We start from the raw sequence: 56,824 nt of genomic DNA, 5'->3' as shown, positions 1-56,824 counted from the left end.
CGGTGGTCTGCTCCAACGCCGCGGCCTCGGCCGCGTTTTGTGCCGGCGCCAGCATCGAAGTCGCCTGACCTGCGATCGACATCGCGCCGCGGGCCAAACCCGCCGCCAGAAACGGAATGCTCATCAGCATGAAACCCGCGATCGTCGCCGTCTCGCCATTCACCGCCGCGATCCCCGCATAGGTGCCGAGCGTCACACCGCCACTGGCCACGCCGGTCGCCGCAGTTTCCGCGCGCGTCATGCAGATCATGTGGAGGATGACGTACAGCGGTCCCCAGGCGGCAAGGTAAAAAAACCCCATCGCATAGCCCTTGAGTGAGCCGAGACCGGTCTGTGGCATCAGGAACAAGGGGAAGATCACTGGGAACATCGCGAAGAAGACGACGGTCAGCACGATGTTGAGGATCGGGACCCAAGCCATCGCCTGCTGCGCGATCGAATTGTATGTGTTGCGTGCCTGAATGTCGGCTCGCGTCTGCGCGAAGGTGTCGATCGTCGCCGCGCCCGAGCCGCCGGCCATGCTGTTGCGCGCTTGCATGAAGGCGTTGATCGCCGTGTTCTGACGCATCGAATCCGCGTAGCCGCTAGCCGATCCAGTGAAGGCCTGATTGGCGATCGGCAGATCGTGCTTGAGCTTGTCGGCCGCCAGTGCGTTGCTGAGCTTGGGGTAGAGCTCCTTCCCCCAAAGCGGCGTGTTGGCCTCGATCATCGGCGCCCACTGGGCATCGAGCATCTGATAGGCCTGCCTGCAGGTGACGATCGCGCTGCTGACCGTCCCGTCGCCCTGGCGCTCAAGCCACTCCTGCGAACGTGCTTCCGACGCAGGCCCAATGTCTGCCCACAAATCCTTCGACTGAGCCAGCGTCGTCAACGATTTCTGGTAGAGCATCACATCGCCGAAGAGGCACTTCTTGAAGTGCTCCTCCAGATTGGTCGAAAACTCGGCATCGCGAATGACGAAATTGCGTGTCGCGTCGAACAAGCGTGCACCATAGACCATGCCGTTCGTCGTGTAGTTGAGCTCGGCCGGCATGACGAAGACGGTTTCGGCGGTGCGCGTCAGCCAATCGCCGATTTGGGTGGTGAAGCTGGCGAGAACGCCGAGCCCGAGCGGCACGTTCGCAACCGTCGCCGGAGCCAACGACGGGTTGATCCGATCGGTCACCTTGACGTCGATCGTCGGGACCATGAGGCACAGGTAGATCAGCGTCGACTGCAGGAACCAGTTCATCCAGACGCGGAAATTGAGGGTGAAGGCGACCACGAGCAGAGAGTAGATCAGGCCCATCACCATCACGACGCGGATGAGCGAGCGATAGCCCCCTCCTCCAGACCAGGCCGCGACGGCGTTGAACGTGTTGACGAGATACTCGCCGCCGCCGACCGTGAAGACCTCCAGCATCGCCTACCCCCTACCCCGCCTTACATGAGCCCCTGGGCGTTCAGCCCGCGCGAAAAGTTCAGCGCTGATGACATGCCGGGCGTCATCGAATTCTGCAGCGTGGACTCGAGCATAATACTGCGGTTGATGATCTGCATCGTCACCTGCAGCTTGTTGTTCAGCTTGACGTCGCGCTGCGAGAACTTTTGCCGGGTTGCTGCGATTTGCTGCTTCCACTGGGTCGCGGTCGCCTGATCGAACGTCTGGTAATGCGTCTGGGCCTGCTCGACGCGATCGAGCATGTTGTCCAACATCGCCGCCAGCAGGTCCACCGCCACGATCTCGGACAGGGTTTCGATCTCGCCGTCGGTCAAAGCGTAATGCGCATAGGCCTGTACCGCGAGGATCTTGTAGATCGGCACCGTCGCTATGTTGAGGAGCTGCTTCTCGGCCGCATCGAGCGCAGTGTCCGTCCGGATCTTGCCGCTCATCGACTTGATCATGCCCGCGATGCGCGGACGTAGCGCAGCCGACGCCGGCACGGTCAGGGTCTGCTCGCCGACATCGTAACAGTCCGCGTCGTTGCACCGGAGCATCTTCACGGCCGGCGCATCCGCTGTTCCGTCCAGCAGCGCCGTCACGACCGCTTCCTCGGCCGGCCCGAACATGACGACCTTTCCGCCCACTGCAGGGTCGGTCGAGGGCGTCGTCACCACCGTGCCCACCAAAGTCATGACATATTCGGAGAACGACTGGTCGAAGGCGCCGAATTTCGCGGATTTCTTGAGCGCCTCCCAGGTGTAATTGTGCGGCTCGCCGAGGAGCTGATCCTTCATGCTGCCATCGGTATTGCCCGCGATCGTGGCATCGCGCTTATTGCCATTGTTGCAGCCCTGCCGCGATGCTGCCCAGTCGGAGAAGACGCCCTGGCTGTTGCCGACAGCTTCGCAGATCGTGGAGCGAGTCGTTTCCATCTGAGGCCAGATCCCGCCGACCAAAGCCTGCGCGGTTTCGCAGCTTGAGATGTTCATCTGGTTCAGAAGTTGCGCTTTTTGGCTGAACTCATCCATCACCTTGCCGATCTCGGGCGAGACGGAATCGATCGCGAGCTTGAACGCAAACCCCAGAGCGTTGTTGGCCGTTGCCTTCAACATCGCTACGATTTCCGACGCGTTGATGAAGGAGAAGCTACCGCTGAACAGGTCGATGCCGCCGCAGCCGGCGCGCGCGCTCGGAAGCTGGAGATTGAACGGCGAGACGCTCTTCTGCGGAAAGCGGGTCCAGACATTGCCGAGTGAGTAGTAGCCGGCCGACTGGCCCTGGAACGCGGTCGGGCCCGTGACATTCGCAGCGCCCCCTGCATCGTTGAAGAAGCTGTTCATTTGGCCCGCGACGTCAGCGCGAGCGACGCCGACCAGCGCAAAATGCGAAGCGGCGACCAGTCCGAGCCAGCCTGCGGCCTTGCGGCGGAAGGCGCGAGCCCTCCCCTTCCCTGTTTGCGGTTCCATTAGTAGTCGCTCCCCACCTTGGTGTTGGTCAGCATGAAGATTCGATCCATGATCTCGTCAGCACTGAGCACGCCGTATCCAACGGGAATCGTCCGCTTGGTCTGGGTGTCGAAGAGGACCAGCGCCGGCGTCTCATTGCCGGGCACGCCCATCCGCGAGCGCTGGCCGGAATCGACGACATAGTTCGGGAAGTCGCGACTAGGTCCGCCATCCATCGACACCGCCATCACCGACATGCGGTGACTGTCGGTCACCGAGCGCAGGATCGGCGCGAACACTTCGCAGGCGCCACAGCTTTGCGCATAGAAGTAGAACAGCCCGTAGCGCTGCCCGAGGCTCGTAAGCACCGCGTCGCGATCCGCCTTGCGGTTGTCGAGCCACAGGCGCTTGCCGACCGTCGAGACCGGCCGCTGCAGCGTGTAGTCGAGGTCCGGGTTCTGCCAGAGGGCGCGTTGCCAAGTGTCGGAAAAGGTCGATGCCCGGTCGAGCTGTTCGCGCTGGAACCGCACATAGGCGATGACGTTCGCCTCGGTCGGTTCGAGGATCGCGCGCGCTTTGAGCTCATCCAGCTGCCTGGTGATCGCGGCCACCCGCTGGGCAGCGCTCGTCTCCGGCGCAGGTGCCGCGTTCGCAGCGCTTTCAGGCGGCTTCGGACGAGTACAATAGAACCACTGCCCGAGCTTGCGCTCGCCGCAATAGAACTCGTCAGGCAGGTCCTGCTCAATCGCGTCGCGAGCGGCCCCCGTTTCCTGAGCGTTGATCGGCGCGGCGGACCCGAGCGATGACAGCGCCAGCAGAAGCATCGAAAGCCTACCTTTTCGGGGCATCTTCTATCGTCCTTTCATCATCGGCCTGAGGTTGCGCGGAGGGAGGGTGGGTGAGGAGGAAGGCGTTGGCGCTCGATCTGGGCGATAGGTGGAGACAGCAGTCGAACCCATTTGGGGCGCGCGACCGGCCGCAGCCGGCACCTGCGTGGGTGGCGGGTGGCCCCGGGACCGTCTGGAGCAACAGGAGCGCCAGGATGGTGGGCGCTTCAAAGAGGACCATTGTCCAACTCCCCTTTTGTAAGCCTAAGCACCGACATCATCAGCGCGACGTCGATCAGGCGCGTGCCCTGGTCGAGCATTCGGATGACACCGTTCATCAAGGCACCGGCGACACGGCGGCCCTCCTCAGCCGCCGACAAGCCGCCGCCGACCGCGTTCAACCAGCCTCGGCTTACCATGTTGGCCGTGGCGGCCTTCACTTCATCGGGCGCTACACAGCATTCGAACCACCCACCCAGTCGCTCGGACAAGGCATCGGCACCGATCGGCTTTACCGCGCGATAGGTGGCGAGGAAGATCGCCAGCTCGAAAACCGTCATCGCCCAATCGCACGGGGGGCCATCGCCGGAAGCGAGAAGATTACTTGCCGTGGAGATCATAATAAGCCTGAATCTTGTCCTGAATGTCGGACATCGTCTGGACTTCGTCGGGCAGCTTCGCTGCGTCCATGAAGTCCGCATAAACCTCGGTGAAATCCATCACGGACAGGTCGAGCGACGCGAACTCATCAATCGTGAAGCCCTGGCATTGCTCCTTCTTGGCACTGGCCCAAGGCTTGTTCAGCTGCACGCGACCCTGCTCCTGGAGGACGCGCGACAACTTGCTCTCGAAACAGCAAAAGGCGGTTCGCTTGGTCTTGCAGATCCCGAGGAAGCTCGACGAGCAGTAGGTGCCGACATTGTGGCAGAAGCCCATCCGGTCCCTGATATCGAGCTTCATTTCGTCCTGGGAGCAGGCGAACAGCACGAGGAATGGGGTTGCGAAGGCAGCGATGGCGGCAGGGCCCCCGGCCAGTGCCGCAGCGCCCGCCGCCACCGGCACCGCGCCCGACACCTTGCCGGCACAGCAATTTATAAGGCCGAAAACCGGCTTGTGGCAGCTCTCGCGCTTGCCGCTGAAAACCCTAAGATCGGCCTCGTTGAACTCCTTACCCGCCTGATCCAACGCATGGAGTCCAACCAGAGCGTCCCTGAACTCAGTCGAGGCTTCGCGGACGATCGGTTCGCAGTCTCCATTGATGCAGTAAACGTCGTTTCCGCAGATATATTGCTGGTCGCCGGGCGCGGTGCTGCTGGGGGTCGGGCATTTATATATCTTCTCGGAAACCTTGCAGGCGCCGCTCTGCGGATCATCGAGGCACTCATCGCGCAGATAGGTGCACTGCCGGTTGTTCTCGAGATCCGAGCAATCATTGGCCTGGCTGAACTGGTGACAGCTGTAACTGCGCTCCCAGCTCCAGCAGGCGCGGGTCACCGCAACCCCATTGATCGTTCGGGTCGTGGGCTCCGGATCCACACAGGTCTCTGAGGCAAGTTCGCACGTTTGCGCGGCGGTTGCCGCGTTGCACATGCTCTCGTCGCGATGCTCGTTGATAACCTGGCCGACGGTTTCCTCGCTGTAGGGCCTGGCGACGGCGGCGCTGTCGCATTCATAGGTGATGACCTCGCCCTCTTCGACATCGGGCTCGGTGCAGAAGCGCGGATTGCCCTGGCGGCAGACATCATAATGTACCGTTTGCCGGGAACGCTCGCGGCACACACCGGCCTGGACCGGCGCGTTGAAGGCGGGGACGCAGCGCCGGTCTCGATTGTCGCCGCCCTGCGCGGCGGATCTCGACCAGTTCTCGCAGGTGTAGATATATTTCGTCGTGCCGGGCGTGACGTCGACAACCAGCGGCGTCCTACAGACCGCCGTGCTCTCATCGACCTTGGTTCCGCTGTTGCAGCTGGCCTCGTAATAGCCTTCCGTCCCGCTGCCCGGGGGCAGCGGCGTGCAGGTCCCTGATCCTGAGGAGATATCCTGCCCGTCGAGAAAGGCAGACGGATCGTTTTCGACTGTCGTCGCACGACCGGTCGTCGCCAGGATTTCGGCGTTGGTGAAGGTGGGGCGCGTCCGATCCGCGTCGGTCGTCACGCGGTAGCTCTGGTCGGTGGATTTCTGGGCCTGAGCATCGGCGACCAGCTTGTCAGGATCGTCGAAGTAGGTGGTCTGAGGCTGGCTGGTGCCCGTATACCCTGGCACCGCCTGCGCCTGGGCGTCGCTCGACGGGACCAACGATCTGTCGTTGCGCTTGTCCTGCGCCATCGCCTTTCCCTCGGCGCGTGCTTGCTCGACGGTCATCTGCTGCGCCGCAACTGGTTCGGCGACGATCAGCACCGCACACAGGCCAGAGATGAAGCGGTGCGCTATCACGGGCGCGCACGCTTCATGTTCGAAAGCGCAACAGCTGCCACCCGTGCACCTGGACCGTTCCCACCGGCGAAGGTGGAAAGCGCATAGTCGACGGTCACGTTGCCAACCATGCGATCAAAAGGCGGCAGCTTCGTCGTGCACGAGAAGCCAGCGCACAGATCGAAATCCGAAGAGACGCTCACATAGGTCGGGACCGCCTGCACATCGAAGGCGCGGAAAAGCCGCGGATCGATGCCGATGCTGGCAAACTTGCCCTGTTCGACAACCTTGCTAATCCGGGCGACAAACTCTTTTGCCGAATTATTGGGGAAGCCTCGAAACACGACCACCCCGCCGGCGCTGGCCGTGTCGCGAACCATTTGCTTGAGCGCAGCGTCTGGCATCGACAGGCTGGCAAAGGCGATAAACTGCGGCGCTTCCCCGCTTCGGGCGCTAGCGTTCTTCGCCGCGCCCTGGATGATCTCATCGAAATCCACCGCGCCCTCAGGACCTTTAGGAAGATCCGTCGAGGCAACGCGCCGCATGTTATCGGTGCCGGCGTCACGGATGCTCACTGCCTCTTCGCGAAACTGGTCGCCGCGATCCTTCACCTGCTCGACGAACGCCTGCGCGTCAGCCGCGAGATCGGCCGCGCGCTTTTTCACGGCCTGGACGTCGACGCCGTCGACGGTCTGCGCGAGGACCGCCGAGATCGTAGCCGTTCCGACAAGGGCGAGGATGCCCATGGTGAGAAGGCGCATCGCAAATCCCCTAGAACACGCAGCAGTTGCGCTTGCGCCAGACGAGATAGCCCATGTCCTCGCCGCCAGCGGGATAGGCACGTCCCGCGTCGGGCGGCATGGTGGATGCCCCGATTGCGGAGCAGGCAAAGCGGCCACTCACGGTCGGGATCGGATTGACCATCTGAAAGCGATATTGCTGCTTCCGCATGATCGGCATGAGGTACTTTTTGCAGAGGCCGGCGGACCCCATCGTGCCCCAGGCAAGCGCCTGGCGATGCATCTTGAATGCGAAACGCGATAGGGCGAGCCGCGAGGACTGGACATGTCCGATCGAGGACGGGATGTTGCCGTTGAGCGGATACATCGAGCCCTGGCAGCCCGCGCACCAGAAGAGCGGATCGAGCGGTAGGCCTATGGTGCCAGCGATGCAGTCTCCGGCGCAGGCTGCCTGGGCGATCGGATTGGCGAAGACGATCGCCTCCGGATTAATCAATGCGGCGAGCGAGTCATCCTGCCAAAGCGGATCGACTTCCGTCATATAGGCGATATCGAACGACGCCTGCTCAAAGCAGACGAAGTCGGTCAGGATTTCCATCCAATATAGCAGCGGGTAGACGTACCAGTGGACATGCCACTTGGCGGTGCTTTGCGAGCGGCCACCGACCATCGATGGGCCAGCCAGGTAGCCCTGACCGATATCGAAGCCCGGGGCGATGCGGATGCCGCCGAGATTGGGAAAGCACCATGGCTTCATGGTCACGTCCGCAAGGCGCGCCGGCTCCCAGAAACCGACGGAGATGCCGATGCGCGGCAGCGGATCGGCACAGGCGCAGACCGGCGACGCGGGATTGCTGGGGTCCGGCCGGTTGCTTGGCCAGATCTTCAAGCCGCCGACCGAGAGCGGAAACAGGCACGACCAGCAGACGTCCGTGATCGGATTGACGAACTTGCCGTGGCACGTGGGCGCCGCCTCGGCCTTGGGCGATAACGCAAATGCCAGCAGCAGGATCAGCAAGGCGCCGAAGGCGTGTCTCAGGGCGCGCATCACTCGGCGCTCCCACTGAGGTCGAGGAAGGCGGTGTCGGCGCGGTGTTTCCAAACGAGGTAGAAGGCCGTCCAGCCAACTGTCACGGTCAGGAGCAGCGCCGCCGCCAGCGGCGCGAGTTGGCCGAAGGCGCGATGGAATTGCCTGAACAACCCCACCACCAAGGCGGATGAGAGGCACAGGGTCTGCCAGGTCAGCCGCGTCCGGCGAAGGGACGGCGTCTCGGGCGCGGCCATTGGCGTGCGCAGCAAGTCGAGCCAAAGGGGCATCAGCTTGCCTTGCCCGGACGCAGCACTTGCTCGGTCACCCGCATGGTCCGACCGGTCTGGCGCACCACCGCCGGCGTATGTTCGATGCCGAACCGGGAGGTCAGCTTGCCGGCCTGATCGAAAAAGAAGCGCCGTTTCCGGTTCGTCATCTCCTCGAGCGGTGACCCGCTGACGAAGATGATCTTGGCGTTGAGGTCGGTGAAACGACTGGTCGCCCAAGCTATCTGAGCGGCATCGTCGCCATCGATGAAGACGAGCGACTGCTTGACCGCAACGAAGTCGAGCGGGTTGATGGTCTGCCCCGCAGACGCAATCAGATTGCCCTTCTGGTCGTGAATATCGCGCTCAAGCCGCACAGCGGGATCATAGTCCCACTCACGGGCGGCAATCGCCGGCGTGATGCCGGCCACGGGCGTCGGGCGGCGCACCTTTGCCTCGACGCGTTTGGCGAACATCTGATTGGTCCGCGCGAGTTCGCCACTGGCTTCGGCGCGCCTGAGCCGTCCCTCGATCGTGGCAAGCAGGTCAGGCTCGATGACTGGGAACGCCTGACCAGCCTGACCATAATCGCGGGCTTCCGTCCGCATCGGGCCGGCGACAAAGACGGCAACGCCCAGAAGCACGCAGCCCGCGGCCCCGGTGAGGATCCGCTTCACAACACCGGCTCCCCGACACCGATAAGCTGCCGACCACAGACAAACCCGATCTCGGCATAGCGGCTGTCGAAACCGTCCGGGTGCGGAGACCCGGCATAGTAGCAACCGGCCGGGATCGCTCCCATCGCCCCCGGCGTCAGCGGTTCGCCAGTTCTCGTCCGTGGTTTCATGCGGGCGATCGGCGCACCGTTGATCCTAACGACCGCGCCTTCATGCTCCACCACGTCTCCCGGCATGCCGTAGACAATCTTGCCGAACATCTGGGGTTTCGCCCCGAAGTGGCGAAGCAGCAACGCGCTGGGCGGTGGATCGAAAAAGACATAGTCGCCGCGGATGGGAAGCTGATGACGACGGATCAGGAATGCCCAATTAGGAAGAGAATTCGAGGCGTTGATCAGCAGCACATGGCTGTCGCGCCAGCTTGCGATTGCCTCAAATCCGACGGACCCCACAATTGCCACTCCAAGAAGGAGCCACAGCCGCTTGCGTGGGCGCCAGCCCTGATGTCCCGGCTCACTGACGACCGTTGCCATCGGGCCCTCCAAAGGTTGCAACCGAAGCGCCCGCCCCGATCGGCGGCATCTGCCCCTCAGGCGCCACCGGCAGGGCTGGCGCAGCGCCCATCGGATTGATCGGGCCCTGCGGTGTCGAGGGCTGCGGTTGGCGAGCCGCGATCCCGGCCTGCGCGCTCGACAGCGCCTGCAGGCGCTGGAGTTCTTCGACGGATGCACGCTTGGGGACGGGCACGCCCGCCGCGAACACGGCTGTCTTCAGGCTGTCGGTGATGTCCGGCACGTTCTTGGTCAGAACCGCTTCGCCAACCAGCACGACCTGACCGGAAGCGGACCGCCGTTGGAGCTCTTTGTCGAGCGAAGCCATGAATGCCCGCATCTCGGCCTGCACACGCTCGGGCGGTGAGCCCGAAAACCGCTGTGCTTCGACATAGTCGCCGACCAGTGCGGACAGGCGTGCCGAAACGATATGTTCTTGCTTGGGAGCCGTTAGCGCCCGCGTGACCCACATTGCCCAGACGATCAGGGCCAGGACCAACACCCCGATCAGAATCTGCTGCCGGCTAAACCCACCGAACGCTGCTTTGCGCACCGCAGTCGTGTCGCGTGACACCGGCGCTGGAATCGGCGGAAGATCGAGTTCGGCCTGTTCAGCCATGATGACACTCTCTTTCGGATTTGCGCTCGGGGAGGATCCTGTCGCGGCGGAAAGTGATGATCGCTGCGGACAGGATCATGTGGGCGATCGCGAACATGTTGAGGAACGCGCCAGTGCGCGCAGCGTCCGCCACGACGTAGCGACTGGTCAGATTGTTGAGTTGATGGATAAAGCCGTCGAACGAGAAGCCGCCGAGGGCGAGGAAGAAGAGGAAGAAAAGCCCCCAGGTCATCAGGAGCGTCGAGCCGACGAAGCCGAGACCGTGCAGGGTGAAATAGGCGACTAAACGCCATTCCGATCGCCTCGCCCTGCCCGTTCCGCCACCTGCCGGCTTGCTGACGTTGGTCGCCATCGTGCTACTCCGCAGCCACCGCGATCTCGTCCCCCGGGGCGAGATTGCTGACCCATTTTTCCGGATTGTCGGGGAACGCGATCCGCTCGATCGCTTCATCCATGCTCATGCCTTCAGCGATCAGCGCATCGATTGCGGCGAAGGTCTTTGGGCTCGAGGAGAACAAGGCTGCCGAATAGGGATCGAGCACGAGGCGCCCGACAGCGAGGGTGTCAGGGCCTTTGATCATGATGTCCGAATATTCGAAGCCGTTGCGCTTGAGCGAGCGCAGGAGGGCGTCGGTGTAATCGTCCATCTCGAAACGGTCGTGTTTCTTGAAGTCCGCGATCGTCTCCGGCTTCTGCTGCAGGATCACGAACCAGTCAGAATTTTCCAGGGCGGCTATCGAGCCGGCCGACTTGTAATAGTCGTTGAGCGACTGGGTCGCCGTCACCAGCGACGCCCCGTACTTCCGGCAGGTGCGGGCATAGGTCTCGATGAAGTCGGCCATCGCGCCGCCGCGCAGCATCTGCCACGCCTCATCGAGCAGCAGCGCTTTGGGGATCGAGCGATCGAGTTTGCGCATCATCTGCTGCGACATGAACATGATGGCGGTGAGGACGACGCCGCGCAGCTCTTCGCGCGCCGAGAGGTCGGACAGCTCGAACACGGTGAGCTGGGCCTTCAGCTCAAACGAAACCTCGCCCTGGAAAAAGCGGCCGTAAGTGCCGGCGGACGAGAAGGGTCGCATCGCGATCCCAAGGTTGGAGGCGAGCCCATTGCCGGTGGCATCGAGCGCCTCGATGACGAGGTCAATCGAGCCACCGCTGCCATGCTGGTCCCATACCTGGTTCACCGCCCCGTCGATCAAGCCGCGCTCGGTGTCGTCGAGCACGTTGATGTGCCGCGCCATCTGATTGATGATCGCCTTGAGCATCGCCATGCAGTCGAGGAGATAATCCTCGTCTTCGGCCGCTTGGGCCTGGTCGATCATCGAAAAGGGATTGAGACAGAAGCCCGAGCTCATCGTGAACTCGACGAAAGCGCCGCCCTGGAGTTTGGCCGAGTGCTCGAAGGAACGACCATCGTCGATCACCACGACCTTCGCGCCCGCACCGCACAGCGAACCGCACAGCTCCTGCAGCGCCACCGACTTGCCTGAGCCGGACTTGCCGAACACCGCGACATTGTGGTTGCCCGCCGTGTTCTCGAACGGACTCCAGAAGAAAGGCTGGCCCCGCCGCCCGATCAGGAGGAGGTGCGGCACCGATCCGCCAAGATACTCGCCTTGCAAAGGTGCCAGGTTCGCCGCCGTCGTGGTGAGCAGGGTGCGCATCCGCTTCATGCGCTCGAGATCCTTCGAGAGGCCGTTGGCCATCGTCATCGGCATCGCGCAGAGCAGGCCCATCACCTGCAGGTAGCGGTCGTCGAGCAGATCCCAGCCCGCCGCCCGATAGACCGATTTGAGCACGCGCTCGTTGCTGTCGCCCTTGCCCTTCGGCGAGAAGGCGGTAGCACTGAAGAATACGCGGACGAGCTTGCGGCCCTGCCGGATCTCTTCGTTGACGTAGCGCCATTCCTGCGACTGATCGCGCAGCTGCGGCAGAAACTTCGACGACTTGGAGTCGGCCAGGCTCGTCGTCCGCATGAACTTGTAGCTGGCCTTGTTGGTCGAGGCTTGGGCGTCGGGGAAATCGATGCAGAGGTTCGTCGCCACCGGGCACGGCATGCGGAGCTTGTCGGTGAACATGTCGCCGATCAGGCGCGCCACGTCCCAGGGCGCCCAACGGGTCGGGAGATTGCGCACCGAGAACGACCGGACGTCGAACACGTCGGGATAAATCTCGCCAATCTCGGGCGCGCCCTTGACCGTCTTGCCGGTCGGGCGAAAGCGCTCGGTGCGCAGCAGCATCCGGTCCGGCTCAACGTGTAGCTCGATGTCCCGGCGAATGGCCTGGTCAGCGATCGGATCAAGCGGGTTATAGCTGACGGCGTCTTCACCGGCGGCCGTGGTCGGCGAGGTAATGTCGTCGATCCATCCGATCAGCGCGACCGGGTCCATCTTGCGGGCAGTGACGTTGATCGACGCCAGCGAGGAAATCAGTGACTCCATCACCGAGACGATCTGCTCGATCGACACGCTCGAGGATTCCGGCGTCGAGTAGGAGATGGCGACACGGTGATTGCGCAAACAGAAGGGTGCGTCGGCCGAGAGCGACTCCCACACACCGTTCGTCAGGAAATCGACGCGGTGCTTGGCCATGCGTTCGTAGACGCCGCGCGCCGAATAGCGCGGCAGGTACCATTTCGACAGCCGCTCACCGATGCGCGGCGACATCCACTGGTGAAACTGGAGGCAGCCAGGTGCCGGTATCCCTTCCGAAAGGAACTGCGCGAGGATCTCGCCAGTGCGCTCATCCGCCCCGACCAGCGGCGCGGCCTCGATGACGAAGCCGCGTGAAGCACTGTTGTAGAAGATGCCGGTCTTCGGGTCGTAGCTGCGATACGGTAGCCAATGCGCCAGCATCGGCACCGCCAGGTCCGGGCGCTGCGTATCCGGCCGCTTGCTATCGCCGAACACGCCAGCCAGCAGATCGTCAAAAAAGGCCCTCCCCATGTCAGTTGTCCTCCGGCACGGCGGCAGGGAAACCGGCCGCTCGCACGGTCGGTTTGACGGATGGCTTGGCGTCGGGAAGCACGGCCGTCGCAGCGGCAGCGCGCGCGCTGTCCTCCGCCTGGGTCGCGCCCGCCTGATATTCGGGGCTCGCTTTCACACGGGGCGCGGCCTCTTGCCCGATCGTGATCTTCGACTTGGGTGTGGCGACGGCGCCGGTGGGTTTTGGATGCATGCCGGTATCCTCGACCCCCCGGGGGGAAGCCGTGGCTGGCGCGCCCTCGACCCGGCGCGCGATCGGGCTCGCCTGGACTGCAGGTGCCTGCAGTGTGGGCATGCGGCCCGCCTTTGGGGCCAGACGGGCCGCGACCTCTGACTTGATCGCTCCGACCGGGTCGGCCGAGCGCGCGCGGGCGGCGGCGATCACGGCTGGATCGGGCAGGTTGGGATCGACGGCCGCCACCTCGGCGAACGCAGGATCGGCACGATCGACGGCCTCGGCAAGTGATACCGGCGCAGGAACCATAGCCCTGGCATTGCGATCGGGAATGGCGGTTGCAGACGCCACCGCCTGCTGTTGCCACTCACCGCTCTGGACGACCGCATGGATTGCGCTCGCCTCGTGCAGCCGGCCTTGCTCATCGATATAGGGCTGGAATACGATCCGCAGCACGCGCTCCTGGGTGCGCCGCGGGTCAGGCTGACCAATCGACAAGCGCTGACCAACGGCGGCCGTGCGCGCTGTCTTCGGCTTCGATCTCGGTTCCATGTAAGGGCCGGCCGGCAAGACATCGGCGCCGCCGCTATCCCCTGCGATCATGACCAGGGCGCGATTGTCGATCGACGAGGAGGGCGCGCAGATGCCGTCGGGCGCGGCGCAGGAGAAGCTGCCACTGACATTGCTGCCGAAGGTGGCGCAGCCGTTCAGCGCTGCCAGTGCTCCGGTGCCCATGAGCGCCCGGACCATCGCCAATCGGATCAACCGGCCGCTCACGACTTGGCGCCCTTGAGCCAGGCTTCCAGGAACTCCTTGGGACGATAGCCCTCGAGCATTGCGCCGTCGCTTCGTACGATGACGGGCGTCCCGCTCAGCCCATGCCTCTGGGCGAACTTCTCATTCGCATCGAGTCCCTTGGTATCGCACGCACCCGGGGCCTTGACCGGCTCGCCTGCATAGGCAGCGTGCAGCGCCTCTTCCTGGTTTTTCGAGCAATAGACCCGGTCGGCAATGTCCCGGCTGCCGAGAACCGAGATCGGTCGCTCCACGACCCTCACGTCCATGCTGCGAAGGACATTTGTGAGGGCGCGGCAATAGCTGCAGCGGAAGTCGGTAAAGACGGTAACGGTCTGCCTGGCGGCCCGGTTGCCCCAGACAATCGCCCCCTCCGCGGGCAAACCCGTCAGGTTGAGCTCCACAGGGCGCACCGGTAATGTCGTTCTACCGACACCTCCCCTCGCCGCCGACACCTCAGGAGCGGCCTCGTCCGGTGCCTCGGCCGCCGCCGCATTGGCCTTCGCAGCGCCACCCACCAGCATGTCGGGGTTGATCTCGAGAAGCCGCGCTGCGGTCAGGTCCTGGCGCGTCTCCATGTCGTAAACACGGCCGATAATGAGATAGCGCGCGCCCCGGTCGACGTAGAAGAGGTTCGCGCCGGCCGTGACCTCGCAGAGATCACCGACCTTGTTGCAGTCGACCTTGGTCAGCGGGGTTTTCGGCAGTCGCGCTTTGATGAGCTGCGCAACCTTGTCATCTGATGGACCAGAAATCTCTCGAGCGAGCGCGTAGCTGACCGGGCCGACGACTGGTGCGACCATCAGCACGAACACCGGGATCGAGATGCCGATCCTGCCGCGCATCCAATTAATTACGGACATACACACCCTCCAGGAAGACGATTTCAACGTCGATGCCCGTCGGCATTTCGATTACGGGCTGATATTGTTCGGCGCGCTCAATCAGATATTTTGAGACGTCCTTGCCGGATTCCGCGGCGCCGCCACCGAGCGCGCGCAAGCCGACGCTGCCGAAATTGGGCGTTCGGTCGAGGCCCCCTTCCCCATTGGAGCTGATGCTCGCGAGCGGCTGATTGAAGGCGGTGTTGAGTGCGTTACCGCCACCGCTGACCAAGCCAGCCAAGAACGCCTGCATCGCAAGCGATCCCTCACGGCTGACCACTCTACCGCGCACGCCGGTTTTGCCGCCAAACGCGATGAAACCCTTGACCTCCGATACAGCGTAGCGGCCGCCCGGTTGCGGACAGGTCATCTTCTGCAGTTTGACGTAGACCTTCTCGCTGGAGAGATCCCCACGTGCCGCGCCGTTGATCAGGCAGCCTTCGATCTTCGTCGTGAGCAGCCGACCGTTCTGATATACCGACCGCGCCGGCCCGGTGACGCGCAGCACGACCGGCAACGGATCGGTCTGGCTGTTGACCCCCGCGCTCGCGTCGACCCCAACGATGACCTTGGCGCTCGCGAAGCTGTTCGGCGGCAGATAGTTGATGCTGTCGGTATAAGTAGTCGTTCCCTTCGCAACCCGGGTCGCGGTTCCGCTGTCCGCGGTCTGGAAGCTGACCATCTTAACCTCGGCGCTGGTGCTGACCGGGATCGCGCGCGCGCCTGCAGCCGTATCGGGCCGCTGGTAAGCCTGGGTGCCTCCCGGCCCGTACATCGCGGCCGGGCCAGGGGCCGGTGTGGGCGCCGCCCGGCTGGTAGCGACCTCGCGGCGAAGCTGATCGTTTTCCTGCTGGTACGCCGACAAAACCCGGGCGCCATCAGCCTGCATTGCCTGGTTCTGGCCCGCGAGAAGCTCGATCTGCTGGGCGAGCTGGTCCATGCGCTGCTGCTGTCCGTTGACCGATTTCAGCTGGTTCTCCACCGACTGCATCTGGTTCTCAGAGAGTGCCATCCACTCCTGCTGATTGAGGTTCTTGTTGACCATGTCCTTGGTCGACACTTCGACCTTGGCGGCCTCATCCCCGGCCGGGCCGGTTTCGCTGCCATCATCTCCAAAGATCCAGAATGACGAGCCGACCAGGCCGACCGCAGCGACGCCGGCGAGCAGCATCCGCTGCTTCTTGCGGACACTCTCATTGGCGGTGAGATCGCTCGAGATCGGAGAGACCCCTTCCTCGGCGCCGCCGTCCAGGGGGGGGCGCTTGCGCTTGAGAAGATCGGCCAAGGCCATGTCATTGCCTCCCGTTTTGCAGGACGAGGTAGGCCGTCGTGACCTTCCCTGGATCGAGCTTCGGCTCCGCTATCGAGACAGCCAGCGCGCTGCTTGGCGCCACCGCGGTCTCGGTCAGGGTGATCGGCGCCGCGCTCTTGTTTTCGATGCGCAGAACGCGGCCGATAAGGTCTGCGCTGCGATATTCTGCGATCATCTGAACCTTGAGGTTGCCGACATAGACCGGGCGAAGCGCACGCTGACGCATCTCGTACCCGTCGACCACCTGGTTCGAGTACATCGCCTGTACGAGTTCGACTGCACCGTCCTGCGGGCTCGCCTCAGCCACTTGCGGCGCTGCCTCACCCGCCTTGTCCTTGGCGATCGCCGGGTTCGATATGAACACCTGGACGGCCTGTTCTCCGGCAATGCGGCACACGAACTTGTAGACGTAACCCCGCTTGCTGGTCGCGAAGAACGACAGTGCCTGCCGACCGAAACCCTCGGGCACCGACAAGTAGATGTCCCCACGCACCGGTTCGTTGACGACGGAGAAGTCGTCCTGGGGATTGCCCGTCGAGATCTTTGAGACGGATGCAAACTCGTCCTCGACCAGGCTGATCCGCGTCAGATCCTTTGCGGAAGCGGCGCAATCTACCTGACTACCGTCGGCCGCCATCACTGTCTGGTCGGCCCAGGCCGGCGCGGCGGTGAGCATGACGCTCACCACCAACAAGGCCGCCCCCATGAATCGGCTCAGATAACAGTAAAAGCGCGAAAGGAAGACGGCGCCGAGCGCGGCACTGCCGATGGCAAAGACCGACATCACTGATCCTTTTCCTTGCCGGTCGTCACCATGCCGAAGCCCACAAGCTTCAGGGACAGTCCGGAATATTGCCAATCGAAGCGGAAGGTGCGTCGCTCCTTGGACACGACCTTGTTGCCGACGATCGTGTGGAGGTCGCCGGTGACGGTGGACCACAGATTCTTCGGGTCGATTTCCATCGTCTGGATCGTGAAGAATTGGGAGATCGACGAGCCGCGCTGCTCATTCACGATCTTCATCAGCTCGGCGCGGATCTTCCCCTGCGCACTGGGCGCGGTGATATCGAGAACCGACTTCATCCAATATTCGAGGTTGGAGGGGCTGCGATCGAGCGTGAGCACCGCTGTGTCGCGCGTGATCAGCTCCAGATATTCCCGCGAGACGCCCGCGCTGCTCACCGCTAGCGCTGAACCAAGCACGGGCTGCAGGACCACCTCTCGATCCCGCGTCGCTGTAACCAGCAGCAGGATCGCAGCGAGAGCGCCAAGCGCCGATGCGACCAACACCAGCAGGTTCCGCTGCCGCAGGACGCGCTGGCTCTGCGCGTGAGTGTGGGAGATCTCCATCTTACCCTGCCATCAGTCGAAGATAGGAGGGTGGTGTGGCCTTCATGCCGGTGAACCCGGCCGGAAGATGCCAATAGGCCATGTGGAGTAGCCAGGAAGCCGCCCGACCTGCCTTAGCCTTCTTCAATCCCCACCAACCGCCGCCCGCGAGCAACATGCCGAGAAGGATATGCTGAGACAGGATTCCCCAGACGAACGGGATAACCATCGCCAGGAATTCATCTAGCGTCCACAGCCCGATTAGCTCGGGATCGTCCAGATGAGACGGTATGACATACTTGTCCGCAGCCATTGCACCACCCTCCCCCAAAGCCGGCCGGATCTGCTATTCCGACCAGCCGTCGGGCCCTTCAGATCGTTGCGGTGACGGTGGAAGTGACGATCGGAATACCGGTGCCCGCGCCGACACCGACGCCGACCGGGATCGCTATCTGGCCCATCGAGAAGCGACCCGATGCGAGAGCGACGATGCCGCCGGCGAGCGACAGGACGGTAATGATTTTGCCGCCCGATCCTTCAAGGAAGTCGGTAAACTTCGTCAGGGCGGTGTCGAAGGTAGTGTCGGCGCCGGCGGATGCGGGACCGGCAAACATGAACAGAGCCAGCGCGAGTGCGATGAGGGCGAGGACCGCCAGCTCCGCACGGCCGCTGTTCTTGCGGACAGACTGCATAAGAGTTTCCCTTCAAACGGAACGCGACTGATCCGCGCCCGATGAAAGATTGCAGGTCGCCAAACTCTGTTTGCAACGAAGCTATCCGTCGGTCTGAGCGATTCTTGCGAACACCCTCAGCCAATCCGCAATTGCGGGACAGAACGTCCCGAACCTGGGGACTTTGTGTCCGTTAAATCGGGGCGTAACGTCCTCGTTGGCAGGACGGAGCGTCCTGTTTACCGAACAGTGCACCTTCCGAAATTTTCGAAGTATCGTGCTCTACCGAGTCGTGAATTTGATCCGCTAGAATCGCACTTTGGGATCAGCATCGGGATCTGGAGTTCGGCAGGCTTTTTCGCTCGGATGGGAGGGAACATTCGAGCAGGCCTCTGCAATTACGTTCTGGATCCATCCATGGACCTATTGCAACTTTCGACAGAGAGCCTCCGCCGTCACTCTACCGGAACGCATAAATACGAGATGCTCTAAAAATCTCGTCAATCGCCGGTCCACCTCGAGTTATGAGACGCTTGGTAGGTTGAGACAGAGGCGGACCGAACGAGCGCGTTAGGCGGGTTCACAGGCACACTGCCGAAACGTGCGCTCATCGCCGGTGTGGCAAAACCGGAAAGCCGCTGCCAATTCAGAAGTACGTTATCGACATAGGCCACGGTCTCTGTGATCCGCGGCACCATACCATTGCGCACGCGCCCAGGACCCGCGTTGTAGGCAGCAAGCGCGAGATGGACCTGTCCAAAACGGTCGAGCTGTTGCCGGAGATATTTGGCTCCCCCACGCAGATTTTGCACGGTATCGTAGCGGTCCACGCCGAGCCCGATCGCCGTATCGGGCATGAGCTGAGTCAATCCGAACGCTTTCTTGGCCGAATAGACGGCAGGCTGATAGTTGCTTTCCCTGATGATCATCGCGTCAAACAGACCCGTTGGGATACCATATTGGCAAGCGACGTTTCTCATGAGCGCATAGAAGGCGAAACGCCGACTTTCAGCCGCTGCGCTGAGAAAACCTGCGGGCCGATAGGAAGTTGCCGAGCACTGGGGAACGAAGCTTACCGCCGAAGCTGAGAAAGCTAGGCCTTCGCGCATCCATGCTGGAATAGCGATCGGTTGCGGTAGCCGACGGATCCTGGACGATGGCGTGCCGTCTGTTCGGGCGACATCAACTTGCAAAAGAAGATCCTTCTCCACAACAGCTGATCGTCCTTCCCGCCATAGCGCTTGGAAGCTTTCTTTCATTTCGAATTCGACCCAGCGCCGGCTCAGATCGTGGACACGAAACGCCGCCTCACCATCTACAGCATCATTCAGCGCGGCAATTTGGTTCCCCCCTGCAACGGCGGGCGTCTCACCAGCTGCGGCCGCCGGTGATGACACGGGTGACATAGCGTTCAACCGTATGAGCTGCACTGCTCTGATCGGAATAGCTGTCGAGACCCGCGCCTGGGATCCAGTTTCGCACAGCGCTGATAGCGCTATGATTCCGAAGAAAACTGATCGCATCGTCACCTCCAAAATCGCCCGAGGGCAAGTTGAGATCAGGCGATTGGTGATTGTCAATCGGCACTGAATGGGCAAGCCTCGTCGAAAATCTGTCTTCAGGTGCGTCTTATGTGGCTGATCGATCGATATGGCGAAGGGCTCGGCGGCCCCCGCATCACCCTCCCAGCCCCGGTTAGGGCGGCGCTCGTGCGATGGTATGTCGGCGGAAACTCCCGGGCGGATGAGGAGGCGAGCATCATGCTCGTGCAGCAGGCACGCATCGGGAAGAAATGGATAGCCTGTGATTGCCTCGGCAGCGATTGCAGGCCGCCAATTCTGCTCCCGGTTTTCTTATCGGAAGCCGAAACCTACTATCTGCGGCGGCTTACCGGCTCTGGACGCGCCGAGCATGTACCCGATTGCCCGTTTTTTCGCGATCAAGCCACCAACCGTATTAGCCAGGTGCGTAATCCGGAGACACCCGCCGATCCGCCAACTGGCTTTTTCGAGGCACTCCGCCCGGCGCCCGAGAAGCTGGCGCAGCGGCCGGACGACGATAATAGCGACGATCGAACCAGGAATGCATCGCTTCCAAAACTAGCTCGCCTCCTTTGGCGGCTGATGAACGTCTCAGGGCTCAATGTTATAGCGCCGATCTCTGCAGAACCGACCGTGCGTTCGATTGGCCTGGAGTTCAAGAAGCTAAGCGCTGCCGCTGCAAGGATCGAAATCGCACCCGGGATCGAGCTTGGCAGAGCCCTGTGGACCCATGCCCAAGCGCTCGAAAGCAAACGGGCCTACGCATGCATTCGAGCGCTCTCCCGCACATGGCCACGCGGGCATGCGCCCCAAGGCTTTCTCACGATATTTGCTCAACAGGTCAGGGGAGCGACAATCTACCCTGCCGATTCCGATCCGATACTCGTGGCAAATCGGGTGCAGTCGCCGTCAGTCAGCGGCAATCCGGTAAAAGGGCCATTCTTGGTTATGATCTTGATAGGTCAGTATCCCGAAGCGAAAGGTTTAGCCCCATTAAGAGCTTACGCGCAGCCGGTCTTCTCCGGCAATCGCTTCGTGCCAGTTGAGTCGGATTTCGAACGGAGGGCTTTGCGCGTCCTTCTCGACGCTCGGCGCGCCTTCGCCAGGGAGGGAATGGATATAGCAATCCAGAAGCCCGTTTTCGACACGTTGACCCCTCTTGGCCCCTGCCGGCCGGACTTTCTGTTGGAAGCTCGATCGCGCCGCACCGGCGAAGTTCATCAACTCGTCGTGGAGGCTATGGGGCTCCTGAGCGATGAATACCGCGCCGCCAAGATCGCCCGGAATCCCAAGCTTGAGTTGATCGCACCTGTGGTCTGCATTTCCTCTGATGATCTGAAGATGGGTCGGGTTGCTAGAATTTTAGCGCAGCGATTATGGTGCTGACGAGTGCACGAACGCCTTCACGTTCATCTGGCGCGCCATCTCTAAGTTCGCGAAGCCACGCTATTATTCCAACCTAGAGGTCGTTTACTAATTTAACATATCTATTATTATCAATCCGGAAATTTTATAGCAGGGCGGATTCTAGATTGAAGTGCGAATTCCTTGGATTTCTATGGGGTTTCCCCTTTTCAAGGAATGCGAATGATGGGCAGATATCATCACCTCGGATTGGACGAGCGGCGAATATTATATCGTCTGGTGCAGACTGGGCGAAGCGTAAAGCAGGCTGCGATGGAACTGGGGCGTCACCCCTCGACGCTTTATCGCGAGATCAAACGCAACCGACATCTCGATGAGGAGCCGCTGTTCCGCGGCTATTTCCCTGCGGTCGCGCAGACCAAGGCTACGGGTCGCCGTGTGCGCGGCGCGAAAGTTGCGCGCCATCCTGAACTGGCCATCTATATCATTGATCGTCTGGCAGCGGCCTGGTCACCCGAACAGATCGCTGGCTATGTTCGCCGCCATCGCTTGGCCGGTCTCTCGATATGCCACGAGACGATCTATCAATATGTCTATGGTGGCGAAGGTCGTGACCAGGGATTGTGGCGTTTCCTGCCTCGCGCTCGCCGATCACGACGTCGGCGCTATGCCCGCAAGCCACGCGGCGTTCATATCCCGCTGGCCAACACGATCAAGGCGCGACCCGCTGAAATAGGCCGCCGGAACAGTTTTGGGCATTGGGAAGGCGACCTGGTGGCCTTCCGGCAGGAATTTGGCAAGGCGAACCTGACGTCGCTGGTCGAACGGCGTAGCCGATTTACGATCCTGACTCGCAATCCGAGCCGTCACTCGGCCGGTGTCATGGCTGGTATCGACAAGCATTTGAAGGCCCTGCCCCCTTCCCTTCGGCAAAGTATAACTTTCGACAGGGGGACGGAATTTGCCGCCTTTCTAAGCCTGCGAGAGAAACTCGGCATGACCAGCTATTTCTGCATGCCATCGGCGCCATGGCAAAAGGGCAGCGTCGAAAACAGCAATGGCCGGATACGACGCTTTCTGCCGCTCGATACGGACATCGCACTGGTGTCGGACAGAGAGCTCCAGGCGCTGGTCGACCGGCTCAACAACACGCCCCGCAAATGCCTCGGTTATCGAACGCCGCAGGAGGTGCTGGGAGAGCAGATTGCCATGCTTCAGGCAGGGTAATTTGGTCAGCCAGGGTTGGGGCTCGCCCCAACCCTGGCTGAAGTGTTATGCAAGCCAAGGAACTCGCACTTCAAATGGAAACCGCAGCGGCGCTTGTCGTATTTGACCGGCTTGTTGCGGGATTTTCTGCCCGGTATGCATGGGGCAATTCCCTTTTCCTGCAACGCATCGCGGAACCAGTCGGCATCATAACCCCGATCGCCCAACAGCCACTGCGCTTTGGGCAAGGTGTGTGGATCGGCGTGCAAAAAGGACCCCGTTAGCGGGGTGATCGGCGTCTAAAAGGGACCCCTCATTTCGATGGTTTAAGCAGCTGGCTGGATTTTCAGGCGGCGAGATCGGGATGTTGGTTTTGGAGACAGTTGTTCGGATCCGGCGCGAGTATGCCGGAGGCAAGGCGATCAAGGCGATCGCACGGGATCTGCATGTGTCGCGGAAGGTCATCCGCAAAGCGGTCCGAGCGCCGGAGGGCGCCTTTGATTATCAGCGCAAGGTTCAGCCGCTGCCCAGGATCGGTCCGTTCCAGGAGCGCCTGAACACGCTGCTGGAAGAGAACGAGCTGCGCGGCAGGCGTGACCGGCTGCGGATGACGCGGATCCATGACCTGCTGGTGCGAGAAGGCCCTTCGACAAGCTCAGGAGAGCCTTTGAGGGTTCTTACGATGCGGTGCGGCGCTATGCGACGCGCTGGAAGATCGAGCGGCGCAAGGATGCTGGCGATGGCGTCACCGCCTTCATCCCGCTGATGTTCAGGCCAGGCGAGGCCTACCAGTTCGACTGGAGCCATGAGGATGTCGAGATCGCAGGAGCGCCGATGCGGGTGAAGGTCGCGCATATGCGCCTGTGCGCGTCACGTGGGGTCTATGTCCGGGCCTATCCTCGCGAGAGCCAGGAGATGCTGTTCGACGCGCATGCGCGCGGCTTTGCCTTCTTCGGCGGCGTGCCAGGGCGCGGCATCTACGATAATATGAAGACGGCTGTGACGAGCGTGTTCACCGGCAAGGAACGCGTCTTCAACCGGCGGTTCCTGATTATGACCGACCATTATATGGTCGAGCCCACGGCCTGCTCGCCTGCGGCGGGATGGGAGAAGGGGCAGGTCGAGAACCAGGTGCAGACGATCCGGGGTCGCTTCTTCCAGCCCCGGTTGCGGTTCGCCAGTCTCGAAGAGCTCAATGGCTGGCTGGAGGCCGAGTGTCGGCGCTGGGCGGAACGGCAGCCTATGGCGCGGCGATCTGGATGAGAAGTTTCCGTCAATCAGGATGAGAACTGATCGTCGCGGTTTTCAAGTGGTGCCTGCTTTGATTGACGCTGGCAAGCGCTACTCGCAGGTTTGATTGTCGCTGCGCGACATTTCCTCGTTGGACTTGATTGTCGCGAAGGTCGGTGGCCGACCAGCGCGTGATTGTCGCTGGATCGCCGAGCGGCGGCGGTAGCTCTCGACATTCATCTCGAAGATTGTCGCGTGGTGAACGAGGCGATCTACGGCGGCGAGCGTCATGGCGGGATCGGGGAAGACCCGGTTCCATTCACCAAAAGGCTGGTTGGCGGTGATGAGCGTGGAACGCCGTTCGTACCGTGCGCTGATCAACTCGAACAGGACGGACGTTTCAGCCTGATCCTTGGTCACGTAAGCGAGGTCATCGAGGATCAGCAGATGATATTTGTCGAGTTTGGCTATCGCGGCTTCGAGCGCCAGTTCACGGCGGGCAACCTGAAGTTTCTGGACCAGGTCGGAGGTGCGGGTAAACAGGACGCGCCAGCCATTTTCGATCAACGCAAGGCCGATTGCGGCTGCCAGATGGGTTTTACCCCCACCCGGTGGACCAAAGAAGATGAGGTTGGCGCCTTTTTCGAGCCAGCCATCACCAGAACACAGCGCCGTCACCCGGGCGCGGGAGATCATTGGCACTGCATCGAAGGCGAAGCTGTCGAGAGTCTTGCCAGGTGGCAGGCGGGCTTCGCCCAGATGCCTTTCGATCCGGCGTCGGTCCCGTTCTGCGATCTCATGCTCAGCGAGCGCCGCAAGCAGGCGGGCCCCAGGCCAGCCTTCCTTGTCTGCCCGCGTGGTAAAGTCGGGCCAGATCAGTTTGATTGCTGGCAGGCGCAGGTCGTTGAGGATGAGGCTCAGACGCTGGGCGTCGATAGCGGGTGCGTTCCGGCTCATGCGGCTTCTCCCGCCAGGAGAACATCATAGGTGACAAGGGGGACCAGTTCCACCACCACGTCGGGAAGCGCCGCCGGATCGGGAGCGAAGCGTATTCGCAAGGCATCCATGTCGGGGAGACGGTTAGCAGCCACGTCGGCTGCCAGCAGTTCCGCGAGTTCGGCTTCGCAGGCTCTTTCGTGCGCCATTGCCAACAGTTCTACCATCTGCCGATAAGCGATCCGTTCAGGCAATGCGGCGATGAGCCGGTCGAAGGTCTGACGATAAGGTTCCCTTGGGAAGAGCTGGTCACGATAGACCAACTTCAGGAGCGCCATGGGTTTGCGCCGCAGGCTATGGATGACGTGCCGATAATCGACCACATGGCCGTGGGAGCCGTTATTGAACGACCGCCCCCGCGGCAATGTCATGAGGTGAGTGCCGCCGATGAACAGATCGAGGCGATCATCGTAAAGCCGAACGCGCAGCCGATGCCCGATCAGCCGTGAGGGCACGGTATAGAACACCTTACGAAGCGTGAAGCTGCTGGTCGAGGTGACCGTGACGATCGTCTCCTCATAATCGCTGGTGCGCGCGCCAGGCAGGGGCTGCAATACCGCACGCTCGGCGTCTATGCGTGGGCCGTTGCGCCGGTTCTTGCGGCTGACGACTTCGTCGATGAAGTGCCGGTAACTCGCCAGATCATCGAAGTCTCGCGAACCACGCATCAGCAGCGCGTCCTTTATTGCTGCCTTCAAATGCCCGTGCGGGCTCTCGATCCCGCCATTCTCATGGGCAACGCCGCGGTTGTTGCGCGTCGGCGTCATGCCATAATGTTCGCACAGCGCGTCATATCGCAGCGTCAGATCTTGCCGGGCATCAGCGTCCAAGTTGCGAAACGCGGCCGACAGGCTATCGCTGCGATGCTCAACCGGGGCACCGCCGACGGCCCACAGGGCATTTTGCAACCCTTCTGCAAGCGCGACATAGCTCTCGCCGCCCAGAATGACATGGACGTGTTCGAAGCCCGACCATATCAGCCGAAAATGGTAGAGCCGATGATCGAGCGGCACGCCGACGATCGTTACGTGCTCATCGTTCATCTCGGTGAAGTCCGACAGGCCAAGCCGTCCCGGCTCATGCACCTGCCGGAAGATCACTTCCTGCTCGGGACCATGGATCGCCCGCCATGTTCGGATCCTTCGCTCCAATGTGCGCCGAATGCGCCCATCAAGCTCAGGGTGACGGCGACATATCTCCTCGAAAATTGCCACTGACCGCAAACCAGGCGCAGCCTGGAGCATGGGGACCACATCCTCGTCGAAGATCCCGGCTAACGGGTCCGGGCGTCGCCGCTCTCGCTGGACCTGCCTTTGCGAGGGAAGCCGAGGATCTCCCTCGATGCGATATGCGGTCGCCGTGCTGATACTGGCCTTTGCGGCGGCGATCGGAACGGCATGGGTATGTCGGAGCTTCATGTAGAGCCTCATCTGATGATCGTTGACGTGGCGGCCCGGCATGAACGACATCCCCTCTCGCGAAGTTATGCCTTTGAATACCTGACCGGCCGCAACCATCAGAAACGCCCCGGAAAGGGCGACATCGCCACCTGCTGATCCGGCTCCGGGCTACGCCCTACGCCGCATCAGCAGGTGGCGATTCTCATCTTGATTGACACGCTCTCTCATCCTGATTGTCGCGCGGCAGGCAGCCCCATCCCGAACAGGGAGATCTGACCGTGGCGCAGGTGCTGGAGATCGAACGATCTGCGCTGCAGCCGATGCTGGGACCGTTCGACGGCTTCAATGAGAGCGAGCATGCCGTGACCGGCACCTGCCTGATCAGCTTCGACCGCAACCGCTACTCGGTGCTCTCGACGGTGGCACGACGCACGGTGCAGGTCCGCGCCTATGCCGACCGCATCGTCGTTCGCTGCGGCGAAGAGGTTGTCGCTGAACATCCTCGCTACTTTGGGCGCAACCGCACGATCTATGACCCCTGGCATTATCTGCCGGTGCTGGCCCGCAAGCCTGGCGCGCTGCGGAACGGTGCCCCCTTCCAGGACTGGGATCTGCCACCGGCGCTTGCCCGCCTGCGCCGCAAGCTGGGTAATGGCGACTTGCCTGTCCTGAGCGGCTGGCTTGCCAGCCAGTCGAAGGGCCGATCGCCGGTTCGTCCGTGTACTGTCGGCCGTACTGACCGATCGCCTGGAGCCTGTCGAAGCCGCTGTGCGTGAGGCACTGGCGACGGGCACGGCAAGCGACGACCTGATCCTCAACATCCTGGCACGACGCCGGGAACCCCCGCGTCCGCTGACGATCATCACCTCTGAGGATAGCGCCTTGCGCCATCCCCCGATCGCCGACTGTGCCCGTTACGACCAGCTGAGGACCTTCGATGCAGCGGCATGACATGATCGAGGCCATGCGCGGCCTTGGCCTCAAGGGCATGGCGGGCGCGTTCGACGATGCCGTTACCACCGGGCTTCAGCGGCAGCGCACCACCATGGAGATACTGACCGACCTTCTGCGAGCGGAGGCGACGCATCGTCATGCCGCGTCGATCCGATACCGGATGGCCGCTGCCAGGCTGCCAGTCGTGAAGGACATCGACGCCTTCCGGTTCGAGGGTACGCCGATCAACGAGGGGCTGGTGCGTTCATTGCACAGCGGCGCGTTCCTGCCCGCACGGCGCAATATCGTCCTGGTCGGCGGCACAGGCACAGGAAAGACCCATCTGGCCATCGCCATCACCGCCAATGTTGTGCGCTCCGGCGCCCGGGGCCGCTACTTCAACACGGTCGATCTGGTGACCCGCCTCGAAGAGGAAGCCAGGATCGGCAAGAGCGGCGCTCTCGCCGCCCAGCTATCCCGTCTCGATCTGATTGTACTCGACGAACTGGGCTATCTGCCGTTCGCTCGATCAGGCGGCCAGTTGCTGTTCCACCTGGTCAGCAAACTCTATGAGCAAACCAGCGTCATCATCACCACCAACCTCGCCTTTGGCGAGTGGCCCACCGTGTTCGGCGATCCCAAGATGACTACCGCGCTCCTCGACCGCGTCACCCATCATTGCGACATCGTCGAGACCGGCAATGACAGCTGGCGCTTCAAAAACCGAAGCTGATCCGCCCCAGCGGCGATCAATTAATAGATGCCTTGCGCTGCGCGCGCCTCCGGTCGGGCTACGCCCTCCCTACGCCGCGCGCAGCGCAAGGAAGCCCGTCACATCAACGTTCCGCCATCCTGACAGGGGGTCCCTTTTGCGCGCCGATAAGGGGTCCCGTTTGCACGCCGATTGACAATCATGGTACCGGGCTTGAGATCGATACGCATTACACCGACACCGGCGGTGCGACCGATCACGTCTTCGCGCTGTGCCGGATGTTGGGCTTTCGCTTCAGTCCGCGCCTGCGCGATTTTCCCGATCGCCGCATGGCCTGCATCGAGGCGCCCGGACAGTATCCGTCGCTCAAGCCGTTGCTGGGCGCCCGTGTAAAGGTCGATGTTATCCGCGAGCACTGGGACGAAATCGTCCGGCTTGTCGCATCGCTGAAGGCAGGCACCGTCCTGCCTTCAGCGATGCTGCGCAAGCTCGCCGCCTACGAACGCCAGAATCAGCTCGACCTCGCGCTTCGCGAGATCGGCCGCGTTGAGCGAACATTGTTCATGCTGGATTGGCTGGAGAGCCCGGCCCTGCGCCGCCGATGCCAGGCAGGCCTCAACAAATCCGAGCAGCGCCACTTTCTCACGCAGGCGATCTGCACCTTCAAACAGGGCCGCATCGCCGACCGCACGCATGAAGCGCAGCAATTTCGGGCGTCGGGTCTCAACCTCGTCATTGCCGCCATCGTTTATTGGAACTCGACCTACATAGCCGACGCGGTTGCTCACCTCCGCGCGATCGGCGAGCCCGCGCCCGACGAGTTGCTGGCGCACACCTCACCCGTGGGCTGGGGTCACATTGCCTTTTCGGGTGACTTCCTGTGGGACCGAGCTGCCGCTATGCCGACCGGACGCCGACCGCTCAACCTGGGGCGAATGAGTCTGGCGGCATGATCGTACCTGACGTTCGTGATGCGTTCTCCCTTAGCGCAATTCAGAGAGCATCCGTTGCGATGACCTCTATTCAGTGGGATTAGACCAAAGATCATCGACAGATGACGTCGCCTTCAGAAAGGATAAGCGGGTGCAGCGCCACGGATAGTTACCCATTGCCATTGTGAGAATTCATCCCAATTGGCTGGACCGCCTATGCTGGTACCATTACCAGATTGCCCCCTGCCACCAAAGGGGTTGACCACATCGTCGGCTACTGTCTGATCATTGATGTGCAAGAGGCCGGTGTTTAATTTGGCGCCCAGTGCCATGGCGCGACCAACCGAACTTGAAATGACACCTGCGGACAAACCATATTCGGTATCATTCGCCAACCCGATCGCGTCCTCATCATTTTTGAAAGGCGTCAACAGGGCGACGGGTGCGAACATCTCATCCTTAAACGCACGCATGGCAGGCGTAACATCGACCAAAACGGTCGGGGCCAGAAACAACCCGTCCGCTGTGCCGCCCGCTTTAAGCGAAGCACCTGCCGCAACCGTGTCCCCAATGATCGCAAGCGCGCGATCGACCTGCGCCTGATTGATCAAAGGACCAAGAGCGCCCTGCCCGCCTGCGGCATCGCCCATCGGCAGAGCATTGGCTTTCGCCACCAGTTTTTCGACCAGAGCGTCGTAGATCGATTCCTGAACCAATATTCTTCCGCTCGCCATGCAGATCTGTCCCTGATGGAGATAGCTTCCCCAGGCAATATTCGAAGCTGCAATATCCAGATCGGCGTCATCCAGAATGATCAGCGAATTCTTGCCGCCCAGTTCCAAAGACAGTTTCTTGAGATGGCCACCGGCCAGCGCGCCAATTTTCCGACCGACTGCGGTCGAACCTGTAAACTGGATCATGGCGATATTTGGGTCGATGCAGAGGGCTTCTCCCGCCTCGCCACCGCCTGGAACCACCGTCAAAACATCTTCAGGAAGTCCGGCAGCCGTAAAAAGCTGCTGCATAAGCAATCCGCCGCTGATGGTTGTTCGCGGATCTGGCTTCAGTACGACCGCGTTGCCGACGGCAAGCGCCGGGGCGACCGCCCGTAATCCCAGATACATGGGGAAATTAAAGGGTGAAATAACGCCTATGACACCCAACGGCATTCTACGGCAGAAACTGAGACGCCCATGGTCACTTGGCAAGACAAGGCCAGCTGGTTGCGATGGCATCGCAGCCGCTTCTCGCAACGCCTTTACGACGATCGACACTTCAAACCCGGCCTTGCCTCCAGCCGACCCGGTCTCTCGCATCAGCCATCCGATATAGAAGTCGGCATTGCTTTCCATAAGATCGGCCGCTTTGCGCAGCACAGTCGCGCGCGCATCAAAGGGCAATGAGAACCAGCTAATCTGGGCCTTTCTGGCCCGCCGCGCTGCATCCCGTATATCCTTTGCATCGCCAAAATTCACCGACAGCAAGACCGCTCCGCTGGCGGGATTCACCATGTCAGTGCCATTGCCGGGTGCTGCGATCCACGGTCCGTTCAAAGGTAGCTCTAGGGCGTCTTGCATAGGATCCTCTTCCATTGGCCGTCGCGCGGCTAAATTTCCATGATGGATACATCTTTGCGAGTTCCATCACTCAAGAAATCTGATTGAAAGTGGAAGCGCCGGCAGGATTGCAAACCGGCGCTTCCTTTACGATCAGAATTTATAATTCATCGATACGCCGTAAGTTCTTGGCGTACCCAGATGATTATAATCGAAGCCAAAGCCGCTCACATCGATACGGGCCGTGGCATAGAATTTATTCGTCAGATTTTTCCCCCAGATGGATGCCGTAAACGGACCACGCTCGAAATCGATATGACCATCGATGAGGGCATAACCGCTTTGCTTGAGCCGCGAAATGTTGAGCACCTCAAAATACTGGCTGGATACATAGCTGATACCGGGGTGAAAACTGAGACGACTTGAACCATCATCAAAGGCCTTGAAATCCAATCCCGCCGACATGTTTGTCGATGGCGCGTTGGACAAATTGTTGCCCTTCAGATCAACGCCGCTCAGTGTCCCCTTTTTAATACGCGTGCTGAGCAAGCCCAAACCGGCATGCAGGTCGACCATGTCATTAGCGCGCACCGTCAGTTCAAGCTCAGCACCGTAGACGCGCGATTTTTCCAAATTACCCAGTGTTTGGGCGCTCGTCTGCGGATTTACATTAATGAACTGCTGATTTTTATAGCCATAGTAAAAGCCTGCACCATTCAACGTGACACGCTTGTCGAAAAACTGGGTTTTCGCGCCTGCCTCAAAAGAGTCGATGGTTTCAGGTTTGGCTATAGTGACTTCGGAAACATCAAAAAAGGCCTGAGCATTGAAGCTGCGGGCGCGGTAGCCGCGACTGTAATTGCCATATAGGAGAACCGATCGCGAAGGCTTGTAGTCAACCCCGATCTTACCCGAGACATTGTCCGTTTTGAACGAACGGTTGCTCGATGGGATGAGCGAAGCGACGAAAGTGCCATCCACACCAAAGGCGTCGGACTGCAGCCCGCTCTGCCTACCATCGTCATGTGTAAAGCGAAGGCCGCCGCGCAACGTGAAACCGGCGCCAAATTCGAGCCTGGCATCGCTGTAAAGCGCATAGCTATGCTTGAGCTGGTCGAAACGGTTCGTAACATTGCAGGCCAGTGGCAGACCATCGGCGCAATCCTGTGCATTGAGTGCGCCGTCGCCGTTCACATCCAGATCGCGATACGATCCCAGTGTCGATGTATTGAACACCTTCTCCCGGTTGTAATATGCGCCCAGAATGAAATTGAACGCCCCCTTCCAATCACTTGTCAGGCGAAGATCCTGCGTGATCTGTTGCGCACGATCACCATAGGAAATTTCCAGCGTCCGTACGGGGCCGCCATCGTTATCCTCGCCGACATTCAGGGTACCCTTATCATAGGAAGTAACCGACGTTATCGACAAGTCGTTGCCGACATCAATGTTCGATGTGAGCGAAACAGCATAGGTACGTGCTCGCCTGCGTGGCGTTTCGTTGGATTCAATTTCTCTGCGCTTGAGGCCTGTGCGGAAATAGCTGCTTCCCTGACCAAAAGACTCATACACCCCATTTCCTACGCCATTGGCACCAGGCACCGCGTAGACCCCATAATTATAGGGATTTTGCAAACTCGTCGACGCGCGAAGAAGGAATGACACGCCCGCAGACGGCTCCCACAGCAGCGATCCCTTGATACCATATTCACGGACACCCTGAAGATCGGGTTGGCCGGGCAATTGATTTTTGAACCAGCCATCTGCGCGCGCGAATGTGAATGCGACGCGCGCTGCGAGTGTGCTCGTCAAGGGCGTGTTGATGGCGCCGCTGATTTCATGCCGGTTAAAATTGCCATAGCCTGCGCTTAAATAGCCTTCGGTTTTGAATACCGGCTTACGGCTGATAAGATTTATAGCGCCGCCAGTCGTATTCTTGCCGTAAAGCGTACCCTGGGGACCGCGCAATACTTCGACCCGTTCAAGATCATAGAGCGCTACGCCAAGAAATGCGAAATTGCCTTTATAGACTTCGTCATAATAGGTCGCCACCGCCCCGGATTGATTGAGGCTGAAATCGGACATGGACACGCCGCGCAGTGAAAAGATCGGTGTTCCTTCACCTACCGCTGCGGTCAGTTGCAGGTTTGGAATCTTGGTTACGATATCGTCCACTTGGGTGATCCGCTGCTTCATGATGGCATCGCCAGCGAGAGCGGACACAGAAACTGGCACATCCTGAAGACGTTCGCTCCGTTTCTGTGCGGTCACAACAATATCCGGTGAACCCTGATCCTGATTCTGCAAGTCCGAACTGGCATTTTCTGATTGGGCCATAGCAGCAGGGGAAGCCCCCGCCATGAAGAGCACAACCATTGTCGTCACCGAATCTCTGAAACTATTCATCATTATTCCCCTTTAGTTTTCTGATTGTACGATTTTATGATCGGCAGATTTTTGAATATTGCGATCGTGCAGCGAACACATGCTGGCAAAATGATCGCATGCGTATTTTACCGATCTCTTTCTCAGCATATATTATCTGCCCTCTCCCTTGGTTGACCCAAGACTATTGTGGTCTGGACCACAAAAGCCATCACACGCGTTCCATCAACAAGGCGAGACCCTGGCCGACGCCGATACACATGAAAACCAGAGCGTAGCGCCCGCCGACACAGTGTAGTTCCTCGGCAGCCGAAAGGGCGATACGGGCGCCGGACATGCCAAGCGGATGACCCAGTGCGATTGCGCCACCATTCGGGTTCACTCGCGGATCGAAGGGGTCGATATCCAGATCGCGCAGAGTGGCGATGGCCTGACTGGCGAAGGCCTCGTTAAGTTCGATAACGTCAAGCGCATCGACACCCAATCCGTTACGGGCAAGCAGCTTGCGCGCGGCCTCAATCGGGCCGGCGCCCATGATGCGCGGCGCTATGCCCGCCGCCGCCATCCCGATTACGCGGGCGCGCGGGGTCAGTCCATGCTTTGTCGCCGCTTTCTCCGACGCCACCAGGATCGCCGCCGCGCCATCGTTAAGGCCCGAAGCATTACCCGCCGTCACGGTGCCGTCCGGCATCACAACCGGCTTAAGCCGTGCCAGCGCCTCCAGGCTTGTCGGACGCAGATGTTCGTCATGCTCGAATAGGATCGGGTCGCCCCTGCGCTGAAGGATCGACACCGGGACAATCTCGGCAGCAAGGCGACCGCTGGCCTGCGCGCGCGCCGCCTTCTCCTGGCTGGCAAGGGCAAAGCGATCCTGCTCCTCGCGGCTCACCTGCCATTGCGCTGCAACATTTTCGCCGGTCTGCGGCATGGTGTCGACGCCATAGGCCGCCTTCATCGCCGGGTTGATGAAGCGCCAGCCCAGCGTCGTGTCCTCGATCTTCTGGTCGCGGCCAAAGGCGCTGCCCGCTTTACCCAGCACATAGGGCGCGCGAGTCATGCTCTCGGCTCCGCCCGCGATAAGGAAATCCGCATCACCGCTGCGGATAGCCTGTGCCGCTATGCCCAGGGCATTAAGACCGGAACTGCACAGACGGTTCACGGTGACGCCCGGCACGCCTTCGGGCAACCCCGCCAGCAGCGTCGCCATGCGCGCAACATTGCGGTTGTCCTCGCCCGCCTGATTGGCGCAGCCAAGGATCACGTCGTCGAGCGCAGCCCAGTCCACGCCTGGATTACGCTCCACAAGCGCACGCAGCGGCAGCGCGGCGAGATCGTCGGCGCGGATGCCGGACAGGCTGCCATTCAACTTGCCGATCGGGGTGCGGACGGCATCGCAGATATAGGCTTGCGTCATCAAATCAGCCTTCGAGGAAAGAGACGAGCAGCCCGGCCAGCGCCGCGGGCGCTTCGAGCGGAGCGAGGTGTGCGGCCCCCAATGGGCAATGGGATGCACCGGGAATTTGCGCGACCAGATAGTCGCCATGGCCCTCATAGGGCGTCGAGCTATCGCGCGATCCGGTGACGACGAGCGTTGGACACGCAATGCGGGAGATGCGGTTGGAAAGGTCCATGTCGCGGATCGCTGCGCCGCAGCCGGCATAGGCTTCGGCGTCCATGCTGATGAAATTGCGGCGCACAGTCTCATAGACGGCAGGGTTCCCGGCCAGGAAGGCTTCAGAGAGAAACCTGCCCATCGCAAGGTCAGCGATGGCGGCCATCCCTTCGGTACGGACCTTGGCGATACGATCATTCCATGATGCGGGGTCCATGGTCGCCGATGTGCATATAAGTGCCAGCTTATGCAGTCGATCCGGGCTGTTCAACGCCAGTTCCATGCCGATCATCCCGCCCAGCGAAACCCCCGCCAAAGAGAAATGCGATAGCCCCGCCGCATCGGCCGCCGCCAGAACATCCTCTGCCAGCAATTGTAGCGTGTAGTCGCCCGGCTCCGCCGTGGAAGCGCCATGGCCGCGCGTGTCGATCCGCAACAGGGCAAAATGTTCGCGCAGATAGGGCAGCGCCGCATCCCAAAGGCCCATGTCGGTGCCAATGGAATTGAGCAGTATCAGAGCAGGCGCATCATCGCGGCCGTCAAGCTTCCAGTAGAGGCTGGCATGAGGAACCTTTACGACAGGCATGGCTCAATCCTCCGGTGCGATGGTAACGCACAGGCCGTCGAGGCTGGCGGTCAGGGGAATTTGACAGGACAGGCGTGAACCCGCCGTGCGATGATCGGAGGAATCCAGCAGATCGTCCTCGTCGCCCGACGCTGGGCCTACATGTGCCAGCCAATCTGTATCGACGATGATGTGACAGGTCGCGCATGAGCAGCAACCGCCGCAGAGCGCGAGTAATTCGTCCACGCCGGAATCCCGAATGGCTTCCATGACGGTCACGCCATCGCGTGCGTCGATAGAGACTTCTTTTCCCGATCGTTCGACAACTATCATTTTCGGCACGTCATCGTTCCTGTAAATTATGTCGTGGCCAGCGCACGGTCGGAAAGGGTCAGCGGAGCGCCTGTCTTGGCCAGAACCTCGGCCTGGGTGACATCGCTTGCCAGTTCGACAAGCGTGAGGCCGCCCGACTTGCGATCCACGGCAATGACGGCCAGATCAGTGATAATGAGGTCGACCACACGCTTGCCCGTGAGCGGCAGGGTACATTCGGGCAGGATTTTGGGTTCGCCCTGCTTCGATACGTGATCCATGACCACGATAACCTTCTTCACGCCCGCGACGAGGTCCATCGCCCCGCCCATGCCCTTGACCATTTTGCCGGGGATCGTCCAGTTGGCGAGATCGCCATTGGCCGAAACCTCCATCGCGCCGAGCACCGCCATATCGATATGGCCGCCACGGATCATCGCGAAGCTGTCTGCGCTGGAGAAAAAGCTGGAGGTCGGCAACGCGGTGATCGTCTGCTTGCCCGCATTGATGAGATCCGGATCGACGTCCTCATCATAGGGAAAAGGGCCAATGCCAAGCATGCCGTTTTCCGACTGAAGCGTCACCTTGATACCTTGGGGAACATGGTTTGCCACAAGGGTCGGGATGCCGATCCCCAAATTCACATAATAGCCATCGCGCAGTTCCCTGCCGGCACGCGCGGCCATGTCTTCGCGAGTCCAGGCCATTATACGGTCTCCAGCTTTTCAGACTCTCTGGTGCGCACGGTCCGTTTCTCGATGCGCTTTTCGTTGACGGTGGAGAGTATCACGCGGTCGACGTAGATGCCGGGAGTATGGATGCAGTCAGGATCAAATGTGCCTTCCGGAACGATCTCTTCGACTTCGACCACGGTGACCTTGCCGGCCGTCGCCATGTTCGGGTTGAAGTTGCGCGCTGTCTTGCGGAACATCAGATTGCCCTCAGGATCGGCACGCCATGCCTTTATGATCGACAAGTCGGCGCGCAGCCAGGTTTCGCGCACATATTCCTCGCCCTCGAACATCTCGACCGGCTTGCCTTCGGCAACCACGGTGCCGACCCCCGTCTTGGTGTAGAAGGCCGGAATCCCCGCGCCGCCTGCGCGAATACGCTCCGCCAACGTACCTTGCGGGTTGAGTTCAAGTTCCAGTTCGCCCGACAGATACTGGCTTTCGAACAGCTTGTTCTCGCCCACATAGGACGAAATCATCTTCCTGATCTGGCGGCTTTCCAGCAGCATCCACAGGCCGAAACCGTCGGCACCGGCATTGTTCGAGATGACCGTCAAGTCTCTCACGCCAGCGGCGCGGACTTCAGGGATCAGACTCTCGGGATTGCCAGAGAGGCCAAACCCGCCAGACATGATAGTCATGCCATCGAATAACAAACCTTCCAGTGCGACCCTTGGGCTATCATAAATCTTGGACATACGATGTCTCCTTAACCAAGGTCGCCGCCCGCGACTGGCAGCGTCGAGCCAGTCACGTAGCTCGCCTCGTCGGAGGCCAGGAACAGGATCGGCGCGATTTGTTCATCAAGCGTTCCGTAGCGCTTCATGAAGGCGGATGAGGTGACCTGCGCGATGGCCTCGGCCATCCATGCCTGCTCTTGCGCGGTGTCGCCCTCCACATTGCGGGCTACCCGGCGCGGGGGTGCCGAAGTGCCACCGGGCGCCGTGGCGACGACGCGGATGCCACTTTCCGCATATTCCATCGCCAGAGCCTGAGTCAGTCCGTTGATCCCGCCCTTCGCCGCGGAATATGGCACCCGGCGGATGCCCCGCGTCGCGTTCGACGACAGGTTGACGATCGTACCCGCGCCCTGCGCCAGCATCGTCGGCAGAACCGCATGGCAGCAATAGAGCGTCGGCATGAGCGACCGACGAATTTCCGCGTCGATCTGCGCTGGTTCGAACTCGGCATAAGGCCGCATGCGGATCGCCCCGCCGACATTGTTGATGAGGATGTCGATCCGCCCGAACGCCACGATCGCCGCGGTCGTCGCCTCGGCTGCGCCTGCATAAGTCTCAAGATCGCAACAGATCGAAACGGCCTTGCCACCCGCAGCGACGATGGCCTGTTCTACATCGGTCACGAAATCGGCGCGGTCGACGAGCATCACCTGTGCGCCTTCGGCAGCAGCGCGGGTGGCGACGCCCGCCCCGATACCTTGGGCAGCGCCGGTTATCATCATCACCTTGCCAGCGAAACGTCCGGGGAAAATCATCGCCATTTCCTCACACGTGGTACACATCGATGACCTGATGAATATAATCGTCCTTCAGAACGATCTTCTTCTTCAGGATCTTTGGATCATTGCCAGCCGTGTCGAGCGTCAGGAACGTCGTCCCGAAGAACTGCGCCGTCTGCTGGTAACGATGGCTGAGCGTGTGCCAGTTATACCGCAGGTCCACCGCTCTCCCCCGGCGTTCCAATATCTCGACATTGCCGATGAAATGCGCAGTACGGGCTTCGGGCGTGCTGGCGGACGAACGTTCCGTTTTCAGACGGTACACCCGATCCTCCAGGCCCCGGCGGTTGCCATAGTAGATCAGCGATATCTCAGTCTGCGGGTCGGTGCTCAGTTCATCGTCGTCGGTCCATGCCGGCATCCAGTATTCGGCGCTGTCCGCATAACATTCGAGCCACGCGTCGAACTCCCTGTCATCCAGCAACCGTGCTTCACGGTAGAGGAAGGCACAGATGTCGCCATAGGACAAAGCATCCCTGGTCATATCGAGCGTACTCATTCCGCTGCCTCCATCTTCGCGGCCGCCGCCTCGGCTTCCTTGGCGATGCCCGCCAGCATGATCTGCGCCCAGAATTCGTGCTGGCGAACGAACAGGCCCTCGTCCTCGCTGCGCTCGCTGGAAAGCAGCGGGTTCATCCCCATCGCCTTGGCATTGGCATCTGGCCCGTCGATCCATCTGGTTGCGCCACGGCTGAGGTCGTTCCAAAGCTCGCCCGCACCTTCGTAAGCCGACTGGCAGGAGCGAAATTCCTCCAGGTCGTCGGGCGTACCCATGCCGGTGACGTTGAAGAAATCCTCATATTGGCGGATGCGGTGGGCGCGATCCCCGGCGCTCTCGCCCTTGGGGGCATAGCAATAGATGGTGACTTCGGTGGTATGCACGTCGATCGGCCGCACGACACGGATCTGGGTCGAGAACTGGTCCATCAGAAATACATTGGGATAGACCGCCAGATTACGGGTCTGCTCCAGTATAAACCTGGCCCGATCTTCGCCAAGACGATCCTCAAGCTGGCCCTTGTGGCTCCAGATCGGACGCACCTCAGGATTGAGCAACTGCGTCCAGAGCAGGATATGACCATGTTCGAAACCGTAAACGCCGCTCGCGGGGGCCTTGGACCAGCCATTGGCGTCCACCGCCTTGGTCCCGCCTTCGGCGCGACGGCCCATGGTGGACTGGTAGTTTTCGTGAACGGAGCTGACATGATAGCCGTCGCAGCCATTCTCCATCTGCATTTTCCAGTTACCATCGAAGGTATAGGTGGAATTGCCGACGAGCACTTCCAGACCATCGGGCGCCTGATCGACCATCTGGTCAATGATGACTTTCGCCTCGCCAAGATGATCCGCCAGCGGCAATACGTCGTGGTTCAGCGACCCGAACACGAAGCCGCGATAGCTTTCGATCCGCACGCGGGTGAGGTCGTGCGAACCTTCATGGTCGAAGCTGTCGGGATACGCCCCGGTGCTGGCGTCCTTGGCGCGCAGCAGCTTGCCGTCGGTCTTGAAACTCCAGCCGTGGAACGGACAGACGAAGAGCGGTTGATTTCCGCGCTTGCGCCGGCACAGCTTGGCGCCGCGATGCGCGCAGGCGTTGACGACGCCGTTAAGGCCACCGTCCTTGGCCCGATTGAGGATCACCGGCGTACGCCCGATCCAGGCCGTGAGATAGTCGTTCTTGCTGGGCAACTGGCTCTCATGGGCAAGATAGACCCAGTTGCTTTCGAAGATGTACTTCATCTCCAGTTCAAACAATTCAACATCGGTGAATACGTCCCGGCGGCAGCGGAAGTCCCCGGTTTGTGGATCGTCGACCACAGCGGTCGAGATCCGGTGCATGAGGTTTTCGTACATGAGTCCTGTCTCCCGTTCCTTAAGGCTGTGGTTCAGGCGCTCTCGGTCTCGACCGCAGCTTCCGCTGCGGCACGGCTGCGGGTAGTAAAACCCTCGTCCGAAGCGTCTGCCGCGCGCTGTAGCTGGAAGTCGAACTGGATATAGGCGCTGTCACCCTGACGGCTTGGCACCGGCAGCAAGCCTTCGCGCGTGCCAAATGCGAAGTCATCCGCCGCAAAGGGATCATCGCCAAAGTTGATCTGTGTCGTCAGCGTGCGATAGCCGGGCGCCTCGATGAAGAAATGGACGTGCGCGGGACGATTGCCGTGACGGCCGAGCGCCTGCATCAATTTATCGGTCGCCCCGCCCGGCGGCACCGAATAGCCGCTGGGCTGCTTCGAATGGAACGCATAACGCCCGTCAGCGCCGAGCTTGATGCGACGACGGTTGTTGAACGGGGTCTGCTCGCGCGTCGGGTCGAAATGTGAATACCACCCCTTCGAATCGGCATGCCATACATGGACGATCGCGTTCGCTACCGCTTCCCCTTCAGGGCCGGTCACGGCGCCGGTCATGTGCAATATCTGGGCGCCATCATCCGGATCGGATGTCAGATTGACGCTGCCATCACCGTCAACGATGGGCGCGCCCTCGACATAAAGGGGGCCTTCGATGGTCCGGGGGGTACCGCCGCTGCGGCCTGCCTCAACGTCCTTGGCATCCATATACAGGTCGAGGAAATGTTCCAGCCCGGTACCCGGAACGATCAAGCCGATTTCTCCCGCGCTTTCCGAGAGATATTTGATGGCCAGCCAGAATTCGCTTTCCGAGATGTCCTGCCGGACGATCACGTTCATCACGGATTCGGTGAGGTCACGCATGATCGCCTTGAGGCGCGGGTTGCCACCGCTTTCGTTCACGCCGGCGGCGCGATCAAGCAGTTGCTGGATTTCGGGGGTCTTTACGAAGCTGACGTCCATATATTCTCTCCCAGGGATTTGTTTTCGTTCAGGTAGCGATCAGCGATCATCGTCATGGATGGACGAAGGATGGCGACACAGCGCCGTTATTTTCATGGTCATGAAAGGGTAGAGCGGCAGTGCCATCAACGTGTCGTGCAGCGCGGCATTGCTCTCGACGTCGAAGATGGAGACGTTCGAATACAGGCCGATCTTGCGCCAGATATGCCGCCAGGTTCCTGCCTTCTGGAGTTGCTGAAAATACGCCTTTTCGGCGGCCTTGATCTTCGCTGCCGCCTGCTCATCAAAATCCAGCGGAATGTTGACGTCCATTTCGACCATGAACAGCATGGCTTATGCTCCTGTGCTGACAGCGTGAAGAAGGGGGGCGGTCCGGTCACGCCGGAAGAAAGCGACCTTGTCGTCGTCGAGCGCGATGCCCAGACCAGGCCCCGTCGGCACAGCCAGCGAAAAGTCGGCATAGCCGAGCGGCTGGCTGAGGATTTCCTCGACCTGTAGCAGCGGTCCAAACAATTCGGTGCCCCAGGCGAGTTCCGGCACGGTCGCAAAGACATGGGCAGAGGCGATCGTCCCGACGCCACCTTCCAGCATCGTACCGCCGTAAAGACCAATGCCTGCCGCAGTGCCGATCGCTGCAACTTCGGCTGCGGCGAACAGGCCGCCTGACTGCGCGATCTTGAGCGCAAAAACTCCAGCGGCCCCCGCCGACGCGATACGCAATGCGGAGCGTGGGCCGTGGAGCGCTTCATCCGCCATCAGCGGAGCCGCCTGCGCCGTGGTCAGGCGGGCCATCGCAGCCAGGTCATCTCCGGCGATAGGCTGTTCAACAAGGTCGCAGCCGACATCGTGCAGCATCGCCATGCCGAGCTTGGCCTGCGCCTCGGACCAGTTCTGGTTGACATCGACACGCACGCTGGCGCGGCTTCCCAGGGCTTTGCAGATCGCGCCGACATGAGCGACGTCGTCTCGAACGTCTCTCTTGCCGATCTTCAGCTTAAAGATGCGATGGCGCGCAAGATCGAGCATCTTCTCGCCTTCGGCGATGTCGCGTTCGGTATCGCCGCTTGCCAGTGTCCATGCGACGGGAAGAGTATCGCGTACCCGCCCTCCGCCGATCAACTCGGAAACCGGGATGCCCAGGCGCTTGCCGGCCATATCCAAAAGGGCGGTTTCCACCGCACATTTGGCGAAATGATTGCCGCGAACGCATCGGGCGACCTTGGCCATGGTCGCGCCAACCCGCGCAATATCGCAGGTTTCGAGGACGGGAACGATGTATGTGTCGATCGCGGACTTGATGCTCTCGGGACTTTCCTGGCCATAACTGAGGCCGCCGATCGTGGCGCCTTCGCCCACGCCTTCGATACCGTCACGGTCAGTCAGGCGCACGATCACCATCGCCTGCGAATGCATGGTCGCCATGGCAAGAACGTGCGGGCGGATCGTCGGCACATCGACGATGAAGGTATCGGCGCTACCAAGCATGGCCATTGTCGCGGCTCTCCATAATGCTTATTCTTCAGGAGAGCCTAGTTGGTTATCTGATGCTCCTCAAAGACCATTGTGGTAATATGTTGATACCTGAGAGGTATGTTTGAGTGGATCTTCGCCTTCTTCGCTATTTTGTAGCCGTCGCCGATGAGCGCAATTTCAATCGTGCGGCGAACCGGCTCCATGTCGCCCAGCCGCCCCTGTCGCGCGCGATCCAGCAACTCGAAGCCCAGCTAGGCGCCCCGCTTATTGATCGCTCCAAACGGCCACTGGAACTGACCTCGGTAGGCCATTTGCTTTATGTGCAAGCGCTCCAGATCCTCGCTCGCATTGAGGATCTTGAAGCGATGATGAAAGTGGCGACACTCAGCGAGCGAAGAAGGTTCGTCATCGGCTTCGTCGCGTCCACCATATATGCCCGATTGCCCGAACTTATCCGTGAATTTCGCAAGGAAGCGCCCAACATAGACCTGGTGTTGGTGGAAAGCACCACGCTTGACCAGATCGCTGCTCTTCAGGACGGACGGATCGATGTCGGCTTTGGTCGCATTCGGTTCGAAAACCCTGCAACGCGCCGCGTGATCCTGCGACACGAAAAGATGATCGCCGCTTTCCCCCTGAGCCATCCGCTCGCACACGGCGATGCGCCGATTTCCTTACAGGACATCGCTGAAGAGCCGCAGATCATATATCCGCGATCGCCCAGGCCAAGCTATGCCGATCAGGTCATCTCGCTGTTTCGCGACCACGCGATCGAACCCAGGATCGTGCATGAAGCGCGGGAACTCCAGATTGCGATCGGATTGGTCGCCGCAGAGGAAGGTATGGCGATAATCCCCGATTCGGTCCGACGAGCCAGAAGCCATGATGTCGCTTTCAGAGAGCTTGTAGAGCCAGCGACATCGCCCATCATCATGAGTCACCGCCCGGGCGATCGATCACCGGAACTGGCGCTCCTTCGGACCGTCATAGCGCGAAAATATCAGGATTGGGGGTATGAGGTTCCAGTATCGCTTATGGCGGACGATGTTTGATCCATCGGCCTTACCGGACCCCCGGTGGTCCTTCTGGCCCCAAATCCGGTGCCCTCGTCCCGAACTGTTCAGATCAGCGCGTTAAGGGGGCATCTGGCTCGATCCGGTTTTTCATCCTTGGAAAATCGAGCCACCCTTGATGGCGCACTCGTCTCACTTCCTTCTATCTTGATCGAAATAGGGCGTAGTTTTTCTTTTTAATTCTGGACCGTTCGGTCTATAATGCACCCAAGATGATGATTCGGGCTCTTCAGCCCGCCTCCAGACGATGCACGAAAGGCCAGCCATGAAATTCCAACAGATACGCAGCGCAACGGTAAAGATCGAGTTTGGCGGGAAGCGCTTCCTGGTGGACCCGATGCTGTCCGAAAAGGGGACTTTTCCGGCATTCCCGCATACGCCGAACGATCATCTTCTCAACCCCCTCGTCGATCTCAAGCTTCCGCTGGAAGAAATCATCGATGTGGACTGCGTGCTTATTACGCATACTCACCTTGATCATTGGGACGACGCAGCGAAAGCAGCAATTCCCAAGGACATGCCGATCATCGTCCAGCACGCCGCAGACGCGGTGGAGGTCAAATCGGCCGGATTCATCAATGTTTCCATCCTCGAAGACACATTGACGCTGGATGGCATCACGTTGACGAAGACGTCAGGCCAGCATGGTAGCGATCAGGTGATGGAAGCCATTGGCGACCTGCTGGGCGAGGTGTGCGGGATCGTGTTTACCCATCCTGCGGAAAAGTCGCTGTACTTGGCGGGCGACACCGTCTGGAACGACCATGTCGCGGGTGCGCTGCGGACCTATAAGCCGGATGTCGTGATTCTGAACGCTGGCGACGCGCAGGTGATTGGCCTCGGGTCGATCATCATGAATAAGGAAGACGTGGCGTCGGTTTATAAAGCGACGTCTGACGCGACGATCATCGCCAGTCACATGGAGACCGTCAATCATGCCATGCTGTCCCGAACAGACCTTCGAGCTTTTCTGATTGCTTCGGAAATGACCGATCGCGTTCTCGTTCCCGATGATGCCGAATGCTATTCTTTCTAATATCTGAAAAATTTCAGGAAATTGGTTATGGGTATTGCTGAGAACAAGGAACTTGTCCGCGAATTTTATGATGCGGTCGAACGCGAGGATTATGACGAGGTTGCGACCTACTGTCACGAGGATATGATATTCTACACGCAGGTCGATACACCACTTCCCGGGGCAGCCGGTTTTATCGAATCCGAAAAGAGGAACTTCGATGCGTTCAAGGGCTTTAAAATGCCCATCCACAACCTGATCGCAGAGGGCGACCAGGTTGCTGCCTATCTGATATTCGATGGGAACCTCGGTTCCGAATGGCACGGCATTGCGGCCAAGGGGCAGAAGCTTCGTTTTTCGCTTTTCATGATGCTGCGGATTGCCGATGGCAAGATCATCGAAAAGCGTGCCCATTTTGATGTGAACGACATCATCAACCAGCTGACATCGTAGGATATCTACGCACGGGCGGGCTTGTAAAGGCGTGTTAATTGCTGGTTCTATTGGGTTTCCGCGCATGAGGCGGCAACAGAGCGTGGCCCGTTCGTCAGCCTCTGTTTTCTGCTTCCCCCGAGTGGACCGGTTGGATTGTTAGCGAAAATCGGAGGCCGGATAGGCGGTGAAGCCGTTTCCAGCGCCGGTAGTCGGTAGCCCAGGCTGCTGTGCGGACGGATAGCGTCGCAATGCTTGGATCAACACCTTGGCCCTGGCGAGGATGTTGTCGTGAGGATCGTCTCGATTAAAGATGAGGTTGAGGCGAGCGCGCATTTCCGACCAAGTGCCGGACATCGACTGTATGAGGCCGATCGCACCCGCAGAGGATCGAACCGACTTGCGCTTATTGTCCTCTGCCCAAAGCTTTAGCCAGCATGAAGCGCCCGGTCCAAGTAACCGGTGCGCCAAGCGCGTCGATGTAGCCACACCAGTCGGCACATCCTCAACATGGCGCATGGCTGTTGCAGTTCAGAACCGAGACGGTGGACCGCATTCCGAAGGATCTTCGTCTGGGTTGTTGGCCTGACACCGAACAAATTTCGTCGGCGCTTCAGGGCTTGGGTTGAAGAGTGTTGGTGGCGGATCAAACGTCAAACGACACGAGGATAGGACAAGGGCCTGCAACCCCTGCCCCGCATTCCGTGGCCAGCTTTTGGAGCGCGTCGCGGGCGCGGTTCAGTTCCGCAATCTTTGCATCCAGAGCTTCAACGCGACTTCTCGCGAGATCGCGGGCGCGGCTGCGATCATGGCCCGTATCCAAAGCCTGAAGCTCGCGGATTTCCTCAAGGGTGAAGCCAGCCGCCTGCGCCTGTCTGATGAAGCGCAGTCGGCGGAGATCTTCGGCGCCATAGCGCCTGATCCCGCTCTCGCGCGACGGCGTATCGAGCAGCCCCTTGCGCTGGTAGAAGCGGATCGTTTCGACACCCACGTTCCCGCCCGCGGCAAGCTGCCCAATCGTTAGTGATTTAGGGCGTTGACTCTGTACCACGGTACGGAAGCTATATCAGGTCCGATGATATCACAAGGAGTCGTGAAATGTCGGACAGTAGCCACCACCTGGCATCCACCAATAAGGCGGCCGTCTACCGCATGGTTATGCCGGGACATATTTGCCCATATGGGCTGAAGGCCGTGTATCTGCTCAAGTATGCCGGTTACGAGGTCGAAGATCATCACCTTGCCACGCGCGAGGAAACCGACACGTTCAAGGTGGAACATGGTGTTACGACAACGCCCCAGCTTTTCATCGGCGGCAAGCGCGTCGGCGGCCATGACGACCTTCGCCGCTTTCTTGGCAAGCGCGTCGCAGACCCGAAGGCGACCAGTTACCGGCCGGTCGTCGCCTTGTTCTCGATAACCGCACTCACTGCGCTGGCTGCAAGTTACGCCGTCACCGGGAATGCGTTCACCTTGCTCGCGGCCGAGTGGTTCATCGGCTTTTCCATGGTGGTGCTCGCGCTGTTGAAATTGCAGAATATCGAGAGTTTCGCGACGATGTTCCTGAACTACGACCTGCTGGCAAAGCGCTGGGTGCCCTACAGCTACATCTACCCGTTCGTGGAGGGACTTGCGGGCGTGCTGATGATCTCGGGCGCGCTTACCTGGCTGGCCGTACCGATTGCGCTGTTCATCGCGACGATCGGCACTGTGTCGGTGTTCAAGGCGGTCTATGTCGACAAGCGGGAACTGAAGTGCGCTTGCGTGGGTGGCTCAAGCAACGTGCCGCTTGGCTTCATCTCGCTCACCGAAAATCTTATGATGATTGTCATGGCCGTATGGATGGCTCTCACCGCAGTCGGTTTCACGACGGGAAGCGCCCACATGATGGACAAGAACTTGACGCGCACCGTGGAAACGTCATCCACAAATGTGAAAGATCCCGCTCCACGGTAGCATAACGTGCGGCGCATCATCCAATGTTGAGGCTATGAACAGCCACGACACCGGTGATGCGGCCGCGATTTCTTGCGGGGCATGATGCTCCACCATGAAGGCATTGTTGTAATGGCACGCATGGCGCTTGAGCGGGCAATGCAGTCAGACGATTTCTGATTCGAGCAGAAGGACGTTGCTCCCGATATAGCGCCCCCGATATCAGCGAGGTCTTGGCCTGCTATCGGATCGCTGACATGAACCTCGTATCCAAAGCGCCGATCCGCCCCGTTCCCGCAACATATGCGGTCCGTTCACGGATGCTACGGCCGAACAGTCGACCCATCGCGGAATTTTTCCTCCGAGCGCGTGACTGGGGGGCGAGGGATCTTGCGATCGAGCGACAGTAGCAGGCCGATGGCGAACTCCGATACTATATGCGACGAGTAGGCAGGCGCACTACCACTGTAATTCCCAGCTCTATAGCCGCAGCAATGTCGAATTTGTTGAATCCGTGAAGCGTAACGCAATGCATACCGCGCGCAAAACTCCAAAGAAACGGGCAACATGCTGTGCGATCCGGTGCCATTCTCATCGCAAAATTGCAATCCAATCGCTTCGTCTTGCACGCAATACTTCATGCCTGGTCAGGTTATTGCCGGTCCGCATCCGGACGTTGGATCACGTTCGAAAGGTCTTGGAACGCCCAAAATCCGCTTTTTGCAAACGCCCTCTCATGTCGCTCGCGGCACCGTTGCGAGGCTCTAATACGAAAAGCTTATAGCCTTGCTCAATAAATTCCAATTGTGAAACAAGACGAGTCTTCTGATACTGGAGATACAACAATGGTGGGATCCAAGATTTTTGACAGTATCCTGTTTTACTTGAAGATCAATTCGATGACCAATGGCAATGCTTCTTATAATATTCGCTCGCGCTACAAGGAAAAAAAATGAAAATCACGAGTGTAGAAATTCTTCGTCTAAAAGCAGATGAGCCAACAGTCATCGATATTGACTGGAATCCAACCATCATCAAGATCAACACGGACGAAGGTATTTACGGGCTAGGTGAAATCGGCCTGGCTTATGGGGCGGGTGAGCTGGGGCAGGCGGGGCTAGCGCGCGATTTTGCGAAGGTCATCATCGGCATGGACCCTTTCCGTATCGAGGCGATCTGGGAGACGCTTTATCGTCGCACATTCTGGGCGATGGGCGGGGGCGTTCAGATTTTCAGCGTGATGAGCGCGATCGACATCGCTTTGTGGGATCTTAAAGGCAAGGCGCTGGGCGTCCCTGTCTATGAGTTGCTGGGCGGCAAGACCAACAGTCATCTGCGGACCTATGCCTCGCAGCTCCAGTTCAACTGGGATCCGATCGCCAAGCCTATGGTCACGCCCCAAGACTATGCCGAATCCACCCGGAAGGCGATGGATCAGGGATATGACTGCGTGAAGGTCAATCCGATCGGCTTCGACCTTCAGGGTCGTTGGATGAAATGGAATAATTACGGCATATTGACGCGGGAACAGGTTCGTACCGCAGTGAACCGCTTGGCGGCCATTCGCGAGGAAGGTGGCGACGACCTCGACATCATCGTCGAATTGCATTGCCACACCGATGCGAACACTGCGATCCAGCTTTGCCAGGAATTGGAACAGTTTCGGTGCCTCTATGTCGAGGAAGCAACCGGCCCGCTCAACTGGAAAGCCATGAAGCGGATCGGTGAAAAAGTGAATATTCCGATCGCGACGGGTGAGCGGATATGGTCACGCTGGGGCTTTCGTCCGTTCTTCGAGAACCAGGTTGTGCAGATCGCGCAACCGGATGTCGGCATCTGCGGCGGCTTTTCGGAGGCCAAGCGTATTTGCGATATGGCGTCGGTCTACGACATTGGCATCCAGTTGCACATGTGCGGCAGTCCCATCGCCACCGCAGCAGCGTTGCAGCTTGAGGCGGTCATCCCCAATTTCGTCATTCATGAGCATAATGCCGTTTCGCTCGTGCAGGCGAATATCGACCTGTGCCTGTATGACTGTCAGCCGAAAAATGGCGTGTTCGAGGTTCCAGATCGTCCCGGCATAGGCCAGGATCTGACCGAAAAAGCGATCCAGACCGCCGTCCGGCATATAGTCGAATAAACTGTGCCGACTGGGCGCGGCGGGGAAACCCAAACTTCAGCTTGTGGAGAGCAAAATGAAATATCTGATTATCGGCGCTGGAGCGATGGGTTGCGTCTTGGCCGGTCACATGACGCGGTCGGGCAAAGATGTCACGATCATCGCGCGTGGCGACAATTTGAATGCGATCCAAGACGTCGGGCTAAAGATGTACACGCCGGACCTGGGTGACATCGTTGTTCCCATCAAGGCAGTCGCCGAGGACGAATATAACGAAACGCCCGATGTCGTCATCATCGCCGTCAAGGCCTATGCGCTCGACACCATCATCCCGTTGCTCGACAGGGTTTGCAGCCCCAAGACGGTGGTCTTGCCGCTCCTTAACGCGCTTCGCATAGGCGATACGATCGCGGCCAAGATGAGCAAGGAGGCGCAGATATTGGAGGGCGTTGCCTATGTGGCCTGCGAGCGGCTGGGTCCAGGCCATGTCAGGCAAAAGCTCGACTTCTTCGATATTGTCGCGGGCGTGCGTCACGGACACGATCCTATCCCGGAATTGGAACAGATCAAGACAGACCTGGTCGAGAGTTCGGCAGATGCCAAGATCGTGCCGAACATGCTACAGGCTGCGTTACGCAAATTCGTTCGCGTTTCCGCCGTTTCGGCCGTGCTGGTTTATTATGGCGGGACTGTGGGCGACATCGTCACGCATCCCGAACGGATGGGCTATCTCAAGGCATTGAGCCAAGAGATTATCGACATTGCAAACGCGGCTGGCTGTCCGTTCCCGCCCGATGATGATGTAATGGCCTGGGCGATCCATTCGGTCGAAAATGTGTTTCCAGAATATCGCACGTCGATCAAAACTGACTTCGACGCCGGGCGCCCTATCGAATCACAGACCCAATTTGCTGATGTCTATGAACTCGGTCGCGAACTCGGCCTGGCAATGCCAGCTTATGCGCGGATCACGGAGAAATGCGGTCACACGATCGCAGTTTAAAATTCAATCCCCCTCACAAATATTTTCAATTAAATTGAATCAAGGAGAAAATTATGTCTACAGCCGAAAACAAGGCAACTGTTGTTGCATTTTATAATGCGCTGAATGAAGCCAATTACGATTTGGCAGCATCAATGTGCCACGAAGATTTCATTTTTTATAATCAAATCGATACGCCACGTCCTGGGGCTGAAGGTTTCATTGAAGCCGAAAAGAAGCATATCGACGCGTTTGAAGGTTGCCACTTTACGGCAGAAACCGTCGGCGAAGGCGATAGGGTTGCCGCATATGTATTGACCGAAGGCAAGCATACCGGCAATTTTTATGGAATGGAGCCAACTGGCCGGACTATGCGTATGTCGATGGGCAATTTCTTTACATTTAAAGACGGAAAAATTATTGAAAAGCGCGCTCATTATGACCGTCATGATATCTTGCAACAGCTGGGATGGATGCCCAACTAGTGACCCGAATCTGAATTTCGTCACCTAATCGGGCAGATGTTGAACGAACTTCAGATTCATAAGGGTCACTAGCCAATATCTGATTCTAGTGTGGTTTAAGGATTTGAAATTCGCTCCCGACCCGGCCGGAAAATGTACCGAATTTCAAATCCTTAAACCACACTAAGCCGTAGACTCATAAGCGCGGAAGCAAGGGCGCATTGAGGCAAGTTGGGCCATGGCGAGCAAGCTCTCCGCCAACTTGTCGTAACGGGTGACGACCCGGCGGAAGTGCTTGAGTTTGGAGAAGAACTGCTCGACCAGATTGCGCTCGCAACAGAGCCATTTGTTGAAGCAGGGCGTTCATCTTCGATTGAATTTAACAGGATGTTGGGCTTGGCGCCCTTCTCCTCGATCAGCGTGCGGATGGAATCGGCATCGCAGGTCTTGATCATGTGCGGCCCAAGGTAGTCGATCAGATCGTATCGGCTCACACCGCCGCTGAAATCGGATGCGCGCGCAATCTGGAAGTTGCCGATAACTGGCAGAGGCCTAAAACGGCATGGTATGATCGACTGATGCCTCAAGTGAAGCTCATTGTTGCCGCCAACGAGCCCGCGATTTTCTTCGCGTCAGTCCAGGATGCGGAAAACTGGGTGGAAGCCGTTGATGTCGAAGATGGGTCTAGAGCGCTGCGCTCGGACCCAACGGTGAACTCTACGCGATTAGCACCGACGGCACTGGGGTCTACATTGATGAAACAGGGGAAGCGCCGCAGCCCGAAGCCCTGATGGTGCTCCGAATGAGATACTTCGGCGCGATCGGCGAAACAGGAGGGACCGACCTTGAGCTGCCCGCTCTGTTGGAACACTGCTCATCCAGCTATCGCTGAACCAGCGTTGGAGCCTCCCATGCTTGCAGGCCCGGTTTATGAATTCACGGACTAAACTGCTTGCCTGCCTCCCCCTTACCGGCCTAGAATTCCTATTTGGCGCATGGCCAGACAGACGGAATTTCAATGAATATCCGCTTTTATGAAACTTTCATATTATTGGTGAAACTCGGTAATTTCAGCAGAACCGCCGAGCAAATGAACGCAACTCAGCCAGCAATTAACGGTCGTATCAACGCCTTAGAAGATTATTTCAACGTCAAGCTCTACGATAAGGGGAAAAAGCCGTTCCAGCTTACCCCAGAAGGCAAGGTTGTCTTTCAATATGCCAAGCGGATCGTTGATTTGGATGACGAACTAAAGGCATCGCTAACCAAGCGCGAATTCAGCGGCACGATCCGGATCGGTGCGATCGAAATCGTCACTATTGCCTGGCTACCCGATTTCATTCGCAAATTGCAGTCGGAATGCCAGGGCATCAATGTCGAGATCACTACCGGCACCGTTGCCGAACTCGTACCCCGCTTGAAGAATGACGAGTTTGAAATCGTATTCGTCGTCGGCGGCCCACACCGCTATGATGTCGATAGCGTGAACCTGTGCACGTTTGCAATGGGCTGGTTTGCCAATCCCCGTTATTTCAATGTCACCGAGACGTTGGATGTTCGAGAATTATCGAACTTCCCAATCGTGCTATCGTCGCAGAAGACATCAACCTTCCCCTATATAAAGGAATATTTTTCGTTGCACGGCGTCGAGGACGTCTTTTTGGATACGCAATCGGTCAAGGTAGACTGCGTCACCTCGGTTCCGACCGCGCTCAGTATGGTGAAAAGCGGGCTCGGCGTGATGCCTGCCCCTACGGCGCTTTTGTTAAACGAAATGCGCGCGGGCGACATCGCACGGTTACCGGTGCGGCAGGAACTGCCCAGCGTGCATGTTTCCGCCTGTTTCAAAGGTAAAAACCGCTCGCCAATGATCGAGCAGGTCCTACGAATCGCACGTGAATGCGCGGGCGACTATGCCAAGACGGTGCCTGAGCGCCTGGTCTGGACTTAGAGGTCTCACATTCATGTCTCAACCTGAGACAGATAATCAGTCAGTTGCTGCTCGTAACGGGCCTTGAACTCCGATCCAAATTGAAGCGGTGCTAGTTGTCGAATATGGCCCTAATACCAAGACTCTCTGATCAGAACCTGTGCGCCCATTGGCGAAGTCCGATTGTCATGATGCGCCATATGTGGACGGCCCCCTCTCTGCAAGATTTGGCAGATAATATTGATCGGATCGCTTGCGTTCATATGTCCGGCCTGTGGGTGCGTTCGCACATGAACGCTGGCCAAGATGGTTTCCGCGACACGAGTTCCAAACAAGGCTGCGACCTGCAACGGCCACTGGCGCATACGGGCTATCACGCGTCTCGGATCGATCGATCCACCATCTGCTGTTTCTTGCAAGTTCACGCATCAGTTCAGGATGGTAGCTCTGATTGTCCGCTCACCAGAGGTGGCCTGGCAAAACTGCACATCGGGATAAGTGGATTTTCTGCCTGACGGCGGCCAGGATGGCCGCGTGACAGGAGTAGAGATGAGCAAACGACCACGCCGGAATCACAGCCCGGCATTCAAAGCGAAGGTGGCATTGGCCGCCGTGAAGGGCGAGAAGACGCTGGCGGAGCTGGCGCAGCAGTTTGACGTGCATCCGAACCAGATCACGCAATGGCGCGGGCAGCTTCTGGAAGGGGCTGCCGGTGTATTTGGCAGCGAGACGCGGAGCGAGGCTGCGGCGCCGGCGATCGACGTAAAGACGCTGCACGCCAAGATTGGTGAACTGACGCTGGTGAACGATTTTTTGTCAGGGGCGCTCGGGAAGGCGGGACTGTTGCCGAGCGCAAAACGATGATCGACCGTTCGCACGCACTGCCGTTGGCGCGGCAAGCCCGGGAGCTAGGGATCAGCCGGGGCAGCATTTATTATCTGCCCAGACCGGTGCCGCCTGCCGATCTCGCCATCATGCGGCGGATCGACGAGTTGCACCTGGAATTTCCGTTCGCGGGTAGTCGGATGCTGCGTGATCTTCTGCGGCAGGAAGGCATCGAGATCGGCCGCCAGCATGTCGCCACGCTGATGAAGAAGATGGCGATCGAGGCAATCTACCGTCGCCCGAACACATCGAAGCCGACCCCTGGGCACAAGATCTACCCTTACTTGTTGCGTAAACTGCCGATCGTGCGGCCCAATCAGGTCTGGGCAACGGACATCAGCTACATCCCGATGGCGAGGGGGTTCGTCTATCTCGTGGCCATCGTCGACTGGTTCAGCCGCAAAGTCCTGGCTTGGCGGGTATCGATCACGATGGAGGCCGACTTCTGCGTCGAAGCGCTGGAGGAAGCGTTGACGCGCTTCGGGAAACCGGAGATATTCAACACCGATCAGGGCAGCCAGTTCACCAGCCACGCCTTCACCAGCGTGCTGCTGCGCGAGGAAATCGCCATCAGCATGGATGGCCGGGTCGCCTGGCGCGACAATGTGATGGTCGAGCGCCTGTGGCGCTCGGTGAAATATGAGGAGGTTTACCTCCGCGCCTACGGCGGGGTCAGCGAAGCCCGCGAGTCGATCGGTCGTTATCTGAGCTTCTACAATGGAAGGAGGCCACATTCGAGCCTCGCCGCCAGGACGCCGGATCAGGCGTATTTTGACAACCTGCCGGTAATGATGGCAGCATGAATTTGGCAACCAATACGGGGCGTCACTCCAGTCGGGCTACGCCCTCCCTGCATGACGCCCCATATTGGCAAGGCAAGGAACCCGGCAGACGATCCACTTAACCGTTGCCGATCCCTGTTCAGACAAACCCGGCCACCTCTCAACGAGTCAGATCCCACAAGCCTTGGTATAAGGTCGCCGGTTCAGCAGCCTGGCCAATCGATCGTTAATCTATACGTCGTGCCACCAGCGCTGGGGCCATACTGCTACGCGCCAATAAGCGTTGGAAGTTATGGCGTGGTATAGCTCTCACTGCGACCTATCACGATCCGGGAAGGGCGTCGGCCAGTCCGACAATCAGCGGGACCGTACAATTCCGGCGCACCTACGCACCATTGTCGCACGATGGCTTTCCGCAGCAGTCACTGTAGGAGATCAGATAGGCCCGTTTGTCGTGGGGATTGATGCAGGTTCCGAGCCACGTGACCTGCGACATCGTCGTACCGGGAGGACAGGTGCTGATCCCACCACCGCAGCAGTCGCACGCATAGCCACTGAACGCACAATGGCGCCAATACTCGCACGTTCGCGGATCACCTGGGTCACGCGGGTCGCCTCCCTGTACAGAAAAATAGGCGTCAGCCCCCGCAGTGGAGGCGGACTGGGCACGCGCCACAGGCAGCAATGGAATTGCAGCGGCACCAGCAAGGACGCTTCTCATTTGGGCGAGAATGCTGCGAGCCTCAGCCAATCAGCGGCTTGAGTTTGCAAATCCGAAGCGCAAGTCGCTAGTCGATAGGTTCGGCTCCTGATCCAGCAACGACAACAGTTCCTCGATCGCCTCGTCCAGCCATTCCTGGCTCATGCCGGTCCTGACCATAACTTGCAGCCCTGGAAAGGAAACCATCTGGAGCCGGGCCAGCTTGCGGGCCGCATCCAGAGACTTTACGCTGCCCTCTGCCTGACCCCGCTTGATCGTACTGGTCAGTTCCTCTTCAATCAGCTCGAAGTCCGCCTGAACCCTGGCGCGTACTTCAGGATCGTGTGGCGCAAGTTCGACCGCCTGATTGATACTCATGCAACCGTTGGAAAAGGTTTCCTTGCCCGCATCCGTGACAATCAGACGAAAATACCGCTCGATTGCAGCACGGGCACAGCCCGCCGCCAGAATTTCCCGCAACTCTACAGCGCGATCGCGGCGATAGAGGTCGAAGGCAGCGAGGAACAACTGCCGCTTGTCACCGAACGCACCATAGAGGCTGCTTTTACTGAGACCCATGATGCGGGTCAGATCGGACAAACTGGTGGCTTCGTAGCCTTTGCTCCAGAACGCACCAAGCGCCTTGTACAGGACTTCCGCGGTGTCGAAACCTTGCTGGCGAGCCAAGATACTTTCTCCTTATGTGAGGTCGGCCTATTATGTTCACCTACACATGTAAATCTGCGTCCCAGCTTGCACGCCTGGAATCTCAGATCAGGCCTGGATTGAGTCGGCCCCACACCGAGCCGATCTGCCCATCGCCTGAACGTGCATGGGAAAGGCGGAAAACTCCTTTAGACAGCAGTATTGGATCAACCGAGGAGCGCTTGCCGACTGACGTGACCCCCGTTTCTTCATCCAGTTGGAACTAGGGTCAGGACTCACTGATCAGAGCCAGAAGATGACGGTGGCTGCCAGGGCGATTGCGGAGAGGAAGACCGTTGGACACCGATCGTATCGGGTAGCGACGCGACGCCAGTCCTTGAGGCAGCCAAACATGATCTCGATACGGCTGCGGCGTCTGTAGCGGCGCTTGTCGTACTTGACGGGCTGGAGGCGAGATTTCCGACCTGGGATGCAGGGCTCGATGCCCTTCGCCTGCAAGGCATCCCTGAACCAGTCGGCGTCATAGCCACGGTCGCCCAGAAGCCAGCGCGCCTTTGGCAGATCGTCCAGTAGCGCTGCTGCGCCAGTGTAATCGCTAACCTGACCAGCAGTCATAAAGAAGCTGAGCGGGCGGCCGTTGGCGTCGGTGACAGCATGAAGCTTCGTATTCATGCCGCCTTTGGTGCGACCAATCAGGCGCCCGAAATCCCCTTTTTAACCCGCAGGCTCGATGCCGTGCGGTGCGCCTTCAAATAGGTCGCGTCGATCATGACGGTCTTCGGATCGGCATCCGCCGCAGCCAGTCCTTCCATGATGCGGAGGAAAACGCCCATCTCACCCCAGCGCTTCCAGCGATTGTACAGCGTCTTGTGCGGGCCATAGTCTTTCGGCGCATCGCGCCATCGCAGGCCGTTGCGATTGACGAAAACGATGCCGCTCAACACTCGCCGATCATCAACGCGAGGCTTGCCGTGGCTCTTGGTGTTGATGGCGGAGTAAAATGCCCCGGAACGGACATTTGAAAATTCCCCACTTCTTCTGATTGGCCCTTGTCCGGGGCGAGCCCCGGACAAGGGCCAAAGCAAAATATCGGGCATGATCCTCCTGACGGGAGGCGCGCTACGATGAAGAAGCTTGGAGATCTGATAATGATCCTGGATTTACATCGCCAAGGTCTGAAGGTGGCCGTTATCGCCCGCCAGGTCGGGATCGACCGCAAGACCGTCCGTAAATACATTGCGCAAGGCATCGAAGTGCCGACCTACGGACCCAGGCAGCCACGCGAGCGCTTGCTTGATCCTTGGATGGACTATCTGAGGTTCAGGCTTGATGCCTATCCGGGTTTGAGCGCGCGGCGCCTTTTGCGCGAGATTTGCGAGCGTGGTTACACCGGTGGCTACAGCACCGTCCGCGATACGGTGCGCGCATTGCGACCGGCAGGCGGCGGCAGCCCCTTCGCCGTACGCTTCGAGACGCCACCCGGGCAACAGGCACAGGTCGATTTTGCTCAGTTTCGGGGTCCGGTGAGAGGATGGTCGAAAACGTACGCTAAGGGTTCAGAGAGATTGCAGGGTGTGGAGCAGTTGGTGTGAGGCCCGTTTGATCGCGCCATCGTAGCAGCCGAACGCGAACACGATCGCTTTCTCCTGTCGTTGGATCATATCTGGATGCCGTTCCAAGGCCCGATCCACTGCGGCGAGGACCTCGTCGGCACCTGATGCGACCTCTCCCAGATGCCAACCCGCGTACCTTGGATCGTCCTGCCAGTTAGCGCCATGCGCATTCACGAAAGCGACCGGCCGCGGCTTAGCGAGGAATTCGTAAAGCTGGCTCGACATGTCGCCCAGATAGATGTCGGCGGCCCGCGCGTAGGTCATGTCGAACAGCCTGGGAGAATCCAGATCGACCGCGATGTGCCCTGGCACGGCAAGTTCTAGCCACCGCGTTCGCGGGCCCAGATGGAGGTTCTCGAATGTGCGTACATGAGGAGCGAAGACCAGGTTGTACCGCTCCTGTTCGCGGAAACGGGCGATGACATCGCGAGCGATGCCGATCGATGATAGCGCGGGATCGAAATGGGGGTTGTAGAAGACGGTCGGGCGATCGTTGTCGAACAATCGCGGTCTGGCGGGCAAAGCCTGCAGGTAATCCATCTTTACATAGCTGACGGCCGAAAGCTTCTTATGGCCGAGGCCTTGCGCGACGGCCCGCTCGATGTCTTTCTGTCCGGGGACAAAAATGGCATCGAAGGCCCTCAGCTTCGCTTCGGAAGATGGCGCACGGTCGCCGGGGCTCTGTTGCAAAAATCGTGAAGCTTGAGCATGCTTGGCGGAGATTGGACGGACGGAACGATGACGGATTTCAAGTGGCGCCATTTCCAGGGTGATGTGATCCTGTGGGCGGTGCGCTGGTATTGT

At 59.7% G+C, this 56,824-nt stretch carries 54 protein-coding genes and 6 pseudogenes (1 of these 60 cut by a window edge); 16 read left to right on the top strand and 44 right to left on the bottom strand.

Features of this window, described 5'->3' with window-relative positions; translation table 11 throughout:
* The 21 genes from LQ220_RS14815 to LQ220_RS14715 all read right to left on the bottom strand — a co-directional run.
* A protein-coding gene (locus LQ220_RS14815; RefSeq protein ID WP_230188963.1) for a conjugal transfer protein TraG N-terminal domain-containing protein crosses the window boundary here: on the bottom strand, positions 1-1,402 show its beginning. 1,424 nt of this gene lie to the left of the window's left edge; the window shows 1,402 of its 2,826 coding nt (coding positions 1-1,402); it begins with the start codon at positions 1,400-1,402; its stop codon lies beyond the left edge, outside the window.
* 20 nt (positions 1,403-1,422) lie between these two features.
* Entirely contained in the window at positions 1,423-2,823 is a 1,401-nt protein-coding gene (locus LQ220_RS14810) for a conjugal transfer protein TraH (protein ID WP_230189037.1), read from the bottom strand.
* A gap of 65 nt (positions 2,824-2,888) precedes the next feature.
* On the bottom strand, positions 2,889-3,716 hold the full coding sequence (locus LQ220_RS14805) for a conjugal transfer protein TraF (protein WP_230188962.1): 828 nt from the start codon (positions 3,714-3,716) through the stop codon (positions 2,889-2,891).
* A 206-nt stretch (positions 3,717-3,922) separates the two neighbouring features.
* The gene (locus LQ220_RS14800) at positions 3,923-4,255 is read right to left on the bottom strand and encodes a hypothetical protein (protein ID WP_230188961.1); all 333 of its coding nucleotides are present in this window, start codon (positions 4,253-4,255) and stop codon (positions 3,923-3,925) included.
* A gap of 40 nt (positions 4,256-4,295) precedes the next feature.
* Positions 4,296-6,128, bottom strand: coding sequence for a conjugal transfer protein TraN (locus LQ220_RS14795; RefSeq protein WP_230188960.1), 1,833 nt, complete (start codon positions 6,126-6,128; stop codon positions 4,296-4,298).
* Positions 6,125-6,868 (bottom strand): type-F conjugative transfer system pilin assembly protein TrbC, encoded by a 744-nt coding sequence (gene trbC, locus LQ220_RS14790; protein ID WP_230188959.1) that lies wholly within the window; start codon positions 6,866-6,868, stop codon positions 6,125-6,127. The genes LQ220_RS14795 and trbC overlap by 4 nt, the downstream gene beginning before the upstream one ends.
* Positions 6,869-6,878: 10 nt before the next feature.
* On the bottom strand, positions 6,879-7,895 hold the full coding sequence (gene traU / locus LQ220_RS14785; RefSeq protein ID WP_230189036.1) for a conjugal transfer pilus assembly protein TraU: 1,017 nt from the start codon (positions 7,893-7,895) through the stop codon (positions 6,879-6,881).
* Positions 7,895-8,164: a hypothetical protein gene (locus LQ220_RS14780; RefSeq protein WP_230188958.1), complete on the bottom strand. Its 270-nt coding sequence runs from the start codon at positions 8,162-8,164 to the stop codon at positions 7,895-7,897. Before LQ220_RS14780 ends, traU begins: the two co-directional genes overlap by 1 nt.
* Entirely contained in the window at positions 8,164-8,787 is a 624-nt protein-coding gene (gene traW / locus LQ220_RS14775) for a type-F conjugative transfer system protein TraW (protein WP_290369051.1), read from the bottom strand. The genes LQ220_RS14780 and traW overlap by 1 nt, the downstream gene beginning before the upstream one ends.
* A gap of 29 nt (positions 8,788-8,816) precedes the next feature.
* Positions 8,817-9,353, bottom strand: coding sequence for a S26 family signal peptidase (locus tag LQ220_RS14770; protein ID WP_230188957.1), 537 nt, complete (start codon positions 9,351-9,353; stop codon positions 8,817-8,819).
* A complete protein-coding gene (locus LQ220_RS14765; protein WP_230188956.1) occupies positions 9,334-9,990 on the bottom strand; it encodes a TrbI F-type domain-containing protein in 657 nt (218 codons plus the stop codon). The genes LQ220_RS14770 and LQ220_RS14765 overlap by 20 nt, the downstream gene beginning before the upstream one ends.
* Entirely contained in the window at positions 9,983-10,342 is a 360-nt protein-coding gene (locus LQ220_RS14760) for a hypothetical protein (RefSeq protein WP_230188955.1), read from the bottom strand. Before LQ220_RS14760 ends, LQ220_RS14765 begins: the two co-directional genes overlap by 8 nt.
* 4 nt (positions 10,343-10,346) lie before the next feature.
* Complete coding sequence (gene traC / locus LQ220_RS14755) at positions 10,347-12,938, bottom strand: type IV secretion system protein TraC (protein WP_230188954.1); 2,592 nt, start codon at positions 12,936-12,938, stop codon at positions 10,347-10,349.
* A 1-nt stretch (position 12,939) separates the two neighbouring features.
* Positions 12,940-13,929, bottom strand: a complete 990-nt coding sequence (traV, locus tag LQ220_RS14750) for a type IV conjugative transfer system lipoprotein TraV (protein WP_230188953.1) — start codon at positions 13,927-13,929, stop codon at positions 12,940-12,942.
* Positions 13,926-14,810 (bottom strand): DsbC family protein, encoded by an 885-nt coding sequence (locus LQ220_RS14745; RefSeq protein ID WP_230188952.1) that lies wholly within the window; start codon positions 14,808-14,810, stop codon positions 13,926-13,928. Before LQ220_RS14745 ends, traV begins: the two co-directional genes overlap by 4 nt.
* Positions 14,797-16,122, bottom strand: a complete 1,326-nt coding sequence (locus tag LQ220_RS14740; RefSeq protein ID WP_230188951.1) for a TraB/VirB10 family protein — start codon at positions 16,120-16,122, stop codon at positions 14,797-14,799. The genes LQ220_RS14745 and LQ220_RS14740 overlap by 14 nt, the downstream gene beginning before the upstream one ends.
* 1 nt (position 16,123) lies before the next feature.
* A complete protein-coding gene (locus LQ220_RS14735) occupies positions 16,124-16,930 on the bottom strand; it encodes a type-F conjugative transfer system secretin TraK (protein WP_354957865.1) in 807 nt (268 codons plus the stop codon).
* Entirely contained in the window at positions 16,927-17,493 is a 567-nt protein-coding gene (locus LQ220_RS14730; protein WP_230188949.1) for a type IV conjugative transfer system protein TraE, read from the bottom strand. Before LQ220_RS14730 ends, LQ220_RS14735 begins: the two co-directional genes overlap by 4 nt.
* Position 17,494: 1 nt before the next feature.
* Positions 17,495-17,785: a type IV conjugative transfer system protein TraL gene (gene traL, locus LQ220_RS14725; RefSeq protein WP_100284634.1), complete on the bottom strand. Its 291-nt coding sequence runs from the start codon at positions 17,783-17,785 to the stop codon at positions 17,495-17,497.
* 58 nt (positions 17,786-17,843) lie between these two features.
* Positions 17,844-18,164 (bottom strand): TrbC/VirB2 family protein, encoded by a 321-nt coding sequence (locus LQ220_RS14720; protein WP_230188948.1) that lies wholly within the window; start codon positions 18,162-18,164, stop codon positions 17,844-17,846.
* 479 nt (positions 18,165-18,643) lie between these two features.
* Positions 18,644-19,666, bottom strand: a complete 1,023-nt coding sequence (locus tag LQ220_RS14715) for a lytic transglycosylase domain-containing protein (protein WP_290369048.1) — start codon at positions 19,664-19,666, stop codon at positions 18,644-18,646.
* A 108-nt stretch (positions 19,667-19,774) separates the two neighbouring features.
* Between LQ220_RS14715 and LQ220_RS14710 the strand changes: the two genes are divergently transcribed.
* Both LQ220_RS14710 and LQ220_RS14705 read left to right on the top strand, forming a co-directional pair.
* Positions 19,775-21,070 carry a hypothetical protein gene (locus tag LQ220_RS14710; RefSeq protein WP_230188947.1) on the top strand — a complete coding sequence of 432 codons (1,296 nt, stop codon included), beginning with the start codon at positions 19,775-19,777 and terminating at the stop codon, positions 21,068-21,070.
* 201 nt (positions 21,071-21,271) lie between these two features.
* The gene (locus LQ220_RS14705) at positions 21,272-22,276 is read left to right on the top strand and encodes an IS30 family transposase (protein ID WP_230188946.1); all 1,005 of its coding nucleotides are present in this window, start codon (positions 21,272-21,274) and stop codon (positions 22,274-22,276) included.
* Between the two features lie 86 nt (positions 22,277-22,362).
* On the opposite strand, the pseudogene LQ220_RS14700 reads toward LQ220_RS14705, so the two are convergent.
* Positions 22,363-22,506: pseudogene (locus LQ220_RS14700) on the bottom strand (IS5/IS1182 family transposase); the annotation flags it as partial.
* A 113-nt stretch (positions 22,507-22,619) separates the two neighbouring features.
* Here LQ220_RS14700 and istA (LQ220_RS14695) point away from each other — a divergent pair.
* A pseudogene (gene istA / locus LQ220_RS14695) lies at positions 22,620-23,491 on the top strand (IS21 family transposase); the annotation flags it as partial.
* Positions 23,492-23,596: 105 nt separating this feature from the next.
* Here istA (LQ220_RS14695) and istB (LQ220_RS14690) read toward each other — a convergent pair.
* The gene (gene istB, locus LQ220_RS14690; RefSeq protein ID WP_019054274.1) at positions 23,597-24,442 is read right to left on the bottom strand and encodes an IS21-like element helper ATPase IstB; all 846 of its coding nucleotides are present in this window, start codon (positions 24,440-24,442) and stop codon (positions 23,597-23,599) included.
* On the bottom strand, positions 24,439-25,911 hold the full coding sequence (gene istA, locus LQ220_RS14685) for an IS21 family transposase (RefSeq protein WP_230189033.1): 1,473 nt from the start codon (positions 25,909-25,911) through the stop codon (positions 24,439-24,441). Before istA (LQ220_RS14685) ends, istB (LQ220_RS14690) begins: the two co-directional genes overlap by 4 nt.
* Positions 25,912-26,135: 224 nt before the next feature.
* On the opposite strand from istA (LQ220_RS14685), the pseudogene LQ220_RS14680 reads away from it, so the two are divergent.
* The 3 genes and pseudogenes from LQ220_RS14680 to LQ220_RS14670 all read left to right on the top strand — a co-directional run.
* Positions 26,136-26,832, top strand: a pseudogene (locus LQ220_RS14680) (IS21 family transposase); the annotation flags it as partial.
* Complete coding sequence (gene istB / locus LQ220_RS14675; protein WP_230188945.1) at positions 26,819-27,547, top strand: IS21-like element helper ATPase IstB; 729 nt, start codon at positions 26,819-26,821, stop codon at positions 27,545-27,547. The pseudogene LQ220_RS14680 and the gene istB (LQ220_RS14675), both read left to right, overlap by 14 nt.
* Before the next feature lie 170 nt (positions 27,548-27,717).
* Positions 27,718-28,479, top strand: a pseudogene (locus LQ220_RS14670) (Tn3 family transposase); the annotation flags it as partial.
* 113 nt (positions 28,480-28,592) lie between these two features.
* Here LQ220_RS14670 and LQ220_RS14665 read toward each other — a convergent pair.
* From LQ220_RS14665 to LQ220_RS14605, 13 genes are all read right to left on the bottom strand, one after another.
* Positions 28,593-30,035: a benzaldehyde dehydrogenase gene (locus LQ220_RS14665; RefSeq protein WP_230188944.1), complete on the bottom strand. Its 1,443-nt coding sequence runs from the start codon at positions 30,033-30,035 to the stop codon at positions 28,593-28,595.
* Between the two features lie 132 nt (positions 30,036-30,167).
* Positions 30,168-32,423 carry a TonB-dependent receptor gene (locus LQ220_RS14660; RefSeq protein ID WP_230188943.1) on the bottom strand — a complete coding sequence of 752 codons (2,256 nt, stop codon included), beginning with the start codon at positions 32,421-32,423 and terminating at the stop codon, positions 30,168-30,170.
* A gap of 187 nt (positions 32,424-32,610) precedes the next feature.
* Complete coding sequence (gene pcaF, locus LQ220_RS14655; RefSeq protein WP_230188942.1) at positions 32,611-33,813, bottom strand: 3-oxoadipyl-CoA thiolase; 1,203 nt, start codon at positions 33,811-33,813, stop codon at positions 32,611-32,613.
* A 4-nt stretch (positions 33,814-33,817) separates the two neighbouring features.
* Positions 33,818-34,597: a 3-oxoadipate enol-lactonase gene (pcaD, locus tag LQ220_RS14650; RefSeq protein ID WP_230188941.1), complete on the bottom strand. Its 780-nt coding sequence runs from the start codon at positions 34,595-34,597 to the stop codon at positions 33,818-33,820.
* 3 nt (positions 34,598-34,600) lie between these two features.
* Positions 34,601-34,918: a 2Fe-2S iron-sulfur cluster-binding protein gene (locus tag LQ220_RS14645; protein WP_230188940.1), complete on the bottom strand. Its 318-nt coding sequence runs from the start codon at positions 34,916-34,918 to the stop codon at positions 34,601-34,603.
* Positions 34,919-34,935: 17 nt separating this feature from the next.
* Positions 34,936-35,595 carry a 3-oxoacid CoA-transferase subunit B gene (locus tag LQ220_RS14640; protein WP_230188939.1) on the bottom strand — a complete coding sequence of 220 codons (660 nt, stop codon included), beginning with the start codon at positions 35,593-35,595 and terminating at the stop codon, positions 34,936-34,938.
* Positions 35,595-36,317, bottom strand: coding sequence for a CoA transferase subunit A (locus tag LQ220_RS14635; RefSeq protein WP_230188938.1), 723 nt, complete (start codon positions 36,315-36,317; stop codon positions 35,595-35,597). Before LQ220_RS14635 ends, LQ220_RS14640 begins: the two co-directional genes overlap by 1 nt.
* 11 nt (positions 36,318-36,328) lie before the next feature.
* The gene (gene benD / locus LQ220_RS14630) at positions 36,329-37,114 is read right to left on the bottom strand and encodes a benzoate diol dehydrogenase BenD (RefSeq protein ID WP_130754927.1); all 786 of its coding nucleotides are present in this window, start codon (positions 37,112-37,114) and stop codon (positions 36,329-36,331) included.
* Positions 37,115-37,124: 10 nt separating this feature from the next.
* The gene (gene benB / locus LQ220_RS14625) at positions 37,125-37,637 is read right to left on the bottom strand and encodes a benzoate 1,2-dioxygenase small subunit (RefSeq protein WP_230188937.1); all 513 of its coding nucleotides are present in this window, start codon (positions 37,635-37,637) and stop codon (positions 37,125-37,127) included.
* Positions 37,634-38,992 (bottom strand): Rieske 2Fe-2S domain-containing protein, encoded by a 1,359-nt coding sequence (locus tag LQ220_RS14620; RefSeq protein ID WP_230188936.1) that lies wholly within the window; start codon positions 38,990-38,992, stop codon positions 37,634-37,636. The genes benB and LQ220_RS14620 overlap by 4 nt, the downstream gene beginning before the upstream one ends.
* A 32-nt stretch (positions 38,993-39,024) precedes the next feature.
* On the bottom strand, positions 39,025-39,951 hold the full coding sequence (locus LQ220_RS14615; RefSeq protein ID WP_230188935.1) for a dioxygenase: 927 nt from the start codon (positions 39,949-39,951) through the stop codon (positions 39,025-39,027).
* 39 nt (positions 39,952-39,990) lie between these two features.
* Positions 39,991-40,281, bottom strand: coding sequence for a muconolactone Delta-isomerase (gene catC, locus LQ220_RS14610; protein ID WP_230188934.1), 291 nt, complete (start codon positions 40,279-40,281; stop codon positions 39,991-39,993).
* Between the two features lie 3 nt (positions 40,282-40,284).
* Positions 40,285-41,442 carry a muconate/chloromuconate family cycloisomerase gene (locus LQ220_RS14605; protein ID WP_230188933.1) on the bottom strand — a complete coding sequence of 386 codons (1,158 nt, stop codon included), beginning with the start codon at positions 41,440-41,442 and terminating at the stop codon, positions 40,285-40,287.
* 107 nt (positions 41,443-41,549) lie between these two features.
* Between LQ220_RS14605 and LQ220_RS14600 the strand changes: the two genes are divergently transcribed.
* The 3 genes from LQ220_RS14600 to LQ220_RS14590 all read left to right on the top strand — a co-directional run bounded on the left by LQ220_RS14600 (position 41,550) and on the right by LQ220_RS14590 (position 43,965).
* The gene (locus LQ220_RS14600; RefSeq protein WP_230188932.1) at positions 41,550-42,476 is read left to right on the top strand and encodes a LysR family transcriptional regulator; all 927 of its coding nucleotides are present in this window, start codon (positions 41,550-41,552) and stop codon (positions 42,474-42,476) included.
* Positions 42,477-42,762: 286 nt separating this feature from the next.
* Positions 42,763-43,533 (top strand): MBL fold metallo-hydrolase, encoded by a 771-nt coding sequence (locus LQ220_RS14595; protein WP_230188931.1) that lies wholly within the window; start codon positions 42,763-42,765, stop codon positions 43,531-43,533.
* A gap of 27 nt (positions 43,534-43,560) precedes the next feature.
* On the top strand, positions 43,561-43,965 hold the full coding sequence (locus LQ220_RS14590) for an ester cyclase (RefSeq protein WP_230188930.1): 405 nt from the start codon (positions 43,561-43,563) through the stop codon (positions 43,963-43,965).
* A gap of 138 nt (positions 43,966-44,103) precedes the next feature.
* Here LQ220_RS14590 and LQ220_RS14585 read toward each other — a convergent pair whose 3' ends face one another.
* Together LQ220_RS14585 and LQ220_RS14580 are read right to left on the bottom strand one after the other, a co-directional pair.
* A complete protein-coding gene (locus LQ220_RS14585) occupies positions 44,104-44,463 on the bottom strand; it encodes a lytic transglycosylase domain-containing protein (RefSeq protein ID WP_230189039.1) in 360 nt (119 codons plus the stop codon).
* 127 nt (positions 44,464-44,590) lie between these two features.
* Positions 44,591-44,995: a MerR family transcriptional regulator gene (locus tag LQ220_RS14580; protein WP_230188929.1), complete on the bottom strand. Its 405-nt coding sequence runs from the start codon at positions 44,993-44,995 to the stop codon at positions 44,591-44,593.
* 47 nt (positions 44,996-45,042) lie between these two features.
* Here LQ220_RS14580 and LQ220_RS14575 point away from each other — a divergent pair, with 47 nt between their 5' ends.
* The 4 genes from LQ220_RS14575 (at position 45,043) to LQ220_RS14560 (ending at position 49,465) form a co-directional block, all read left to right on the top strand.
* A complete protein-coding gene (locus LQ220_RS14575) occupies positions 45,043-45,900 on the top strand; it encodes a glutaredoxin family protein (protein ID WP_230188928.1) in 858 nt (285 codons plus the stop codon).
* A gap of 931 nt (positions 45,901-46,831) precedes the next feature.
* Positions 46,832-48,019, top strand: a complete 1,188-nt coding sequence (locus LQ220_RS14570; RefSeq protein WP_230188927.1) for a mandelate racemase/muconate lactonizing enzyme family protein — start codon at positions 46,832-46,834, stop codon at positions 48,017-48,019.
* 55 nt (positions 48,020-48,074) lie between these two features.
* Positions 48,075-49,001: a 2-dehydropantoate 2-reductase gene (locus LQ220_RS14565; protein WP_230188926.1), complete on the top strand. Its 927-nt coding sequence runs from the start codon at positions 48,075-48,077 to the stop codon at positions 48,999-49,001.
* A 53-nt stretch (positions 49,002-49,054) separates the two neighbouring features.
* Positions 49,055-49,465 carry an ester cyclase gene (locus LQ220_RS14560; RefSeq protein ID WP_230188925.1) on the top strand — a complete coding sequence of 137 codons (411 nt, stop codon included), beginning with the start codon at positions 49,055-49,057 and terminating at the stop codon, positions 49,463-49,465.
* 162 nt (positions 49,466-49,627) lie between these two features.
* On the opposite strand, the pseudogene LQ220_RS14555 reads toward LQ220_RS14560, so the two are convergent.
* A pseudogene (locus tag LQ220_RS14555) lies at positions 49,628-49,777 on the bottom strand (IS5/IS1182 family transposase); the annotation flags it as partial.
* Between the two features lie 685 nt (positions 49,778-50,462).
* Between LQ220_RS14555 and LQ220_RS14550 the strand changes: the two are divergent.
* On the top strand, positions 50,463-51,395 hold the full coding sequence (locus LQ220_RS14550) for a LysR family transcriptional regulator (RefSeq protein ID WP_230188924.1): 933 nt from the start codon (positions 50,463-50,465) through the stop codon (positions 51,393-51,395).
* A 528-nt stretch (positions 51,396-51,923) separates the two neighbouring features.
* Positions 51,924-53,062 (top strand): IS3 family transposase gene (locus LQ220_RS14545; protein ID WP_230188923.1). Its coding sequence is split into 2 segments (ribosomal slippage): positions 51,924-52,182 and positions 52,182-53,062, totalling 1,140 coding nucleotides; the frame shifts between segments, so codons are not numbered across the junction.
* Positions 53,063-53,426: 364 nt separating this feature from the next.
* Here LQ220_RS14545 and LQ220_RS14540 read toward each other — a convergent pair.
* The 3 genes from LQ220_RS14540 to LQ220_RS14530 all read right to left on the bottom strand — a co-directional run bounded on the left by LQ220_RS14540 (position 53,427) and on the right by LQ220_RS14530 (position 55,396).
* Positions 53,427-53,762, bottom strand: coding sequence for a methylamine dehydrogenase light chain (locus tag LQ220_RS14540; RefSeq protein ID WP_230188922.1), 336 nt, complete (start codon positions 53,760-53,762; stop codon positions 53,427-53,429).
* A 30-nt stretch (positions 53,763-53,792) separates the two neighbouring features.
* Positions 53,793-54,428, bottom strand: coding sequence for a TetR/AcrR family transcriptional regulator (locus LQ220_RS14535; RefSeq protein WP_230188921.1), 636 nt, complete (start codon positions 54,426-54,428; stop codon positions 53,793-53,795).
* Positions 54,429-54,689: 261 nt separating this feature from the next.
* Positions 54,690-55,396, bottom strand: a protein-coding gene (locus LQ220_RS14530) for an IS5 family transposase (RefSeq protein WP_230189032.1) whose coding sequence is annotated in 2 segments (ribosomal slippage) — positions 54,690-55,108 and positions 55,108-55,396 — 708 coding nt in all. Because the reading frame shifts where the segments join, the coding sequence is not laid out codon by codon here.
* Between the two features lie 135 nt (positions 55,397-55,531).
* On the opposite strand from LQ220_RS14530, the pseudogene LQ220_RS14525 reads away from it, so the two are divergent.
* Positions 55,532-55,924, top strand: a pseudogene (locus tag LQ220_RS14525) (helix-turn-helix domain-containing protein); the annotation flags it as partial.
* Between the two features lie 39 nt (positions 55,925-55,963).
* Here LQ220_RS14525 and LQ220_RS14520 read toward each other — a convergent pair.
* Positions 55,964-56,710 carry a hypothetical protein gene (locus LQ220_RS14520; protein WP_230188920.1) on the bottom strand — a complete coding sequence of 249 codons (747 nt, stop codon included), beginning with the start codon at positions 56,708-56,710 and terminating at the stop codon, positions 55,964-55,966.
* Between the last annotated feature and the right edge of the window lie 114 nt (positions 56,711-56,824).

This window comes from Sphingobium sp. CECT 9361, assembly GCF_918741285.1.
GTDB lineage: Bacteria > Pseudomonadota > Alphaproteobacteria > Sphingomonadales > Sphingomonadaceae > Sphingobium.
Note: the sequence above shows the minus strand (reverse complement) of the source record. Positions and strands in the feature narration are given on the sequence as shown.

Excerpts from the sequence above, each read along its gene's own strand:
- LQ220_RS14805 (WP_230188962.1), bottom strand. The coding sequence starts at position 3,716 with ATGCCCCGAAAAGGTAGGCTTTCGATGCTTCTGCTGGCGCTGTCATCG.
- LQ220_RS14800 (WP_230188961.1), bottom strand. The coding sequence starts at position 4,255 with ATGACGGTTTTCGAGCTGGCGATCTTCCTCGCCACCTATCGCGCGGTA.
- trbC (WP_230188959.1), bottom strand. The coding sequence starts at position 6,868 with ATGCGCCTTCTCACCATGGGCATCCTCGCCCTTGTCGGAACGGCTACG.
- traU (WP_230189036.1), bottom strand. The coding sequence starts at position 7,895 with ATGCGCGCCCTGAGACACGCCTTCGGCGCCTTGCTGATCCTGCTGCTG.
- LQ220_RS14780 (WP_230188958.1), bottom strand. The coding sequence starts at position 8,164 with ATGCCCCTTTGGCTCGACTTGCTGCGCACGCCAATGGCCGCGCCCGAG.
- LQ220_RS14770 (WP_230188957.1), bottom strand. The coding sequence starts at position 9,353 with ATGGCAACGGTCGTCAGTGAGCCGGGACATCAGGGCTGGCGCCCACGC.
- LQ220_RS14765 (WP_230188956.1), bottom strand. The coding sequence starts at position 9,990 with ATGGCTGAACAGGCCGAACTCGATCTTCCGCCGATTCCAGCGCCGGTG.
- LQ220_RS14760 (WP_230188955.1), bottom strand. The coding sequence starts at position 10,342 with ATGGCGACCAACGTCAGCAAGCCGGCAGGTGGCGGAACGGGCAGGGCG.
- traC (WP_230188954.1), bottom strand. The coding sequence starts at position 12,938 with ATGGGGAGGGCCTTTTTTGACGATCTGCTGGCTGGCGTGTTCGGCGAT.
- LQ220_RS14745 (WP_230188952.1), bottom strand. The coding sequence starts at position 14,810 with ATGTCCGTAATTAATTGGATGCGCGGCAGGATCGGCATCTCGATCCCG.
- LQ220_RS14740 (WP_230188951.1), bottom strand. The coding sequence starts at position 16,122 with ATGGCCTTGGCCGATCTTCTCAAGCGCAAGCGCCCCCCCCTGGACGGC.
- LQ220_RS14730 (WP_230188949.1), bottom strand. The coding sequence starts at position 17,493 with ATGGAGATCTCCCACACTCACGCGCAGAGCCAGCGCGTCCTGCGGCAG.
- traL (WP_100284634.1), bottom strand. The coding sequence starts at position 17,785 with ATGGCTGCGGACAAGTATGTCATACCGTCTCATCTGGACGATCCCGAG.
- LQ220_RS14720 (WP_230188948.1), bottom strand. The coding sequence starts at position 18,164 with ATGCAGTCTGTCCGCAAGAACAGCGGCCGTGCGGAGCTGGCGGTCCTC.
- LQ220_RS14715 (WP_290369048.1), bottom strand. The coding sequence starts at position 19,666 with ATGCGATCAGTTTTCTTCGGAATCATAGCGCTATCAGCGCTGTGCGAA.
- LQ220_RS14710 (WP_230188947.1), top strand. The coding sequence starts at position 19,775 with ATGTGGCTGATCGATCGATATGGCGAAGGGCTCGGCGGCCCCCGCATC.
- LQ220_RS14705 (WP_230188946.1), top strand. The coding sequence starts at position 21,272 with ATGATGGGCAGATATCATCACCTCGGATTGGACGAGCGGCGAATATTA.
- istB (WP_019054274.1), bottom strand. The coding sequence starts at position 24,442 with ATGAGCCGGAACGCACCCGCTATCGACGCCCAGCGTCTGAGCCTCATC.
- istA (WP_230189033.1), bottom strand. The coding sequence starts at position 25,911 with ATGAGGCTCTACATGAAGCTCCGACATACCCATGCCGTTCCGATCGCC.
- istB (WP_230188945.1), top strand. The coding sequence starts at position 26,819 with ATGCAGCGGCATGACATGATCGAGGCCATGCGCGGCCTTGGCCTCAAG.
- LQ220_RS14665 (WP_230188944.1), bottom strand. The coding sequence starts at position 30,035 with ATGCAAGACGCCCTAGAGCTACCTTTGAACGGACCGTGGATCGCAGCA.
- LQ220_RS14660 (WP_230188943.1), bottom strand. The coding sequence starts at position 32,423 with ATGATGAATAGTTTCAGAGATTCGGTGACGACAATGGTTGTGCTCTTC.
- pcaF (WP_230188942.1), bottom strand. The coding sequence starts at position 33,813 with ATGACGCAAGCCTATATCTGCGATGCCGTCCGCACCCCGATCGGCAAG.
- pcaD (WP_230188941.1), bottom strand. The coding sequence starts at position 34,597 with ATGCCTGTCGTAAAGGTTCCTCATGCCAGCCTCTACTGGAAGCTTGAC.
- LQ220_RS14640 (WP_230188939.1), bottom strand. The coding sequence starts at position 35,595 with ATGGCCTGGACTCGCGAAGACATGGCCGCGCGTGCCGGCAGGGAACTG.
- LQ220_RS14635 (WP_230188938.1), bottom strand. The coding sequence starts at position 36,317 with ATGTCCAAGATTTATGATAGCCCAAGGGTCGCACTGGAAGGTTTGTTA.
- benD (WP_130754927.1), bottom strand. The coding sequence starts at position 37,114 with ATGATTTTCCCCGGACGTTTCGCTGGCAAGGTGATGATGATAACCGGC.
- benB (WP_230188937.1), bottom strand. The coding sequence starts at position 37,637 with ATGAGTACGCTCGATATGACCAGGGATGCTTTGTCCTATGGCGACATC.
- LQ220_RS14620 (WP_230188936.1), bottom strand. The coding sequence starts at position 38,992 with ATGTACGAAAACCTCATGCACCGGATCTCGACCGCTGTGGTCGACGAT.
- LQ220_RS14615 (WP_230188935.1), bottom strand. The coding sequence starts at position 39,951 with ATGGACGTCAGCTTCGTAAAGACCCCCGAAATCCAGCAACTGCTTGAT.
- catC (WP_230188934.1), bottom strand. The coding sequence starts at position 40,281 with ATGCTGTTCATGGTCGAAATGGACGTCAACATTCCGCTGGATTTTGAT.
- LQ220_RS14605 (WP_230188933.1), bottom strand. The coding sequence starts at position 41,442 with ATGGCCATGCTTGGTAGCGCCGATACCTTCATCGTCGATGTGCCGACG.
- LQ220_RS14595 (WP_230188931.1), top strand. The coding sequence starts at position 42,763 with ATGAAATTCCAACAGATACGCAGCGCAACGGTAAAGATCGAGTTTGGC.
- LQ220_RS14590 (WP_230188930.1), top strand. The coding sequence starts at position 43,561 with ATGGGTATTGCTGAGAACAAGGAACTTGTCCGCGAATTTTATGATGCG.
- LQ220_RS14585 (WP_230189039.1), bottom strand. The coding sequence starts at position 44,463 with ATGCGCCATGTTGAGGATGTGCCGACTGGTGTGGCTACATCGACGCGC.
- LQ220_RS14575 (WP_230188928.1), top strand. The coding sequence starts at position 45,043 with ATGTCGGACAGTAGCCACCACCTGGCATCCACCAATAAGGCGGCCGTC.
- LQ220_RS14570 (WP_230188927.1), top strand. The coding sequence starts at position 46,832 with ATGAAAATCACGAGTGTAGAAATTCTTCGTCTAAAAGCAGATGAGCCA.
- LQ220_RS14565 (WP_230188926.1), top strand. The coding sequence starts at position 48,075 with ATGAAATATCTGATTATCGGCGCTGGAGCGATGGGTTGCGTCTTGGCC.
- LQ220_RS14560 (WP_230188925.1), top strand. The coding sequence starts at position 49,055 with ATGTCTACAGCCGAAAACAAGGCAACTGTTGTTGCATTTTATAATGCG.
- LQ220_RS14550 (WP_230188924.1), top strand. The coding sequence starts at position 50,463 with ATGAATATCCGCTTTTATGAAACTTTCATATTATTGGTGAAACTCGGT.
- LQ220_RS14540 (WP_230188922.1), bottom strand. The coding sequence starts at position 53,762 with ATGAGAAGCGTCCTTGCTGGTGCCGCTGCAATTCCATTGCTGCCTGTG.